50 protein-coding genes (2 of these 50 cut by a window edge) are annotated in these 57,671 nt (G+C 60.3%); 20 read left to right on the top strand and 30 right to left on the bottom strand.

The window, feature by feature from the left end:
• From BLV09_RS35910 to BLV09_RS35895, 4 genes are all read right to left on the bottom strand, one after another.
• Positions 1–1,868 carry the 5' portion of a polysaccharide biosynthesis tyrosine autokinase gene (locus tag BLV09_RS35910; RefSeq protein WP_167559009.1) on the bottom strand. The gene continues 529 nt to the left of window position 1, outside the view, so only the first 1,868 of its 2,397 coding nucleotides appear in the window; it begins with the start codon at positions 1,866–1,868; its stop codon lies beyond the left edge, outside the window.
• A gap of 180 nt (positions 1,869–2,048) precedes the next feature.
• Positions 2,049–2,672 carry a hypothetical protein gene (locus tag BLV09_RS35905; protein WP_146690784.1) on the bottom strand — a complete coding sequence of 208 codons (624 nt, stop codon included), beginning with the start codon at positions 2,670–2,672 and terminating at the stop codon, positions 2,049–2,051.
• 334 nt (positions 2,673–3,006) lie between these two features.
• A complete protein-coding gene (locus BLV09_RS35900; RefSeq protein ID WP_146690783.1) occupies positions 3,007–4,428 on the bottom strand; it encodes an O-antigen ligase family protein in 1,422 nt (473 codons plus the stop codon).
• A gap of 158 nt (positions 4,429–4,586) precedes the next feature.
• Positions 4,587–5,834 (bottom strand): polysaccharide biosynthesis/export family protein, encoded by a 1,248-nt coding sequence (locus BLV09_RS35895; RefSeq protein ID WP_100383112.1) that lies wholly within the window; start codon positions 5,832–5,834, stop codon positions 4,587–4,589.
• 355 nt (positions 5,835–6,189) lie between these two features.
• On the opposite strand from BLV09_RS35895, the gene BLV09_RS35890 reads away from it, so the two are divergent.
• From BLV09_RS35890 to BLV09_RS35880, 3 genes are all read left to right on the top strand, one after another.
• Entirely contained in the window at positions 6,190–6,756 is a 567-nt protein-coding gene (locus BLV09_RS35890) for a hypothetical protein (protein WP_146690782.1), read from the top strand.
• Between the two features lie 83 nt (positions 6,757–6,839).
• Complete coding sequence (locus BLV09_RS35885) at positions 6,840–7,118, top strand: hypothetical protein (protein ID WP_100383114.1); 279 nt, start codon at positions 6,840–6,842, stop codon at positions 7,116–7,118.
• A 282-nt stretch (positions 7,119–7,400) separates the two neighbouring features.
• Complete coding sequence (locus tag BLV09_RS35880) at positions 7,401–8,699, top strand: hypothetical protein (protein ID WP_146690781.1); 1,299 nt, start codon at positions 7,401–7,403, stop codon at positions 8,697–8,699.
• Positions 8,700–8,825: 126 nt separating this feature from the next.
• On the opposite strand, the gene BLV09_RS35875 is transcribed toward BLV09_RS35880, so the two are convergent.
• The gene (locus BLV09_RS35875) at positions 8,826–9,443 is read right to left on the bottom strand and encodes a transglutaminase-like cysteine peptidase (RefSeq protein WP_100383116.1); all 618 of its coding nucleotides are present in this window, start codon (positions 9,441–9,443) and stop codon (positions 8,826–8,828) included.
• Between the two features lie 189 nt (positions 9,444–9,632).
• Here BLV09_RS35875 and BLV09_RS35870 point away from each other — a divergent pair, with 189 nt between their 5' ends.
• The 3 genes from BLV09_RS35870 to BLV09_RS35860 all read left to right on the top strand — a co-directional run bounded on the left by BLV09_RS35870 (position 9,633) and on the right by BLV09_RS35860 (position 11,764).
• Positions 9,633–10,373, top strand: coding sequence for a metallophosphoesterase family protein (locus tag BLV09_RS35870; RefSeq protein WP_100383117.1), 741 nt, complete (start codon positions 9,633–9,635; stop codon positions 10,371–10,373).
• 46 nt (positions 10,374–10,419) lie between these two features.
• Positions 10,420–11,124: a hypothetical protein gene (locus tag BLV09_RS35865; RefSeq protein WP_146690780.1), complete on the top strand. Its 705-nt coding sequence runs from the start codon at positions 10,420–10,422 to the stop codon at positions 11,122–11,124.
• 271 nt (positions 11,125–11,395) lie between these two features.
• Positions 11,396–11,764, top strand: a complete 369-nt coding sequence (locus tag BLV09_RS35860) for a hypothetical protein (protein WP_100383119.1) — start codon at positions 11,396–11,398, stop codon at positions 11,762–11,764.
• Here the strand turns inward: BLV09_RS35860 and BLV09_RS35855 are convergent.
• Complete coding sequence (locus tag BLV09_RS35855) at positions 11,761–12,897, bottom strand: hypothetical protein (protein ID WP_244548917.1); 1,137 nt, start codon at positions 12,895–12,897, stop codon at positions 11,761–11,763. The two genes, BLV09_RS35860 and BLV09_RS35855, sit on opposite strands and share 4 nt — an antisense overlap.
• Positions 12,898–13,393: 496 nt before the next feature.
• On the opposite strand from BLV09_RS35855, the gene BLV09_RS35845 reads away from it, so the two are divergent.
• The gene (locus tag BLV09_RS35845) at positions 13,394–14,947 is read left to right on the top strand and encodes a serine hydrolase domain-containing protein (RefSeq protein WP_146690778.1); all 1,554 of its coding nucleotides are present in this window, start codon (positions 13,394–13,396) and stop codon (positions 14,945–14,947) included.
• A 66-nt stretch (positions 14,948–15,013) separates the two neighbouring features.
• Here the strand turns inward: BLV09_RS35845 and BLV09_RS35840 are convergent, their stop codons facing one another.
• Complete coding sequence (locus BLV09_RS35840) at positions 15,014–15,889, bottom strand: MBL fold metallo-hydrolase (RefSeq protein ID WP_146690777.1); 876 nt, start codon at positions 15,887–15,889, stop codon at positions 15,014–15,016.
• Positions 15,890–16,119: 230 nt separating this feature from the next.
• On the opposite strand from BLV09_RS35840, the gene BLV09_RS35835 reads away from it, so the two are divergent.
• Both BLV09_RS35835 and BLV09_RS35830 read left to right on the top strand, forming a co-directional pair.
• Complete coding sequence (locus BLV09_RS35835) at positions 16,120–17,379, top strand: efflux RND transporter periplasmic adaptor subunit (RefSeq protein ID WP_146690776.1); 1,260 nt, start codon at positions 16,120–16,122, stop codon at positions 17,377–17,379.
• The gene (locus BLV09_RS35830; protein ID WP_146690775.1) at positions 17,376–20,540 is read left to right on the top strand and encodes an efflux RND transporter permease subunit; all 3,165 of its coding nucleotides are present in this window, start codon (positions 17,376–17,378) and stop codon (positions 20,538–20,540) included. Before BLV09_RS35835 ends, BLV09_RS35830 begins: the two co-directional genes overlap by 4 nt.
• Positions 20,541–20,639: 99 nt before the next feature.
• On the opposite strand, the gene BLV09_RS35825 is transcribed toward BLV09_RS35830, so the two are convergent.
• The 7 genes from BLV09_RS35825 to BLV09_RS35795 all read right to left on the bottom strand — a co-directional run bounded on the left by BLV09_RS35825 (position 20,640) and on the right by BLV09_RS35795 (position 27,987).
• Positions 20,640–21,824, bottom strand: coding sequence for a CaiB/BaiF CoA transferase family protein (locus BLV09_RS35825; RefSeq protein ID WP_146690774.1), 1,185 nt, complete (start codon positions 21,822–21,824; stop codon positions 20,640–20,642).
• 32 nt (positions 21,825–21,856) lie between these two features.
• Entirely contained in the window at positions 21,857–23,137 is a 1,281-nt protein-coding gene (locus BLV09_RS35820) for an MFS transporter (protein WP_146690773.1), read from the bottom strand.
• Between the two features lie 83 nt (positions 23,138–23,220).
• Positions 23,221–24,216 carry a Bug family tripartite tricarboxylate transporter substrate binding protein gene (locus BLV09_RS35815; protein ID WP_244548916.1) on the bottom strand — a complete coding sequence of 332 codons (996 nt, stop codon included), beginning with the start codon at positions 24,214–24,216 and terminating at the stop codon, positions 23,221–23,223.
• A 9-nt stretch (positions 24,217–24,225) separates the two neighbouring features.
• Positions 24,226–25,281 carry a 2Fe-2S iron-sulfur cluster-binding protein gene (locus tag BLV09_RS35810; protein ID WP_146690772.1) on the bottom strand — a complete coding sequence of 352 codons (1,056 nt, stop codon included), beginning with the start codon at positions 25,279–25,281 and terminating at the stop codon, positions 24,226–24,228.
• A complete protein-coding gene (locus tag BLV09_RS35805) occupies positions 25,278–26,273 on the bottom strand; it encodes a PdxA family dehydrogenase (protein ID WP_244548915.1) in 996 nt (331 codons plus the stop codon). Before BLV09_RS35805 ends, BLV09_RS35810 begins: the two co-directional genes overlap by 4 nt.
• Positions 26,270–26,740: an aromatic-ring-hydroxylating dioxygenase subunit beta gene (locus BLV09_RS35800; RefSeq protein ID WP_146690771.1), complete on the bottom strand. Its 471-nt coding sequence runs from the start codon at positions 26,738–26,740 to the stop codon at positions 26,270–26,272. The genes BLV09_RS35805 and BLV09_RS35800 overlap by 4 nt, the downstream gene beginning before the upstream one ends.
• Before the next feature lie 8 nt (positions 26,741–26,748).
• Complete coding sequence (locus tag BLV09_RS35795) at positions 26,749–27,987, bottom strand: aromatic ring-hydroxylating dioxygenase subunit alpha (RefSeq protein ID WP_146690770.1); 1,239 nt, start codon at positions 27,985–27,987, stop codon at positions 26,749–26,751.
• A 133-nt stretch (positions 27,988–28,120) separates the two neighbouring features.
• On the opposite strand from BLV09_RS35795, the gene BLV09_RS35790 reads away from it, so the two are divergent.
• Together BLV09_RS35790 and BLV09_RS35785 are read left to right on the top strand one after the other, a co-directional pair.
• Complete coding sequence (locus BLV09_RS35790; RefSeq protein WP_197685013.1) at positions 28,121–28,909, top strand: IclR family transcriptional regulator domain-containing protein; 789 nt, start codon at positions 28,121–28,123, stop codon at positions 28,907–28,909.
• A 292-nt stretch (positions 28,910–29,201) separates the two neighbouring features.
• Positions 29,202–30,209 carry an alpha/beta fold hydrolase gene (locus BLV09_RS35785; protein ID WP_146690769.1) on the top strand — a complete coding sequence of 336 codons (1,008 nt, stop codon included), beginning with the start codon at positions 29,202–29,204 and terminating at the stop codon, positions 30,207–30,209.
• A gap of 233 nt (positions 30,210–30,442) precedes the next feature.
• Here the strand turns inward: BLV09_RS35785 and BLV09_RS35780 are convergent, their stop codons facing one another.
• Positions 30,443–31,465, bottom strand: a complete 1,023-nt coding sequence (locus BLV09_RS35780) for a DUF4331 family protein (protein ID WP_146690768.1) — start codon at positions 31,463–31,465, stop codon at positions 30,443–30,445.
• Between the two features lie 294 nt (positions 31,466–31,759).
• On the bottom strand, positions 31,760–32,992 hold the full coding sequence (locus BLV09_RS35775) for an ABC transporter substrate-binding protein (RefSeq protein ID WP_100383133.1): 1,233 nt from the start codon (positions 32,990–32,992) through the stop codon (positions 31,760–31,762).
• A 422-nt stretch (positions 32,993–33,414) separates the two neighbouring features.
• Between BLV09_RS35775 and glgX the strand changes: the two genes are divergently transcribed.
• Entirely contained in the window at positions 33,415–35,532 is a 2,118-nt protein-coding gene (gene glgX, locus BLV09_RS35770; RefSeq protein ID WP_146690767.1) for a glycogen debranching protein GlgX, read from the top strand.
• A 54-nt stretch (positions 35,533–35,586) separates the two neighbouring features.
• Here the strand turns inward: glgX and BLV09_RS35765 are convergent, their stop codons facing one another.
• Entirely contained in the window at positions 35,587–36,264 is a 678-nt protein-coding gene (locus BLV09_RS35765) for a nitroreductase (protein ID WP_100383135.1), read from the bottom strand.
• A gap of 260 nt (positions 36,265–36,524) precedes the next feature.
• Positions 36,525–36,842 (bottom strand): hypothetical protein, encoded by a 318-nt coding sequence (locus tag BLV09_RS35760; RefSeq protein WP_146690766.1) that lies wholly within the window; start codon positions 36,840–36,842, stop codon positions 36,525–36,527.
• 581 nt (positions 36,843–37,423) lie between these two features.
• Here BLV09_RS35760 and BLV09_RS35755 point away from each other — a divergent pair.
• Positions 37,424–39,229: a chloride channel protein gene (locus BLV09_RS35755; RefSeq protein WP_146690765.1), complete on the top strand. Its 1,806-nt coding sequence runs from the start codon at positions 37,424–37,426 to the stop codon at positions 39,227–39,229.
• 9 nt (positions 39,230–39,238) lie between these two features.
• Here the strand turns inward: BLV09_RS35755 and BLV09_RS35750 are convergent, their stop codons facing one another.
• Genes BLV09_RS35750 through BLV09_RS35740 form a run of 3 tightly spaced genes read right to left on the bottom strand, consistent with a single transcriptional unit; the run spans position 39,239 to position 42,731 of the window.
• Positions 39,239–39,961: a GntR family transcriptional regulator gene (locus BLV09_RS35750; RefSeq protein WP_100383138.1), complete on the bottom strand. Its 723-nt coding sequence runs from the start codon at positions 39,959–39,961 to the stop codon at positions 39,239–39,241.
• Between the two features lie 29 nt (positions 39,962–39,990).
• Entirely contained in the window at positions 39,991–41,586 is a 1,596-nt protein-coding gene (locus tag BLV09_RS35745; RefSeq protein ID WP_146690764.1) for a GMC family oxidoreductase, read from the bottom strand.
• A 17-nt stretch (positions 41,587–41,603) separates the two neighbouring features.
• The gene (locus tag BLV09_RS35740) at positions 41,604–42,731 is read right to left on the bottom strand and encodes a mandelate racemase/muconate lactonizing enzyme family protein (RefSeq protein ID WP_146690763.1); all 1,128 of its coding nucleotides are present in this window, start codon (positions 42,729–42,731) and stop codon (positions 41,604–41,606) included.
• A gap of 99 nt (positions 42,732–42,830) precedes the next feature.
• Here BLV09_RS35740 and BLV09_RS35735 point away from each other — a divergent pair, with 99 nt between their 5' ends.
• From BLV09_RS35735 to BLV09_RS35710, 6 genes are all read left to right on the top strand, one after another.
• Positions 42,831–43,601 carry an ABC transporter permease gene (locus BLV09_RS35735; RefSeq protein WP_100383141.1) on the top strand — a complete coding sequence of 257 codons (771 nt, stop codon included), beginning with the start codon at positions 42,831–42,833 and terminating at the stop codon, positions 43,599–43,601.
• Positions 43,598–44,425, top strand: a complete 828-nt coding sequence (locus BLV09_RS35730; protein ID WP_100383142.1) for an ABC transporter ATP-binding protein — start codon at positions 43,598–43,600, stop codon at positions 44,423–44,425. Before BLV09_RS35735 ends, BLV09_RS35730 begins: the two co-directional genes overlap by 4 nt.
• Before the next feature lie 27 nt (positions 44,426–44,452).
• Positions 44,453–45,448 carry an ABC transporter substrate-binding protein gene (locus BLV09_RS35725; protein WP_146690762.1) on the top strand — a complete coding sequence of 332 codons (996 nt, stop codon included), beginning with the start codon at positions 44,453–44,455 and terminating at the stop codon, positions 45,446–45,448.
• Between the two features lie 151 nt (positions 45,449–45,599).
• Positions 45,600–46,562, top strand: coding sequence for a Bug family tripartite tricarboxylate transporter substrate binding protein (locus BLV09_RS35720; RefSeq protein ID WP_146690761.1), 963 nt, complete (start codon positions 45,600–45,602; stop codon positions 46,560–46,562).
• 98 nt (positions 46,563–46,660) lie between these two features.
• Entirely contained in the window at positions 46,661–47,632 is a 972-nt protein-coding gene (locus tag BLV09_RS35715) for a Bug family tripartite tricarboxylate transporter substrate binding protein (RefSeq protein WP_146690760.1), read from the top strand.
• Positions 47,633–47,684: 52 nt separating this feature from the next.
• A complete protein-coding gene (locus BLV09_RS35710) occupies positions 47,685–48,062 on the top strand; it encodes a carboxymuconolactone decarboxylase family protein (protein WP_100383146.1) in 378 nt (125 codons plus the stop codon).
• 22 nt (positions 48,063–48,084) lie between these two features.
• On the opposite strand, the gene BLV09_RS35705 is transcribed toward BLV09_RS35710, so the two are convergent.
• The 4 genes from BLV09_RS35705 to kynA all read right to left on the bottom strand — a co-directional run bounded on the left by BLV09_RS35705 (position 48,085) and on the right by kynA (position 51,566).
• Positions 48,085–49,056, bottom strand: a complete 972-nt coding sequence (locus tag BLV09_RS35705) for a magnesium transporter CorA family protein (RefSeq protein ID WP_146690759.1) — start codon at positions 49,054–49,056, stop codon at positions 48,085–48,087.
• 123 nt (positions 49,057–49,179) lie between these two features.
• A complete protein-coding gene (locus tag BLV09_RS35700; protein WP_146690758.1) occupies positions 49,180–50,055 on the bottom strand; it encodes an aldose 1-epimerase family protein in 876 nt (291 codons plus the stop codon).
• Between the two features lie 51 nt (positions 50,056–50,106).
• Positions 50,107–50,727: an arylformamidase gene (gene kynB, locus BLV09_RS35695; RefSeq protein WP_146690757.1), complete on the bottom strand. Its 621-nt coding sequence runs from the start codon at positions 50,725–50,727 to the stop codon at positions 50,107–50,109.
• Entirely contained in the window at positions 50,727–51,566 is an 840-nt protein-coding gene (gene kynA / locus BLV09_RS35690; RefSeq protein WP_146690756.1) for a tryptophan 2,3-dioxygenase, read from the bottom strand. The genes kynB and kynA overlap by 1 nt, the downstream gene beginning before the upstream one ends.
• Before the next feature lie 224 nt (positions 51,567–51,790).
• Between kynA and kynU the strand changes: the two genes are divergently transcribed.
• Positions 51,791–53,041, top strand: coding sequence for a kynureninase (gene kynU, locus BLV09_RS35685; protein ID WP_146690755.1), 1,251 nt, complete (start codon positions 51,791–51,793; stop codon positions 53,039–53,041).
• Positions 53,042–53,121: 80 nt separating this feature from the next.
• Here the strand turns inward: kynU and BLV09_RS35680 are convergent, their stop codons facing one another.
• The 5 genes from BLV09_RS35680 to BLV09_RS35660 form a co-directional block, all read right to left on the bottom strand.
• On the bottom strand, positions 53,122–54,315 hold the full coding sequence (locus tag BLV09_RS35680; protein ID WP_146690754.1) for a pyridoxal-phosphate-dependent aminotransferase family protein: 1,194 nt from the start codon (positions 54,313–54,315) through the stop codon (positions 53,122–53,124).
• A 171-nt stretch (positions 54,316–54,486) separates the two neighbouring features.
• Positions 54,487–55,464 carry a HEAT repeat domain-containing protein gene (locus BLV09_RS35675; protein ID WP_146690753.1) on the bottom strand — a complete coding sequence of 326 codons (978 nt, stop codon included), beginning with the start codon at positions 55,462–55,464 and terminating at the stop codon, positions 54,487–54,489.
• A gap of 2 nt (positions 55,465–55,466) precedes the next feature.
• Entirely contained in the window at positions 55,467–55,700 is a 234-nt protein-coding gene (locus tag BLV09_RS35670) for a 4Fe-4S dicluster domain-containing protein (protein WP_008141081.1), read from the bottom strand.
• Positions 55,701–55,735: 35 nt separating this feature from the next.
• Positions 55,736–57,478: a fumarate reductase/succinate dehydrogenase flavoprotein subunit gene (locus BLV09_RS35665; RefSeq protein ID WP_146691450.1), complete on the bottom strand. Its 1,743-nt coding sequence runs from the start codon at positions 57,476–57,478 to the stop codon at positions 55,736–55,738.
• A 166-nt stretch (positions 57,479–57,644) separates the two neighbouring features.
• Positions 57,645–57,671, bottom strand: partial view of a ferredoxin--NADP reductase gene (locus BLV09_RS35660; RefSeq protein ID WP_146690752.1) — the end only. It continues 747 nt past the right edge of the window; only the last 27 of its 774 coding nucleotides appear in the window; its start codon lies off the right edge, out of view; it ends in the stop codon at positions 57,645–57,647.

Here is a 57,671-nt window from a genome sequence, read left to right as displayed (position 1 = left end):
TGCGCGATCAACTCGGCTAAATTCGCCGCAACCGTTGACTTACCCTCCCCGGGAATCGTGGAGGTTATGCCGATCACCTTATGATTCCGGTTCGATCCGCCGATATCCGCCGCAATCTTGATCGACCGGAAGGCTTCCGCAAATCCGGAAAGCGGCTCGTCGACAACTTGACGCAGGAACGGCCTATTAGTGAAATCCAGTCTTTTATTTATAGCAGCGTGACGCGGGGCAATACTCGCGTTTTTTGTCGCCTCACGGCTCAGCACCGACGTGATGAGATCAGAAACTTTCGACAGGCCGGCATTCTCGAGTTCTCTCTCCGGCTTTTCCGCGACAGGTTTGGACCGCACGATAGATGAGCCACTGCCCAGCCAGGCGGCCGGCCCATTAGCAAGCCAGGTCGAGCCTGTCGCAGGACCAAGTCGCGGCAACACCGCGAGACAATTGACCTGGAGCGCGCTTTCTACCTGGCGAGACGTCCGGAATACCTGGTCGATGGCTTCCCGCAGGACGGCGGCTCCGAAACTAAGCATAATTCCGATGAAGCCGGCTATCCCCAGTACGGGAAGGGTTAGCGGACCACTCTTGCGTTCGGGTGGCGCCGCGGCACTGATCACCCGCGCTTCGGTGATCGGGAAAGACTCCTGCTGGATCGCTTCCATATATCGCTGGAGGAAGCTGTCGTAGAGCGTGTGATAAACCTTGGCCGTGCTTTCGAGGTCGCTCAGGCCCAATCGATCGCGATTGATGACCTGCGAGCTGGCGACCAGGGCCTCGAGGTTCTTTTCAAGACCGTCGGCGCGCGATTTTGCGATCTCGTAGTCGCTCTTGTAACCCTGTGCGATGCGCCCCAGTTCATCCAGGATCGAGCGGCGTATCTCGGTCATCTGTGTGCGCAGATTGACGGCCGCCAAATGGTTGGCGCCATATCTCTGGGACCAGATCGACTCTTTCGCAGCAAGATCGAGATAATTATTTCTCAACCGGTTGATGACCTCGCTGTGAAGGGTATCCGTCACCGTCGCATCCGGAACGTCTTTCGCATCGTCTTTCTTCAAAACGCTGTCGATACGCTCCAGGCGCGCCTTGGCCTCTTCAGCAGCGGCGCGCGCAGTGCCAAGCTGGGTGTTCATCTCTTCAATCTGCTGCTCGCCGAGCAGTCGAGGGTTGTCGGAGCTGCCACCGACAGAGACGATATTGTTCTTCTGCTTGTAATCCAGAACGGCCCGATCTGCGTCGGAAGCTTGCTGACGAAGCTCCTTGATCCGGTCCTGCAACCAGGAACTGGCGCGCCGCGTGGCCTGATACTTGGACTGCAGTTGATCGACGATATAGGCATCCGCGATCGCGTTAGCTATGTCGGCGGAGCGCGCTGCGTTCAATGACGTGAAGCCGATATCGAGAACATAGGTTCGGGCAACTCGCGTTACGCTGCGCTTCGCAAGAAACGAACCCAGTGCAACACGGTCGGATTTCGTTTCCGGCTGCACGTTGAAGGATGAAAAAAGCCCTTTGATCCAGCCGATAAGACCTGATCCCGATCCTACAAATTCCGAATCCTCAGCGAGCTTGAGGTCCTTCACGACCGACAGTCCGATGTTCTCGGACTTCAGGATTTCGACCTGGGTTTCGACGTATGATGTATCGATCGGAATATCGCCGATCGGCGCTTGCTGCTGCTGAAGGACCCGAAGTTTGCTCGAGTCGATCAGCAACATCGCGTGCGATGTAAAACTTGGAGGGGTCGTAAACAGGTAAACCAGGCCAAGGGCCAGGCAACACGACGTGATAAAAACAAAGATCGGAAACTGGCGGCGAACGAAACCGGAAAGCTGCTCGACGAGATCGGAAACGGTGACCGAGTCCACGGAAACTTCCCGCTCGAATCGAGCGCTGTTCTGCCTGTTGAAGTTCAAAGGCACGTCCATGCGATTACCTTTGGCTTTTTGGAGCCATTGCCAACAACCGTGGATGTCCGACCACGCCGGTCCCTGCCCAACCGAAACAACGGCAGTGCGGGAGGATCGTCAGTTTTGAATGAAAAGCCCTTACTGAGGGCTTACCGACGTAGTGGTAGTATTCGAGCCAGGGGTAAATGACGAAAAGTTTGCGCCACCGAGCGATCCACCATTCAGCAAATTCGGCGTGGTGTTGGCTGCGAAATTATTACCGCCCGTAAAGGCGCCGGTGTTCGAGCCGCCAGTGGGCGCGCCCGCGACATTCGGACCACCACCGCCAGCGGCGCCGCCACCGCCGGTCGATGCGGTTCCGGTATCGCCGGCGATCGACGCATATTGCTTGATGACATCAGGAATTCCGGTCGCCGCAACCGACTGCTGAACCTGGTTCGCGAAGGCCGGGTCGTTGCTGGCATAGGCCTTTGCAGCCTGCGCAAGACCGTCGGCGATCGCCGTCTGTTGATCAGGGCTTGCCAGTTTGAGCAGCGCAATGAGTGGGTTGAGCGTGTTCTTGTCGGAGGCCAGCAATTCGCGAACCAGCTTGGTCAGCTGCGGGCCGTTTTGAGCTAGCGTCTGGTTCGGGTTCGCCATGAAGTCGGATACGACCGAAACAGGCAGGGGCGCGTTCTGGCCCGGTGTCTGGGCATTAGCGAATTGCGCCGGCATCAGAAGGGCGGCACCCAACAAAAATTTGGCAGCGAACCGAACGATCATTTCAAATCTCCCTGGGCTGGTCTCGTAACCGATTAGAAAAATATTGCTCAGACCGCCCTTGTTAAATCCTGGCTAAGTATAACGGACGCGCGGGGAATAAAAAAGCGCAACCTGCACAAATTAGTTCCCCTCACAAACCATTGATTTTATTATAATATCCAATATTTTTCAGGATCTTCCCGGATACTTCGCCGAACAAAGCGGTATTAACGCTAACTTCGTGGACGACGCTCCCTTTGGGCCGGTCGCAGCCGATCGTGCAGCGTCTGGAAACTGTGGGCCGTCCTGCGCTCTCGCGACGGCGCGGATCATCCTCTTCGTCATCTGATCCGCTTCAATCTCGCTCTCTACCCGGGAGCATCTCGCTTGTTGTCCCGCGAATGGTCTGCGAAAGCCCCAAACCGAGAAGCGCGAAAACGATAATTGAATAGCCCGAAATCTGAAGCGAGAAATCAATCAATGAGTGCAGCAGTGCGATGAGCGAAACGGCGAGCGACGACAACGGCGCAACCATGCTTCGCCGCCGCCCTCGCAATCCCTGCGATAGCACGACCAGAGCCGCGATCCACGCGATTGCGACAACGAGCGCGAGCGGAAGTCCCATCTCGGACGCGAGCTCCAGAGGTGTACTATGCGCGATATCCCAGACGCCCCACATGGATATCCCGTTGCTGCGATAGGCTGGGAACGCAGCGGCAAACGTTCCCAGTCCAGTCCCAAACCACGGATTGTCGGCGATGATCTTCAGGGTCGAGCGATAGGCCGAAAGCCGGCCGGCATCGCTAAGGCCCTGCAAATCTATTCGAGCGCCAATGTTGCCTCCCAGGAATTGCAGCAGCGTCAGGGTCACCAGCATGCAGCCGATAACAGCGGCCAAGAGTGTCTTACCGCGCCCCAGGTCCCGCCTGAAGTAGATCAAGAAGGTCAGGATCATGACCATCAGCGATACCAGAGTCCCGGCACGGGAGCTGGTCATGAACATGGCTGACAGGCAGACGAACAGCAGGACAAACCGAATGAGAACGCTCTTTCGGGTTTCGATCAGAAGATAGCCCGGTACTCTTTTCCAATCGATCGGGCCACGGGGAAGACTGCCCCTGATCGCGGAAAGCAGCAAAATCAGCCACACGGCGGAACATGAACCGAAGTAGGCGGCGGCAGTGTTTCGGTTGATGAACGTCGAGGTCAGATTTCCAACATACGCTGTCTTCTCGCGCCACAGGATCTCATTGGGATCAAACAGGAGCGCGAGGATGCCATAGATGGCATAGCAAACGCCCGCCCACGCCATGACGCGCAGGGCTCGCTGCGCCCGGTCGGAATCAGTTCCGACGGTCAGGCCAAGGACGAGCGCGAGCACGTTCGCCAGCGACGGTCCCAGCGCGAAGAAAGGTTCGTCCCTGACGATTGAAACCGACGGAACGAGCTGCCGCCCGAGAACTTCCGACGCTTTGGCCCAAATGGGGTTGAAGGCAGCGACCCAAGGATGATCCGACAACTGCTCGTGAAGCACGAAGCCAAAGCACAGGATCACAAAAGCAAGCACCGCCAAAATCAGCAAGTGCCCCCTGAGCAGTCGCTGCGTTGGCGCGAAAATCAGGCCCGCGCCCAACACAGCACACCATAGCGCAACGAAAACCGGCTCTCTCGACCCGAACAGCAGCGGGGGTCCAGCCAGCACGACATAAAGGATGCCAGCGGAAATCCTGCTGGACAGGCTACGTTTCTGACGCGTGCCCCGTGGGGTCTCAGTCATTCGCGATAACAACAACGTCCTGGTTTTTCAGCTCGTCGCTTGTTGCCAGGAAATAGCTGCCGCTGCCCCCCTGAAGTCCGCGCCAAGATCAACGACCAAGTATTCGCCGCTGATCCTGGCTACGTCAGCGCCGAGCAACCCGGCGCTGACGCAAGAACTCAAGGCGTTGTTGCCGTGGTCGCCGTCGTCGTGGTGGCCGTCGCCGTCCCGGCTCCCGAAAGCGCCCGGATCGAGTTGTAGAGAACGATGCCGTTCGTTCCAAGCACGATACCGTTGTTAGCGGTCGCCATCATCACGTTCAGGTAGTTCAGGAACTTGGTTACGTCGACAGAGGGCGAATTCGCGACGAAGAGAACGTCCTGGTTTCGCATCTGGACGTTTGTCGCCAGGAAGTAGCCGCCGGGATCCCTGAAGTTGATCGAGAAAATAACCGGAATGAGTTCGCCGGTGTACTTGTCCACTTCGACACCGAGCAATTGTGCGACTTCGCGGGGCTCGAGACGATAGAGATAAACCGATGCAGGATCGGCCTGCACGTCCACGAGGCCGCCGGCTTTACCGACCGCTTCGGCGAGATTGATGCGCCATGCGTCAAAGTTGAATTCGCCTTGCTGGCCGGACGCACCGAACGCCAGGAATTTCTGTTGCTCGCGATAGACGTAGATGCGATCGCCCGGCTGCACGTAGATATTGTTCGACGGCTCATAGACCAGATTGGCAAACGGCACGGTGGCGCGGCGATCGCCACGCTGCAACATCACCCAGGTCTCAAAGCCCTGCCCCTTGATGCCGCCGGCGCGAGTGATGGCGTCGGTGATGCGATCCAGTGCGCCGGCCGATGCCGCGGGATAGCGCGCTGGCGTGTTCACTTCGCCGAAGACGCTGACCAGCGAGGTCCGCTGCTGCGACAGCGCAACGACAACCTGCGGTTCGATCGCGCGATTCTTGATCCGGTTGACGATATCCGCCTGGATCTCACCGTTGGTCCGCCCGGCAGCCTTTACGGCGCCCGCATAGGGAACGCTGATGTTGCCATCATTATCCACGGTCTGATCGGGGATCGTCACGAAGTTACCAGGCCGCACGCCGGCCTCGGTCGGAATGAACAGACCGCCCGCCGCGGCTTCGAAGATCGTCACGCTGACGACGTCGCCGATGCCGAACACCAGATTGGCCGGCCGCACCTGCTTGTCCGGGAAAGCCCCCGCGAGCCCGCGTGGCTCATAATGGCCGAGGGTCGCCACCGTCTCCGGCGTCAGCTTGACCAACGCATACGGAACAGTGCGCGAATGCTCTGCATCGATGTTGTAGGCTGCAGGTCCTGAAGCCGGTACCAAGGCGCAACCGCCCAGGAGAACGACCCCCACTCCGACAAGAATTGTTCTGGTAATATTGCTCTGAAACATAATTATTTAATCCCACCCCGTGAGAGATGATTATTGGAAGGGGAACCTCCGAACAAGCATGGGCATGGGTAATTGAGCCTGTTCCGCGGATTAATTGAGCAACCTGCGCTAAAAATGCCACAAAGCGGACTCGCCCCGGTCCCCGACCCAGCTAAAGCTTGCAGCATGATCTATGGTAAAAGTTTTATGTTTTTCAATTTGTTAATTCGTAATCATGACACGATAGGCGAAATTCGTTGCCATGGATAATTTAAGTCTAACCGACCAACCGTGTGGACATCGGATGGCTTCCGCTGGAACCGAATCGATCTCACTAAGGTCTCTGGTAGTATTAGGATACCTTCTGGCCGGCGCGGTGACTGCTTCCGCCCAGCAGCCTGACATCTCCGCAGGCTTTGCGAAGTGCAAAACCATCGCCGACAACCAGGCCCGTCTGGACTGCTTGAAGAAGCTGCTCCCCTCTTCCGATCCAGCCGCTGCGCGCGCTCAAAATACCCAGGACCTATGGCCGCTCGTCGTAACGCCTCACCCGACCGGCGGACGGGAAGCCATCTCGATCATGAGAACGGCCGACACCACGCGATCCGACCCGGACCTTGCCGGACTGATGATCCGCTGTCAGGAAAAGCCGGGCTTCGAGGTTCTGCTGGCGCTGGTTCGCCCATTTCCGCCGCTCGCGCGAAGAGACATCATCGTCGGTTCGGGAACGACGCAGTCGGTGCTCCACGCAGAGGTCTCAACCCTTGGCACCGGCCTCGTTCTACCGGTTGAACCCACCGCATTTACAACCGGCCCCTGGCGAGAGCTGAAAGAGCTTGCCGTTGTGATCAAGGACCCGGAGGCCGAGATTCACGGCGTGATCCCGCTCGATGGACTTACTCCGGCAATGGCAAAGCTTTCGGCCAGATGTCCCACGGGATAACCGTCGAGGCCGTTCCAGCGGCCATGATCTTAACCCAATGTTAGCGCCCGCTGCCGGATCATCCGCGGGAAGGGACGCCCCTGATGGTCATGATCGCACTTTGCAGTTCGCTAATCGGCGCCGTGCTGGGTACCCGCTTCAGGGTCCAGGTGCTGTTTACGGCTGCGATGCTTGGCTTTGTAACCGTAGCAGCCATTGCGGCCGTCAAAAGCTCGTCTCTGTTATCGGTGATTGCGGCAGAGTTCGTTTACGCCATGTCGCTTCAGATCGGATATCTCGCCGGGCTTTTCGCACAGGCTTGCATGATGGCCGCGCGGTTGCCGTCGCACCGGTCGCTGAGTTCGACCACCGTGCGAAGCTGATCCAGCGGCATCAACCCGGCACACCTTCAGCCGAACCTGACGCTTCCTGCGCGCCTTCCATCCAAAACCATTTCGGCTAACCGTCATGATCCGGGCCCCGAAGGGCCGCGTTGGCGCAAGGTGGAAACCGGTTTTTCCGGAAACGATCATCCCCAAACAAAAGCTAAGGAGCCTGATTCAGTGGAGATGAATCGGATCTGAAGCCTCTCAATGAGCTCGCGCGTTGCAAGCCGTGCTTTATCATGTATCGTCAAATCATTATTTCAAGAATTGGGTCACTGCTTGCCGATCAGTTTCAACCTGCTGCTTATTTCCATTGCCATCGTGCCCGCCCTGGTAATGTTCGATGGGCCCGTGGCGCAATCGCTCATCGAAGCTTTAGCAGCCATCGCGCTTGCTTTCGTCGCAGGCACCGCTCGGGCCACGGACGTCAATCTTGCCGCGCACATCACGCGACGGCTCAAGCTTGCCGCGGCCGTGCCCGTGATCTGGATGGTCATCCAGCTTCTGCCGATGCCTCTTTCCGGGATATCGCATTCGATCTGGGTCAATGCTGATGAAGCGCTGAACCAGCGATCTTTCGGCCACATCAGCATCGACCTTGGCAAGACCATCGAAGCCCTGACCTTCTACCTCGCCAATGTCGCGCTGATCGTCGTTGGCGTGTTTGTGGTCAGGGATCGCCGCCGAGCAGAACTGACGCTGTTTGTCCTCGCCGCGATCACGGCATTGACGACGATCGCTTTGATCATCAACGGCTGGGTGCCGGTCGGATGGTTATCTGCCGGTAAGACAAACGATGTCCTTGCCGCCGTTAGTTCGCTCGGAGTCATATTATCCGTGGCAGCCGGCACGCGCGCCGTTGAACGGGTTGAAACCAGGCGAGCAGAACCGGCCAGGCAGAAGCCAAATGCGCGAGCAGCCTTATTGCTAGCCGGCGCCGGATTGCTGATTTGCATCGCGGGTCTCGCCATCAGCGCAACGTTCAATGTTGGCCTGGTCGCCGCGTTCGGAATCGTCACTTTTATTTCGATACAATTCATTCGTCGCGCCGGCCTCGCCGTCTGGGCCACGGGAATGTTCATCGCGACGATGGTCATCGGGGCTGCAATGATCGTGCTTTGGCGCTATAATTCCGGGGGCACGCTCTCGCCATTCCTGCAATTCGCAACCACCGCCTCGCCTGACGCAATTTCAGTGGCGAAGCGCATGTTGTCTGACGCCAGCTGGTTCGGAACCGGAGCGGGAACCTACGCGCAGCTCTTGCCCATTTACCAGGAGCTCGGAAGCTCGGCCACGAAGGCCCCCTCCACTGCTGTGGCATTCGCGATCGAGCTCGGTTGGCCGATGACCCTGTTCGTGTTCGCGTTATCTCTCGGAATTATCGTTACCCTCTACCGAGGCGCCCTCAACCGTGGACGAGACTCGTTTTATCCGGCCGCGGCGGCGGCCTGCGCCGTCATCATTCTGGGACAGGCCTTTTGCGATGCAAGCCTGCTGCACTCATGCATCGCCGTGCTCGGCGATGCGGTGATCGGGCTCGGGCTAGCGCAAAGCGTCAGTCGTGGGGACACTTCCTAGGCCCTTGGCGGTTCTGATTGAATCAGAACCGGGGTTTTGACCTCTACCTAGACGTTTTCTTCAGGCGAACCGGCAGCCATCCCGCGATCCAGGTGCGGCTCAGGCTTTCGCTGGAAAACGCTGAGATTAGGCGTTGCGACTGCCGAGCGAGGCCCAATAGTTGGGATTTTTGGGCGTCTGGATCCGAACCCACTGATAACCCGCCCGCGACCACGGACGAATCTGAGCCGTCATATTGTCGAGCACGAGATCGCCTGCTGACGTCCGGACAACCAGCACCAGATGGTGCTCACCCCAGGCGGTGACGACTTCGCTGAGCAGAAGCGAACGGATCGGCCAGCCGCGCGCCAGCAGTTCGGAACGCTTGGTCACCGCATAATCGTTGCAATCGCCACGGCTGGGGCCGATCAGCCATTTTTCACCCGCCAGACCTTCCGTATTGCGCTCGGGAACAATCGAGGCATTGACGGTTGCGTTGACGGCTTTCAGATCGTCATAACGCTCGGTCGTCAGATGGACCGGACCGCCTCGAAACAGCGTCTGCTGGGGCTTGCACTGGTCCGCATAGCGCATGCAAAACTGGGTATAGGCCATCGGTGGCAAGGTGTAGCTGCTGAACGCAATCCGCTTGACCATCGGACCAAGTGCACGCGACATCCCGATAAAACCGGCGTCGGCACTCTGGGATCCGGCCACGACTGCGGTCGCGGCGATTGCAACCAGCCACTTGGAAATGGTACGCATTTTCTTTGCTCCCCCGTTTGTTACGCGGAAACCTAGGGGAGAAGTTTTGAGATATCGCTCGAATGCGCCGGCGTGTTTGACTTAAAGGTGACCGCCCACATCGAGAAATTGTTAACTATTTGATCGAGCGGCCGTGTCATGAGAGTGGGCGCGTTTATTCCAAGCGCCAAATCGGGAATTCTGCTTCCTATGCTGGGTTTTTTGCGATCACGCCGGATTGTGAAACAGCCCCGGCTGCCTGACGGTGTCCGGGTCTATGCCTTCGGCGACATCCACGGGCGGGCCGATTTACTAAAGAAAATGTTCACCATGATTGACGCCGACATCGCACGCAATCCGATGGAGCGTCCGATCGAGGTTTTTCTCGGCGACTACATCGATCGCGGGCCCGATTCCAGCCACACCCTCGACCTTCTCATTGAACGAAGCCGATCCCGGGAAACCGTATTTCTCAAGGGTAACCATGAGGCGTATTGCCTCGAGGTGCTTCGCGACCCCGCCAAACTCGATGAGTGGCGGCAGTTCGGCGGTTTGCAGACCCTGATATCCTACGGCATCCAGCCCCCGCTCAATCCGAGCGCGGCCGAGCAGCCTGGCTTGATAAGGGCGTTCATCGAGGCCATGCCGCACGCTCATCTAAAATTCCTCCAAAGCCTCAAACCTTCGTTCCTGTGCGGTGATTTCTTCTTCGTTCATGCCGGCGTCCGCCCCGGAATCCCGCTCGGAGAGCAGCGGGAGGCGGATCTGTTATGGATCCGGAACGAATTCCTCGACAGCGACGAGAACTTCGGCAAATTCGTCGTCCATGGCCACACCCCGGTCCGCGAACCCGACATCCGGTCGAACCGGGCCAATATCGACACCGGGGCTTACGCAACCGGGAATTTGACGTTGTTAACGATTCAGGGAAGTAGCATGCTGGCGCTCTGACCAGCTAAAAGCCCCCGTCTTTCATGACTTCCATCAGACGGCGATCTTGCGCCAAGCTGCCTTTGCCGAACGAAGCAGGACTGCGATGAAACCAATTTGGAAGTTTCGGATTCTTGCCCTGCTCGTTGTGGTGTTTGTCGGGGGCCTTTCGATCACAAACCTGGTCGCTAACTTTCTGCAGCCCGACCCTTCGCCGCTACCTTCGAGAGACAGCAAGGCCCCCTCCGCGCAGCTTGTCTCCTCAGCAAAACTGGTGTCGACAATCGCACCGTTCCGCACTGATCTGAAAGCCGACTACGCCATCGCGCTGGCCGGCCAAACGCTGAGATCCGAATCCAGCACCCAGACGCCTGACAACGACACCGCGCAGGATGCCGTCAAGAGCGCGTTGAAATCCGGCCCGCATGACTCCCGGATGTGGCTCGTGCTGGCGCTACTTCAGGCACGAAAAAATCTCGGCGCTCCTCTCGTCGCTGAATCGCTGAAGATGTCCTATCTCACCGGCCCAAACCGCGCTGAACTTATTCCAGTTCGCCTGGACAGCGTGACCGTGAGCAATGCCCTGAACGATGGCGACCTGAATGAGCTCGCGCGCAGCGATGTCCGCGCCATCCTCACCCAATATCCGGATCAACGACGAGCATTGATCAGTGATTACGTTCGGGGCTCCGCGATCGGAAAAAAATTTCTGGAAGAGAGTTCCAGGATGCTCGACCCGGCCTTTGCTGATTCACTACGAAACGCGAAGTAATTCGGCCGGTCTCGACCGCGTCAACGTTAACGCGCCGATCATAGCCGGCGGCGACACGCGTTTTTTGCCAAACGATCTCAAACTCGCCAGCGACCATCCGAAATAGCGGATCGTTAACGTCAAACGAGCCAGCGCCTACATAGCGTCCAAGGCGTCATCTTGGGAACCATGCCCCGGATGTTTGTGCCTGATCATCGTCATGGGCACGTCAAAACAGTAACGCGACCGAAGATATTTAACTTTTCGACGTCCAGACCTGTTATGTGTCCTAATGAAAAAATATTCAAAGCTCTTTATAGCCACTATTTTTTGTGCGCTTGCCACCGGCGCCGCGGCTGACACATTTAGTTGCAAGGAATGCGATCCCCACGGTCAGGAAAGTTCACACCTTGAACAAATCAAGGTCGATCGGGCCAAATACGATCGCGAGAACGACAAGGGTCAGGAAAGTTCGCATCGCGAGCAAATCAAAACCGATCGGGCCAAATACGATCTCGAAAACGACCCGGATCAAGCAAGCTCACATCGCGAGAAAATCAAAGCCGACCGGGCTAAATATGATCGCGAAAACGAAAAGCTTGTCGCTCGTCCCTGGGACGCGCTCAAGAGCGACAAACCGCTTCCGGAAAAGATTAACTAGCGCTTCCGGCACTCGGAGTAGAACGAGCCATTCACGGCGGCGACGCTTTCAAGGCAGTGTCTGCTGTCCTTGATCTCGCCGGCAACCGTGAAGTCATAGACTTCGTTCTTCAAAATAAGACCATAGCGACCCGGTTCTAATGCCTTGTCCGCATCGCCGGCGAGCACCTCGTACATGTCGGAGTGTCCCTGGACCGGGGCCGTCTGATACGGAATGGAAATATTCCGGATCACCCAGCTATCCGTACCCTTGGCGATGATGGGCTTGCCGCTTGGATCGAAGCTCATGGCCTGCGCGACTTTCGCGATGATCCGCACCTCCGCGTGGTCGAGCGCGTTGGTGGCGGAGTCGCGACGAAAGACGACGAACCTGATATGCGCGTCGGGAAGCGTCGTTCTGGACGGCGTGGGGATCGCCGCCGAAACCGCGACACGGGCATCCGGCGCACGGCCGGGCAACAGCTCCAGCGGGAAGAGCTTGCCGCTGCTGACCGCGTACACGCCATATGATTTTGGAATCAGCGGGTCGTCTGGTGGTGCAGGCTCGGCCTGCGCGGCCGAGGTCTGTTCAGGGGTCACCTTGACCGGTTTTGCTACCGTTCTCGTCAGATCAACTCCCGAGCCGGCTTTGGGCGCCAGCAGGCTCATAAGATGAGCGCGTTGCTGAACGGCAAGCCCGACAACCGCAACGATGGCGAGCACCGACAGATAACGCCAGGCGGTCGAGAATTGGCGTCGCTTGCGAGGAGTCTGGCCTTCCTGATCGAGATCTCGCCGCAGCCACGGCCGCGGATCGAGTTCACCGTCAAGCCTCGCTGAATCGAGAGCCGCCGCCGTTTGGGCAGCCATCGCCGGATCTACCGGCGGCCCCAATCGCGGCAATTGCCCGCCGGGCGCGCCCAAGGGCGGCATCCCCATGCCGTCAAAATGCGTTTCCACGCCTTTGATCGCGACTTCCAGCGCGTGGGCGAGACGTTCCTGCTCATCGGGGTCTTCGCTGGCGGCCTGTTCATCCAGCTTGTGCCGCGCAAGCGCGTAGACGGTCGCACGCAATTGCTCCGGATCGCCGTTGACCGCGTCGATCATCCGCGACAGGACGAGCGCAAAGTCAACGGCCGTCGATGTCGACGCCACGTCTGTCGTGGGTTCCTTGCGCGTTATATCCCGGGCCATGAAATGCTTTGACGCTCGCGAGCCAGCCGCTTGAGGTTGTTGTTTTTCGGCATTAGCACAAAATTATTGCCACACGCAGCGCCGTTTGCAATTTCATTCTGACGACTTGGCGGACATGTTGGTGCCTTCTGGAAAATTACTCGACTTTAGAATCATGCCGCTGACCCGGAACCTTAGATTTCCACTGAGGTAAAGATAGTCCGATGTCGATGCGGTGATGGTCCTGACTTCAACGTAAGTCAACGTAACCGAACCGAACATCGGAGTGACCTGAACGACCTCCACATAGCGAGCGGCGGGATATAGTTTCGGATCGAGCCCGTAACTCCTCAAGACCGTTTTTCGACTCCTGATATGCCTTCTACAGCTTGTGCGGGAATTCAGGTAAAATATAATCGGTCTCGATCGGCTTGGCCCGGCGCGCAGGATCCCTGCGCGTCAATCGAGGACCGCCAGCATGCGTATCATAAATACGGCGATCGCTATCCTGTTCACGGCGTTTTCTGTTGCAGCGGGATGTAATGCTTCCGCGGGCACGCCCGAAGGCCAGGCTCCGGAGGCCGTGTGGCCGACGAAATCCTGGCCGGTATCCACGGCTGAGGAGCAAGGCATGGATTCAGCCAGCCTTGCCCGGCTCATCGAGACCGTCGGCACCTACAGGCAAGACAGCCTGATGATCATCCGGCACGGAAAGATCGTGGCGGAAGCCTATTACGCCCCTTACGTCGCCGGCATCAGCCACGATCTGAGATCGGCGACGAAAAGCGTCGTCAGCACCTTGACCGCCATCGAGGTGCAAAATGGCTTGCTAGACAGCGTCGATCATCCGGTCGTGGATTTGTTTGCCGACAAGAACATTTTGAATATCGACGACAACAAGAAGGCGATGACCGTCCAGAGCCTGCTGGATATGACCTCCGGCATCGAATGGACGGAAAAAGCGTACACGCCGGACGAATCGATCATGCGGATGTATCTGACTTCCGACCGCACCGGATTCGTGCTGGACCAGCCGATGTCTGGCGCGCCAGGTGCCAAGTTCAATTACAACGGCGGCAATCCCTACGTGTTGTCGGCCCTGATCACCAAAAAGACCGGACAGAGCGCGTTTGATTTCGCCAAGAAAGAACTGTTCGGGCCGCTCGGCATTACTAGCGCCAAATGGGGCCGCGTCGATGCGCAGGGAGTTACCGACGGCGAAGCCGGACTGTACCTGGCGCCGCACGACATGGCGCGAATTGGCTACCTCTACCTTCGCAACGGGATGTGGGATGGCAAGCAGATCATCCCATCGTCATGGGTGGAGCGGGCTAGGGCCGGAAATGTCCCGGCAACTTTTGGATTCCATTACTCAAACCTGTGGTGGTCGCTTCCCGAAAAGGGCGCCTACATGGCGCTGGGCCGGCACTCGCAGTTCATTCTTGTGCTCCCGAAACTGGATATCGTTGCCATCATGACCGGCGTTCTGCGGGATGATGAGCACTATCCCGCCCCCAGGCTGGTCGATGACATCGCCGCATCGGTGAAATCCGATACGCCGCTGCCGTCAGACCCCATCGCGCAATCCCTGCTCTCGGCTGCGATCCAAAAAGCCGCCACGGAAAAACCGTCCGCGGTTGGCGTTACTCCCGATCTGGCGAAGGAAATTTCAGGCAAGACGTTTAAACTCAGCGACAATGTGCTGCGCGTCAAAAGTTTTACGTTGAATTTCTTTGATTCGGATTCCTCATGGGAAATCATGGCTGATAGCGGCAAAGACCAAACCACGCAGCGGTTTTCCGGGTTGATGGGACTTGACGGCACTTCCCGGAAGAGCCCACCGGCATTCTACGGGATCAACGCCGCCAAAGGACGCTGGCTCAACGAACACACCTTTGAAATCGAGCGCCGCGTGTTGGGACACGGCGAAACCCAGCTTTGGGCGCTCACCTTCGAGGGCGACAAGGTCAACGTCAGTTATGAGAATACTGACGGTTTTAAAGCGCAATTGCATGGCGAGATCGGCGACTGAAGACAGCCGCTCCGCCCGGCAACGCACCTGTCGTTGCGCCGCCGGGCTTTTGTTTACGCCATCCTCTCAATCGCGTTTGAAGCGATAGTTGAACCGGTCGCCGTCCGCCGTAACGTGGCCCGCCGTCGGTGTCGGGAAATGGATCGGCAGGATCAGCGTATCGGTCTCCGCCACAGAAGAAAAAAACTTTCGGCGCGACACCGCCGATTGCTTCGGATCCCAATCGGGCTTTGCCGACCAGTCCGGCTCGCGGCACTGGATCACGTGGTGCATCATGTCGCCGGTCACGACCGCGCGCTGCCCGCGCGAGAAAATATTGACGCAGCAATGACAGGGTGAATGCCCGGGCGTCGGCGTCAGCGTGATGGTGTCGTCCAGCGCATAGTCGTCATCGACCAACAGCGCCTGACCTGCTTCCATGATCGGCAGGCAGTTGTCGCGGAACACGGTGCCGGGCGGATTGGCGCCGCGCTTGCTCTCGGCTTCCCACACCGCATATTCCCCCTTGTGAAATACGTATTTCGCGTTGGGAAATGTCGGCACCCAGCGCCCGTCGCGCAGGATCGTGTTCCAGCCGGTATGGTCGATGTGGAGATGCGTGCAGAACACGTAGTCCACCTGTTCGTAGCTGATGCCGAGCGCAAACAGCTCGTTGCGCCAGCGCTCCTTGCCGGGAAAATCGAACGGCGGCGGATGGCCCTTGTCCTCGCCGGTGCAGGTGTCCACCAGGATCGTGTAGCGCGGCGTGCGGACCACGAAGGTCTGGTAGGTGATGACGATCTTCCCCAGCGCCGTGTCGAACACCTCCGGCTCCATCGAGGGCAGATGACGCTTGAATGTGGCTTCGTCATAGGCCGGGAAGAAATCCTGCGGCCGTCGCCATGGCCCCTCCCGTTCGATCACCGCGTCGATCGTGATGTCACCTACCCTGAGCTGTTTCATTTTTTTGTTACCCCATTAATTGCCCGCAGAGCGTAACGATCGTCCCGCCATCGTTCAAGCCGAAGGGCGGCAGCGGAGAATCAAAACGGATTATGTCGCGACCTCCGGCATGTTGTGACAAGGTCATACCGACAGCCGCGGTATCAGAACAAAATCGTAAAATTTACGGTTTCGCGGCCCGGATCGAACTGTGCTAGCCTCCAATCTGGAATGGTGACAAAGGCGCGAAAATGCACCTTGCAAGAATGACGATCAGGCTGACGGCGAGTGCTGTCGTATTCGGAGCCCTTACGCTCGGAGCGATGGCGACAGCCGAGGCCCAGCCAGCCCCTGCCGCACCTCCGGCGGTCGGCGTCATGGAAACGGTCAAACGGCCGATAACCGAATCCAACGAATTTCTGGGGCGGATCGAGGCCCCCAATCGCGTCAGCGTGGTCGCCCGCGTCACAGCCTTTCTGGAAAAGCGGAACTTCGTCGAAGGCGCGGAAGTCAAGACCGGCGATCCGCTTTATGAGCTGGAGCGCGGCCCGTTCGAGGCCGATCTTGAGTCCAAGAAGGCACAGGTCGCGCAGCTACAGGCCACGCTCGTAAACGCCAAGCTGACGACCGATCGGGCGCGAACCCTGCTCGGCGGTCCGGCCGGCCAGCAATCCACCTACGACGCCGCGCTCGCCAGCCAGCAGAGCCTCGAGGCGCAGGTACAGGCCGCACAGGCGCAGGTGCAGCTTTCGCAGATCAATCTCGATTACACCGAGATCCGCTCGCCGATCGACGGCATGATCGGCCGTACCTCGGTAACCGAGGGCAACGTCGTCACCCCAAGTTCAGGGGTGCTCACCACCATCGTCAGCCAGGATCCGATGTACGTCACGTTCCCGGTCTCCGTGCGCGAAGGACTGATGCTACGCGACCGCTACGCGACACGGGGCGGCTTCAATGCTGTCGTTATCAGGCTCCGGCTGTCGGACGGTCGCCTCTATGATCAGACCGGCCAGTTGAATTTCGTCAACAATACGATCGCGCAAAATACCGACACCATCACGCTGCGCGGCGTCATACCCAACCCGATTCTGCATGAATTGGCCACGGCCGGGGGACGTTCAACGGTGCGCGAACTCACCGACAACGAGTTCGTCACCGTTTTGCTGGAGGGTGTGCAGCCGGTCGAGGTGCTGGCGATCCCGCGTTCGGCCGTGCTGTCTGATCAGCAGGGCGAGTATGTCTTTGTGGTCGGCGCCGACAACAAGGCCGAGCAGCGCCGGATCAAGCTCGGGCAATCGACGTCCACTGTCGCCGCTGTCACCAGCGGGCTCTCGCTCGGCGACAAGGTGATCGTCGAGGGCCTGCAACGGGTGCGTCCCGGCCAGCCGGTCGCACCGGGACCGGCAAGCGCCCTCATTCAGTCCAGCATGAAGACCACCCTGGAAGAGGGCAGCGCACAAAAGGACAGCGGCGCAATCGGGCCCAAGCCGGCGGGCAGCCCCCCATGATTTCTTCCGTCTTTGTCGATCGTCCCCGGCTCGCGATTGTCATCGCTTTCGTCATCACGATCGCTGGCGCGCTTGCGCTGTTGCAAATCCCGGTGGCGCAATTTCCCGATATCGTGCCGCCGCAGGTCACGGTCACGGCCGTGTTTCCGGGCGCCTCTGCCGAAGTGGTGGAATCCAGCGTCGCCCAACCGCTCGAAGCGCAGGTCGTCGGCGTCGACAAGATGCTCTACATGAAGTCCACCAGCGGCAACGACGGCAGCTATACGCTGACCGTCTCATTCGCGCTTGGCACCAACCCAGACATCAACACCGTCAACGTCAACAATCGCGTCCAGACCGCGCTCTCGCAATTGCCGACCGAGGTCCAGGCCCAGGGCCTGACGGTGCAGAAGAAATCCTCGGCCGTGCTGCAGTTCATCGTGCTGTACAGCAAGAATGGCGAACAGGATCCGCTCTTCATCACCAACTACGCCATCATCAACGTGCTCGATGCGATCTCACGCACGCCCGGGGTCGGCCAGGCCAGCCTGTTCGCGAAGCTCAACTACTCGATGCGGATCTGGTTCGACACGCAGCGGCTCACCAGCCTCAATCTCGCCCCCTCCGACGTAATCGCGGCGATCCGCGCGCAAAGCGTGCAGGCGCCGGTCGGCCGCATCGGCGCCCGCCCGATCGCCGATGACCAGCAATTCCAGTTCAACGTGCAGACGCAGGGCCGTCTGACGACACCGACCCAGTTCGGCAACATCGTCTTGCGCGCGAACCCGGACGGTTCAATCCTGCGGATCAAGGATGTCGCCCGCGTCGAGATCGGCGCGCAGAATATGGACAGCGAGTCGCGGATCGACGGCCAGGCCGGCGTGCCCATGGGCATCTATCTCGCGCCCGGTGCCAATGCGGTCACGACGGCAAAAGCCGTGCAGGCTACGCTCTCAAGGCTCTCGGAACGGTTCCCTCCGGGCCTGAGCTATCTCGTCCAATACGACTCCACGACTTTCGTCAGCGACACCATCACGGAAGTGCTGAAGACGCTCGGCGAGGCTTTTGTCCTGGTCGTGATCGTGGTGTTCCTGTTCCTCGGCAATATACGTGCCACCGTGATTCCGGCGGTTGCGGTCCCGGTCAGCCTGATCGGCACCTTTGCGGTTTTGCTGGTGCTTGGCTATTCGGCCAACACGGTGTCGCTGCTGGCGATGGTGCTCGCCATCGGCATCGTGGTCGACGACGCCATCGTGGTGGTCGAGAACGTCGAACGCGTGATGGAGGAAGAGCCAGACGCGACGCCTGCCGAGGCTACCAAGAAGGCGATGGCGCAGATCACCGCGCCCATCATCGCGATTTCGCTGGTGCTGCTGTCGGTGTTTGTGCCGATCGCGTTCATTCCGGGAATCTCCGGAACACTGTTCCGCCAGTTCGCCGTGACGATCAGCTCGGCAATGGTGATCTCGGCGCTGAACGCGCTGACCCTGTCGCCGGCGCTCTGCGCGGTGTTTCTGCGTCATACCGGACCGCGGCACGGCATCATGGGGCGCGTGCTCGGCGGCATCGACTGGGTTCGCGACCGCTATGCCAGCGGCGTACGCCGGCTGCTGCGAGTGGGGGTGCTGTCGCTCGTCCTGGTGCTCGTGTTCGCCGGCGGCATCTTCGGCGTGGCGCGCCTGACGCCGACCGGATTCCTGCCCGAAGAGGATCAGGGCGCTTTCTTCATTGCCGTGCAATTGCCTGACGGCGCATCGGTCGGACGCACCAGCGAGGTGACCAAGCAGGTTGAAGCGCTGTTGAAGCAGATGCCCGCGATCGATCACGTGCTCTCGATCATCGGCTTTTCGCTGCTCGACGGCGGCAACGAACCGAATTCCGCGTTTATGGTCGCGCGCATGAAGCCCTTCGCCAACCGCAAGGCGGCGGAGGATTCAGTGCAGGCGACGATCCGGCGCACGTTCGCGGCGGGGTCACGGATCCAGCAAGCCAGCATCCTGCCATTCAACCTGCCGCCGATCATCGGGCTTTCGACCAGCGGCGGCTTTGAATATCAGCTCGACGCGCTGGAGGGACAGGACCCGGCCGCGCTCGGCAGCGTGATGAGCGGTCTGATCGCCGCGGCCAACCGTGACCCGCGGCTGACGCGCGTGTTCTCTACCTTCACCGCGACCAATCCGTCGATCTATCTCGACATCGACCGCGCCAGGGCGCAGGCGCTCGGCCTCAACATGAGCGATGTGTTCACCGCGTTGCAGGCGACGTTGGGGGGCATCTACGTCAACAACTTCAATTTGTTTGGCCGCACCTGGCAGGTCAACGTACAGGGCGAGGCCGCCAATCGCGGCGACATTCCCGACATCTGGCAGATCTACGTGCGAAACAGCACCGGCGAAATGGTGCCAATCCGCTCCATCGCCAGCTTGCGGATCGTAACCGGCCCGCAAGTCATCACCCGCTACAACAACTACCGCTCGGTCACCATCAACGGCGGACCGGCGCCCGGCATCTCGTCGGGAACGGCGATCGCCGCAATGGAGGAAATTTCCAAGAAGACGCTGCCGGCGGGGTACTCTTTCGAGTGGACGGGCACAGCCTTTCAGGAACAGGCTGCGGCCGGCCAGACCGGCATCATTCTCGCGCTTGCCATCCTGTTTGCCTACCTGTTCCTGGTGGCGCTGTATGAAAGCTGGACGATCCCCATTCCGGTGTTGTTGTCGGTCACCGTCGGCGTGCTCGGCTCCTACAGCGCGATCAAGATTGCCGGCCTGAACCTCGACCTCTACGGGCAGATCGGCCTTGTCGTGCTGATCGCCCTCGCCGCCAAGAACGGCATCCTGATTGTCGAATTTGCCAAGGAGCAGCGCGAGGCCGGGTTGTCGATCAGGGAAGCCGCGGCGCTGGGTTCGCAGATGCGCTTTCGCGCCGTGATGATGACCTCGATCGCCTTCATTCTCGGCCTGCTGCCGCTGGTGTTCGCGACCGGCGCCGCCGAAATCAGCCGCAGGGCCGTCGGCACCGCCGTGTTCGGCGGCATGCTCGCGGCGAGCTCGATCGGCATTTTCCTGGTGCCGATGCTCTATGTGACCTTCCAGGGCATGCGCGAGCGGGTGAAGAAACGCTTCGGCGGATCTAGCAACGGCTCGCATCCTTCCGCGAGTCCGCCGACAGCGAAGACCTGAAGCTGCAAGCGAGCGGCCTATCGGCCTCGTGCGAAGGGCTGCCTTCGACGCCGGTCAGGGCGATGCGGCTTCATGTGGCTGCGGCGACGACTTCACATTTTACAGCACGCCGCTGTGCATGAGACGGTCGATCCTCGCGGGATCGAAGCCGAGTTCGCTGAGCACCTCTTGCGTATGCTCACCCAGACGCGGCGGCGGACGGCGCACCGAACCCTCCGCGAAACATTCAAGTTTTAAGGGCGAGGCGAGCTGCCGCAGCGCGCCGATGGTCGGGTGATCGATGGTCTCGACCATGCCGGTGCTGGCGACGTGCGGATCCGCGAACACTTCTGCGAGATTGTAGATCGGACCGGCAGGCATTCCGAGTTCGCGAAATTCCTTGATCCACTCATCGCGCGGACGCTGCTTCAGCCGTTCATCGATGATGCGCTCGAGCTCGACGCGGTTATCCCGCCGCAGCGAGCTGTTGGTAAAGCGCTCGTCGCTCAGCAGCCACTCCATTCCGATATGCTTGCAGAGCTTGACCCACATCGCCTGCGTCGACGCCGAGAAATTGAACGGCCCGTCGCTGCCGTGAAACACGCCGTAGGGCGAACTGACGGGATGATGATTGCCAGCGACTTCAGGCACCTCGCCGACGCTGAGGTAACGCTGTCCCTGTACCGACAGCAGGCCGATCAGCCCGCCGAGCAGCGAGGTATCGACACGCTGGCCCCTGCCCGTGCTGTTGCGCGCAATGATCGCTGACTGCACGCCGATCGCCGTCCACATGCCCGCCACGAGATCACCGATGGGAACGCCGACCCGGGTCGGGCCGGTCTCGATCTGGCCGGTAATGCTCATGAAGCCGGACATGCCCTGCGCGATCTGATCGACACCCGGCAAATGGCCATAAGGACCGGTGCGGCCAAAGCCGCTGACGCTGGCATAGATCAGCCGCGGGTTACGCGCGGACAACGTCTCGTAGGACAGCCCCATCTTCTCCATGGTGCCGGGCTTGAAGTTCTCGACGACGACGTCGGCCTTGTCAGCCATCTCGCGAACCAAATCCAAACCGCCTTCCTTGCGGAAATCGATGCCGATGCTGCGCTTATTGCGGTTGACGGCGAGGAACGAGACGCTTTCGCCGCCGTGAAACGGCGCCGCTTCCCGGTACAGATCGCCCTTCGGCAGCGCTTCCACTTTGAGAATATCGGCGCCGAGATCGCCCAGGATCGTCGTCGAAAATGGACCGGCGAGAAGCCGGCTCAGATCCAGTACGCGAATGCCTTGCAGCGGAAGCATTTTTCTTTCCTTTGAACCGAAGTCTTGTTGACTTAGACGGGCAAGGCTTTGCCCGCCGTTTCCCGGGTCATCGCAATGAACAGAATACCGGGGATGTAGATCGCTGATATCAGCGTGATCGCGATCGGGTAACTCCCTATATGCGCCGCGAGCGCGCCGATCATCAATGGCCCCGCGGCGGCCAGAATGCGGCCCAGGCTGAACGTGAAACCGAGGCCGGAGCCGCGCGACTGGCCCGCGAACAGTTCGGGCAGCCAGATCGTGAAGAGCGCAAATACGCCATTGGTGAAGAAACCGAGCAGCGGCACCGTCACCAGAAACAGCGTGATGTTGTCGAGCGTTTCAAGCAGTCCATAATAGGCGACGACATTGCAGATCAGGGAGGCTAGGAAAAACACGATGCCGACGGTCTTTCGGGAACCAAACCAGTTTGCGATCCACGGCATCAGGAAACATCCCGCCAGCGTGCCGAGATTGGTCGCAAGACTGGCAAAGGACGCCATTTGCTGTGCCTTGGCGAGGGTATGACCGGTTGCCAGGAATTTGGTAGCGACAACGGTCGGGATCCAGAAGCTGGACGACCACACGCCCAACAAGCCGCACGCGACCATCAGCGCGGCCGACCATGTGACGATCGCCTGAGGTCCGGTAAACAGCGGACGAATGCTCGAGGTCTGCGTCAACGGCCGCGCCCGGCGCGGCTCGGGGATTTTCATCCGCAGATAAATCGTCAGAAGCGCCGGCAGAATGCCGAGCAGGAACATTCCCCGCCAGCCGACCGAAGGCACGATCAACAGCGCGGCGGCAGACGCCAGAATAATTCCTGAAGGCGTCGCGGTGTGAAGCCAGCCTGCGAGCTTGACGCGAAGCGATTCCGGAACGGACTCGTGCAGCAGCGGCGTGCCGGCGGCCCATTCGCCGCCGACGCCGAATCCAACCAGGAATCTGAGGACGAGAAACGAGGTAACTCCGAACACCACGCCGCACAGCGCGGTGAAGATCGAATAGCAAAGGATGGTGATGCACATGGTACGGACGCGGCCGATGCGATCCGCAAGCCAGCCCCAGAACATCGAACAAGCCCATCCGAGCATGAAGACGGAAAAGCCGAGCCCGCCATAAATAGCGATGTTGGCCTTGCTGGCCTCGATGCCGCTCAGCGGAAGCAGTTCGTTCAGGGCGGAGACCAGCAACAGACCGTAAGCCGCGCCGTCGAATCCGTCGAGCATCCAGCCGGCCCAGGTCGCCCAGAATATTCGGCTCGGCGAAACCGTTTGCGATGTGACGCTGATTGACGACGCTGTCGCGTCCATCAGAGGCCTCCCTTTTTTATTCATCCGGCCCCGCGAACGGTGACCGAATGTCGGCTTTTGGGATCGCCTCTGATCTTTGAAGGCTACTCCACCGAGATATTTGCGCTTTTGACGACGCTACGCCATTTGTCGCGCTCGGCGGCGAGGAATTTTATCGTCTCAGCTATGCTCCCGCCGACCGGCTCGACCGCAATCTTTGCGAATTGCTCCTTCACCTCAGGTAGCGCCAGCACTTCGTTAATCTGCTGATTGAGATATTGGACGATCGCAGGCGAGGTTTGAGGCGGCGCGACAACCGCAAACCAGGTCGAGGACTCGAAGGAAGCGACCCCGGCCTCTTCCAGCGTCGGCACATCCGGCAGCGACGGATCGCGCTTCTTGCCACCGGTGGCGAGGATCCGGAGCTTGTCGCTCTGCTGCAGCGAGAGCGAGGAGCCGAGATTATCGAAGAACAGGTCGACATTGCTGGCCATGATGTCCTGCAGCGCCGGCGCCGTTCCGCGATAGGGAATATGGACCATCTGCGTGCCCGTCAGCTTCTGGAAAAGAATACCGGTCAGGTGCGACGTCGATCCATTTCCCTGCGAAGCAAAGCTCACCTTCCCCGGATTGGCTTTCGCATAGGCGATCAGTTCCTGCGCGGTCTTGGCGGGAAAGCCCGGCCTCACGTCGAGCACGTTCGGCACCGCGCCCAGGACCGTGACAGGCTCGAGGTCGGGTGGCTTGAAGCCGAGCGAGTCGGGTTTATAGAGCGAGTCGTTGATCGCCAGCGGGCCCGGCGGGCTCGCGAGCAGCGTGTATCCGTCCGCCGGCGAGGTCGCCACGTAAGCCGCGCCGATGTTGCCGCCGGCGCCTGATTTATTCTCCACCACCACGGGCTGGCCCCAGCGCTTGCTGAGGTATTGCCCGACGATCCTTGGCAGCGTGTCGGCGGTCCCTCCGGCCGGGAATGGCACGATGATGCGAATGGTGTGATCGGGATAACCCTGCGGCGCATCCGCCGCGCTCGCGCGATCCATCCAGCATTGGGCGAAGACAATGCCGAGCCCGAGAACGGCCAGCCTGCGATATACGGTCATTGGATTTTCCTACCCTGCATTCATCTTCTTGATTGTCTCGTTCATAGCGCCCGCTTCTGACTGAACCAGGACCGGATTCCCCGACGACACAAATGGATCGGCAAAGAACTGTCCGTCCGGCAGACCGGCACATTTTTCAAAATCACGCTGGGCGTTGCGTATCATCAACGGATTACCGCAGGCGTAAACCTGCCAGCCAGACAGATCCGGGATATCGCGCAGCACGGCTTCATGAACAAGGCCCGTAGCGCCGTGCCAGCCGGCCTCGGGTTCGCTGAGCACCGGCGTGAATTGCAGCCAGGCCACGCGCACCTGCCATTTTTCCGCAAGGCTGGAGAGATACAGATCCTGCTGGCGGCGGCCGCCCCAGTAAAGGCAGACGCGGCGCGTGTTTCCGCGCGCGATCAGATCCTCGATGATGGATTTGATCGGCGCGAATCCGGTGCCGGTCGCGAGACAAACCATCGGCTTTTCGGACCCGGTGCGCAGATAGAACTCGCCATAGGGAATCTCGACCTGGAGTTTGTCGCCCTTTTGCAGCCGCGCCAGCACGCCTTCGGAAAACTGGCCGCCGGGGATGCGCCTGATATGCAGTTGTACGCCGTCGCTCTCCCGCGGCGCATTGGCCATCGAGAAGTTTCGGGTGTCGCCGTCCGGCATCGCGACGCGCAGATATTGCCCCGCCTTGAACCGCGCCCTGATGCCGGCGGGAAAGCGCAGCATCAGTGTAAAGACGTCCTCGGCCGGCCGGCTGACGCGATAGACACTGGCGGTGATCTTCTTCCGCGCGGTGGGATCGTGGCGGTCGATTCGTTTGGGATGAATCAGAATATCGCTCTGCGGCGTCGCCCGGCACAACAGCACGCCGCTTGCCGGGCCATGCATTTGCATTGCACCTGAAACAACATTGCCGCGACAAAGCTCGGCCTCGCAGGTGGAACAGATGCCCTTCCGGCAGGAATACGGCAGCGAATAGCCGGCCCGCTCGGCGGCATCGAGCACGGTCTCGCCCGCCTCGCAAGCAAACGCGATATCGCTTTGGTCGACCGCGATCTGAAAGGTCATGAGGCCGCCGCATCCGATAGATCGGTTGCTCCGGACAGAAGTTTTATCGACCGCAAAACCGCATCGGGCTCAGCGACGCCCTTCCCCGCAATATCAAAGGCGCTGCCGTGACCTACGCTGGCGAACAACACACCGGCGCCAATCGACATCGCCGCCGAGTTGCGGCCGGCGATCAGCTTCACCGGAATATGCCCCTGGTCGTGGTACATCGCCACAAAGGCATCAAAGTCACGCCGGCCCAGCATCAGATCCGCGCCCAACGGGCCCTCGACGTTGAGACCCGCGGCGCGCAAGCTTTTGGCGGCGGGAACGGTGATGTGGTCATCGTCGTCGCCAAACAGACCATTCTCGCCAGCATGTGGATTGATGCCGAACAGGCCGATGCGCGGTTGCTCCACGTTGAGCTGGCGCAAGGCAGTGGCGGCGGTTCGCGCCGCCCGCTCCACCAGTTCCGGCGTAATGCGCGCGAGTGCAGTGTGCAGCCGCTCATGCAGGGTGACGTGAACGATGCGCAGTCCGCCGCCGACCAGCATGAGAAACACATGATCTTCCGGAATTCCGCTCAAACGCGCCAGCAGACCGGGATAGCCGGAAAAGGGGATACCGGCCGCGTTGACGTTGGTTTCCGAATGCGGGCACGCCACGATCGCGGACGCCTGGCCTTGCTTCACCAGCCCGATCGCGGCAGCCACATAGTCGACAGTGGCGCGTCCGCCTGCGGCCACCGGCGCGCCGGGGTTGAAGGCCTCGCGCGGCAATGCATCGACGCCCGAAAAATACAAGGCACCCGTGCGGGGCGCCGAAGTGCTCAATGGCGTCAGCGCGAGATCGCCGGCGTGCCGCTCCGCATAGGATCGTATGACGAATTCATCGCCAACGAGAATGATGGACGGCCCACCGTCACGCGCCATCTGCGCGGCGGCCTTGACGGCAATCTCGGGGCCGATGCCGTTGGGATCGCCGATGGTCAGCGCGATGGTGGAGGCGCTCACAGCGGCAGCGCCATCAGCGTGTCGATGCGCGAGCTGTCGCACACCACCGTTCGCTCGTTCAGACGCACCTTGCCGTCCTCGATCCTGTAGAGATCGAGATAGCGGCCGGTGGCAAAGATGTCGGTATCGCCGTCCTGCACGATACGCGCAACCAGGAAGGATGTTTCGCTTCGCACCTCGCCGTTGCCTTCATGCAGGATCGAGGGCTGGCCGAGAATGTGCCGGTACGACTGCCGCTCATAGATATTGGCCTCGCGCAGCGCCGAGACGCGGTCGATCAGCATGCCCTTGGAGTTGGCAAAGATGATCGCGCCTTCCAGGCCCTCGCGGTGATTGGCCGCGGTCGTGATCCTGTAGACGCACGATCCGTGGAAATGATCGGGCCACTCTTCCAGCCGGTCGTCATCGATGCATCTGGCATATTCGGCCTGAGCGCGAGCAATCATCTGATACACGCTGTCGGTCATCGCGTTTCTCACATGCCCATATTGTTGCGATAGGCCTTCCAGAAGCCGCGCACCGAGGCCTCGGTGACGCGGCTCTCACTGCTTTGCGCCTCGCTGCCGCCCATCTCTAGAATGGCCTCTTCTTCCGATGCGCCCGCAATGCCGCGCTGGACGAAGCCGCCGACACATCCATCTTCCATGGAGATGTAGCCGGCCGGACCGACCAGATTATTCTGCTTGAGGCGGGTCAGCCGCTGTTCCGGCGTGTCGTCGCTAAAGCCGAGATAGGTCCAGTTCAGATCGGTCTTGTCGACCGCGCGCGGAACGATCTGCCGCACGGCGATGGCGTTCTGGATCTGCTGCAGCACGAAGGTCGGAAACACCGACAGGATCTGCAGCGTGACGCCGTCATGATACTCGTCAAATCCCTGCAGCAGCGAAGGGTCCGCCAATTTATACTGGCTTTCCGAGCGAAGCTGCTGCTTGGCATACTCAGCGTCCTTCTGCACCGTGGTATCGATCGCGGAATAGCTGACATGATGACCGCCGCTTTCGTCGACGATGATGCCGCCCTTTTGCGACAACCGGTTCAATTCAAACGTCGTGAAAAACAGATGCAGGATGCTGGCGTGATAGGAGTCCTTGACGTTCTCCATGTAGAGCTTCCAGTTGTTCGGCAGCGCCTGCGTCACCCGCCCGAGCACCACCGGCTTGCGGCCGCCGAGCACGCGCTCGATACGCCCCGAGATTTCGTCGCCGAGATATTCATCGATCGGCGGCACGTCCTCGGAGAACGAGCCGAAGATCAGACCGTGCAGGATCGCGATCCGCAGCTTGCGCGGGCCATGATCCTCCATGCGGAAGGTGTCGGGCATGCCGCCTTTTCCCTTCACGCCGTCCTTGAACGCAATTCCCGTGAGGTTACCCTGCCGGTCGTAAGTCCAGGCATGATAGACGCAGCTGAAATCCTTTTTGCCTTTGCCGTGGTTATCGAGGCAGATCAGCGCGCCACGATGCGCGCAACGATTTTCGAACGCATAGATCTCGCCATCATTGTCGCGGGTGACGACGACCGGCGTGTCGCCGATCCCTGTGGTGCGGAAATCGCCGGGCTCGGGCAATTCCACCTCGAGCGCCAGATAATGCCAAGACGGCCCCTGGAAGATTCGTTCCTGCTCCTTGCGATAGGTCTCCGCGGTCTGGAACACCCAATACGGCACCCGGGTGAGCGTTTCCGAAGGGCGGGCTTCGTGCGTTTCGTGCAGCATGGTTGATCGTCCTGTCGGGCGGCGGCCGGGCTTGTTTTTATTTGACAGTTGTGCGGCGAGATGTTCGGATACCGAACAGCGTTTCCAATACCGAACAAATTGAACCCGCCCCGATTTCCTGTCAAGGCGAGCGATGCCTGCGAGCAATGCGACCTCTGGCGAACGATCCAGCGAGGGCATGGGTGGCCTCGCAAAGGGCCTCGCCATCATCGAGGCGCTCGCAACGCATGGCATGCTGAGCGTGTCGGACGCCGCACGCGCCTCCAACATCACCCGCGCCGCGGCCCGGCGATGCCTGATTACACTCACCGAGCTCGGTTATGTCGAACAATCCGGCCGCGAATTCCGGCCGCTGCCCCGGCTTCGGAAATTGGGCGGCGCCATCACAAGGCGCGACCAGATGGCCCGGCTTGCCGAACCGCTGCTCGCACGCGCGCGTGATGAACTTTCTGAATCGGTGTCGCTGGCCGTGCTCGACAACGACAAACCGCTGTTTATTGCGCGCGCGGAAGCCGAGCACATCCTTTCCACCGGCGTCCGCGTCGGCGCGCACCTTCCCGTCTATTGTTCGGCGACGGGGCGCGTCCTGCTCAGCCAATTTTCAGATGAAGAGATCACCCAACGCCTCGGCCGAAAATCCTTTCATCAGAGAACACCTCATACCATCGTCAAGCCGACAGCGTTGCTGGCCGAAATCCAGGCCGTGCGAAAACGCGCTTACGCAATCAGCGATGAAGAACTGGAACTGGGCATGCGGGCGCTTGCCGTGCCCGTGTTCGGCGAAAACCGCGAGATCGTCGCCGCGATCAGCGTCAGCGCCGCATCGGCGCGCGTTCGCGCCGCCGACCTGCGGCATCATTTTCTGCCAGTGCTGCAATCCTGCTCGAAGACGTTGAGCGAAGCGATCGGCAAGGCTGATTGACGCAGCCCCATTGGCACCGAGCTAGTAGCGTGGACTCTTTTGCTTTGGCGGCGGCATAGCGGACATGGCCGTTCCCGCTGCTGGCTCGACTCAGTCGCGAATGACCCCAACGCGGACATCCGATTGCTGACCCATCACGCATTCAATTAAGTTCCAATTGCACTGGTGCACAGGGTTCCGCACCAGATCAACCCTGTTTGCGAACGGAACGAACCTCACTTCTGATCGTTCATTCTGCGCTGCAACATTTCTTGGGTGTCCCGGATTTCGTGCACGCGACATGGAGCGTCCGATGACCGCAGCCCGCCTCAAGACACGATCGCCAACATCCCTTGCCGATAAAGGCCGTACGATCGCCCAGGCGCATCCTTATGTGGTGGCTGCAGCCGCGACCGTAGGAGCTTTGGCCCTGTCGGCCTTCGTGAATCGCCACCTCGCCAAGAATGCTGAAAACGACAATCCCCCGGCTGGCCAATTTTTGGAAGTAAACGGCGTCCGGCTGCACTATGTCGAACGTGGCTCAGGTGCACCGCTGGTCCTGCTACACGGCAATGGCAGTATGATCCAGGATTTCCAATCTAGCGGTTTGATCGACTTAGCCGCCAGAAATTATCGCGTCATCGTTTTCGATCGTCCTGGCTTCGGCCATAGTGATCGGCCGCGTAACGTTATCTGGACGCCGGCAGCTCAGGCTGAACTGATCAACAGCGCTCTCGATCGGCTGGGCGTCTCACATGCAGTAGTCCTGGGGCACTCGTGGGGTGCTTCTGTCGCAGTTGCGCTGGCGCTCAAATATCCTCAGTTGGTCCAGGGCCTGGTTCTTGCCTCGGGATATTACTATCCGACTTTGCGTCCTGACGTGGTTGCGTTATCCGCCCCGGCGGTGCCTTTAGTGGGCGATGTCTTGGGGCACACCCTCTCTCCGATTGTAAGCCGAGTGATGTGGCCGCTCTTGATGGCCAAAATCTTCGGTCCGCGTTCCGTGCCGAAGAAGTTCAAGGGTTTCCCGAAAGAGATGGCCCTTCGTCCTTCTCAGATTCGCGCGTCGGCCGCAGAATCGGCACTGATGATTCCGGATGCGTTTCACTTCCGCAATGAATACGCAAACCTGAAGATGCCCGTTGTCATCGTCGCAGGTGATGAAGACCGATTGGTCGACATTGACTCGCAATCGACACGATTGCATCGCGACGTTACCCAAAGCAGGTTTCACCGCGTTCCCCGAACCGGCCACATGATCCACCAGACTGCGACCGATGTCGTGATGTCAGCAATCAACGAGGCGGCAGAGGACAGGTGAATTGCGAATCTGCTCGGTTCTGATGAGCATGACAGCATCGCGAAGTAAGCGATTTCAAATATGGATGTAGCTGAGCGTCTACGACGTGCCGGCCCTTCGCTTCGATCTGTTCCACGAACCATGCTCGGCCGCGAAAGCATCGCCGCGGCGCCATCAATACGCAATGGCCCGTGGCGATGTCTCGATCACTTCGTCAGCGACGAGCAGCGCTTAAATGTTGACGCCGCGCCCGGTCATGCGGGCACGACGTAGGGGAATTTGTCATCCCTCAGGTGCTTGGCGACGGACGGTTTCAACCCTGAGGGTATAGCCGTCCCGGCGACCAGCGACAGCATGACTTCCGGTGCGTTGTCGGCCAGCGTCCGGCCGTTGCGCGTGGCGAAGCCGTAGGTCGCAGGCGTGCCTATCACGTAGGGCAAGACATCAGGGAACAGCTCCCGGGCGACAGTCTCGCCATAGCCCCGCGGGTCGTCCGAAGTCCCGCTGGCCGCGACGACGGCGGCAATATGCCCAGCGATGTGCAGGCCTTCGGCATCAAAGTCTTTGGACGGGTGCCTTGTGTTGGCGGGATTTGTGAAGTGGGTGTCGTCCGGCCAGAAGATCGGCCACATCATGGGGTGCCCGGCGCGGTTGATCTGCCGCCAGCCGCCGGCGTCGGTGGCGAGTTTCGTGGCGCCCCAGAGCCCGATGCGGGTCGCGGGCCGCAATTGCGGATGCTGATGTGAGACTTCCAGAACGATCGTATCGACGCTGGTGTTGGCGAAGCTGTTCTTTGCGTTTTCGGGGCGCCATGCCGAGAGGTCCACCGCGGTCCCGTTTTTGACCGCCCCGTTGACCATCGTGAGCAGCGACAGGTCGATGTAGAATGAGTCGGCGATGCGTCCTGTCCAGATCCGGATGCCATTGCCGCTGGCCGCCTCGCCCGTTCGTCCTTCCAGCACGAGTTGGCCGCTTGCGGAGTCGTCACGCGCCTCGGCGCCCGTGAGAGCGTGCACTTGCAGGGGCTGTAGCCCATCAGAGGCCGCTTCGCCGAAAGACACCCGGTAGGTCAGCGTTTCCAGATCGGCTCCGTCGAAGTGCACCTTGAACTCATAGCGAGCCTCATGGTGAAAGCCCGGTTTGACATGGACGCCGGTGATGTTCGAGTTGACGTCCATCACGAACACGGTGCTGGCGTTACCCTGGAAGACATAGAGATCGTCGATATAAAGCTGGCCGTTCTGGCTTGCGAGAGGGGTATCGAGGTGATGGGACATAGGGATACATCCTTCTGACGATACGACGGCACTCGTCTGCAGCAGGAAGGCACGGTCGCGCTTGGTCGGCTGCGAACTCGGACCGCCTGCCTTCTAGCTGCCGAGGCCCTCTTATTGCTTATCACAGCCTTTGGTCTCGCGCACCCGAGGTCCCTGCGGGCGACCCCGCCCATAGAACTGTCACATCCGATGTGAGTGCGCGCGTCCGCCATGCATCCGACCTGTCATCGGACATTGTGTGAGCGGCTTGTTACAGCGCCATGACGGAGTTTATTCGTTGAAGCGAGGCGCCAATCAGTTGTCCTTGCCGAGAAAAGCGCTTTCAATCACTTCGCCGATCGGTTGCCAGGTGCTGCCGTCAAATTGCACCAGCCGCATCTGTTTGATCGGATGAAAATCCGTCGGGCTTGTGTTGATGACAATACCGGGGAGCGAGACCGAGCTCTGGTAGCTTTTCAAGGATGTGGCCTGCCGCATGATGTTTTCGCGCGAAAAATCGTCGCCACATTGTTTCAGCACCTGAAACAAGGTCTCGGCCGCGGCATAACCGAAGACCGTGTTGCCGTCGGTCTTGTCGCCGTCGGGATAGTATTTGTCCATGAACGACGACCAGTCCTTCATGGCGGGATCGTCCTTCCATGCCGGATCGCCTGCGTCCTTCAGGAAGGCGGTCGAAATGACCCCTATCGAATTCTCCAGCCCGGCAGGCCTCAGCGCGTTGGCGATCGAAGCAGACGCGTTGTCGAGCAGAAAGACCGGATGCCAGTCGATATCATTCATTCTGCGGATCGCCAGGGCCGCGACGGCCGGTGCGCCGTCAAAAATAAGGATTTCCGCGCCTGAGCTCTGCAGGAGATCAACCTGAGAGTCGATCGATTTGTCCGAACGATCGAAGGTCACGTCGGAGATGATCATCCGCGACAAATCGCCGAGACCTTCCTGCAATCCGCTGAACAGATCTCGTCCGAACTGGTCGTTCTGCCAAAGCACCGCGATCCTGCTCTCCGGGTAAGACGCCTGGATGTAATTGGCATAGATCCGGCCTTCGGCGCGAAACGACGGCTGCCAACCCATCGTCCAGGGAAAATCCTTGGGGTCGCCCCATCCATGGTCTCCGGACGCGATGAAGAGCTGAGGAATTTTCTTTTGGTTCACGTAAGGACGTAGCGCCAGGTTGCCCGGCGTGCCGAACGATCCGAACAGCAAAAGCACCTTGTCCTCGTCGATCAGCTTGCGCGTTTGCTCCGATGCCGTTTCGGAATCGGAATTGTTGTCGTAGGAGATGAATTTGATCTTGCGGCCATTGATACCACCGCGCTCGTTGATCATGTCGAAATAGGCCGCCTCGGTCTTGCCGATCGAGGCAAAGGCGGCCAGCTCGCCGGTATATGGCATGACATTGCCGATACGGATCTCGGTATCGGTCACGTTGATCTCGGGTGCTTGCTGGGCCATCGCAAGGCCGGACAACTGGACCGACGCCCCCATCGCCATCACAACGGCTAGACTCTTTACCATCGTCCGCATGATCAACCTCACTCGAGCGACCACCAAACCCGCCGTGGAGTCCCGCAATCAACCTGCGAACTCCCCGTAAAACCAGATTTTTTGCGGTCGTTTTGTCTTTTCCTACCCTGCAGTTTGTTTTCTCAAATCCACTATTTCCGGTTCAGCCATTGGCCCGCCGCAAATAGTGGCGTCCCAAAAAGGGAAGCCCAAAAGGGACTTAAGGCATAGCCGCAAATAGCGGCAATCGATTGACGGTCTGGTTCTTCTTGGTGACCGCTGGCTTGCCTTCGGTCATCGCCGGCGAGAACGTCGATGCCTGCGATCGACCGACGGAGCCGGGGCTTGCCTCCCAAACCCTGTTTATTCGCCCTACGCAGTGTAACAATTGCGGCTTAAGAGCGTTGATGGCAGTTGCTTGAACCAGCACAGGGGGCTTTCACGTGGGCGATTTCGTTATCGAGGAGGGACTTCCCTATCCGCTGGGAGCCCATTGGAGCGGCAACGGCACCAACTTCGCGGTTTTTTCCGCCAACGCCACCAAGGTTGAGGTCTGCCTGTTCGACGGCGACCGTGAAACTCACCGGCTCGAACTGCCCGAGTACACCGATCAGGTTTTTCACGGCTTCATACCCGATGTCGGACCCGGCACCTTCTATGGCTACCGGGTGTACGGCTCGTATCAACCCGACGCCGGCCACCGGTTCAATCCCAACAAGCTGCTGCTCGATCCATATGCACGCGCTCACGCCGGCTCGCTCAAATGGGACCCGGCCGTCTACGGATACAAGATGGAGAGCGGCGACGACCTCACCTTCGACGACCGCGACAGCGCGCCATTCATGCCAAAATGCGTGGTCGTCGATCCCGACTTCGACTGGACGCAGGAAGCCCACCGGCAAAACGTGCACTGGGACGAGACGATTATTTACGAGACCCACGTCAAGGGATTTACGAAAAAACATCCCGATATTCCGGAAAATCTGAGAGGCACCTACGCGGGCTGCGGATCGGGCGTAATTATCGATTATTTGAAGTCGCTCGGCGTCACATCCATCGAATTATTGCCGATTCACTCTTTCATCAACGACAGCAACCTTCTCAAGAAGGGTCTCACGAATTATTGGGGCTACAATAGCATCGGCTTTTTTGCCCCCGATCCGCGATACGCCGCCGACGTTCCGAACAGCCTGCGCGAGTTCAAGGAGATGGTATCGAAGCTGCACGGCGCCGGGTTCGAGGTAATCCTGGACGTCGTCTACAATCATACGGCCGAAGGCAGCGAGCTGGGTCCTACGCTGTCGTTCAAGGGGATCGACAACGCGAGCTATTACCGTCTGCCGCCCGACAAGAAGCGGTTTTACATCAACGACACCGGCACCGGAAACACCGTCAACCTGTCTCATCCGCGCGTCATCCAGATGGTGATGGATAGTCTGCGCTACTGGGCCGGGCATATGCACATCGACGGCTTCCGGTTCGATCTCGGCACCATTCTGGCGCGCGAAGTCTACGGCTTCGACGAACAGAGCGGCTTCCTGAAAGCGATGGACCAGGATCCGCTGCTGGCGACCGTCAAGCTCATTGCCGAGCCCTGGGATTGCGGCCCGGGAGGCTATCAGGTCGGCGGCTTTCCGCCGGGCTGGTCGGAATGGAACGACAAATTCCGCGATACGATCCGTGATTACTGGCGGGGCGAGGCGTCGCCCGCCGCGCTGGCGCCCCGGCTTCTTGGCTCCGCCGACGTGTTCAACCGCGAAGGCCGGCGCAGCTGGTCCAGCATCAATTTCGTAACCGCCCATGACGGCTTCACCCTGAACGATTGGGCGAGCTACAACGAAAAGCACAATGAGGCGAACGGCGAGAACAACAAGGACGGCAACTCAAACAACCGCTCCTGGAATTGCGGCGTAGAAGGCCCGACTGACAACAAGGATGTGCTCGCGCTTCGCGAGCGGCAGAAACGCAACATGCTGGCGACCCTGCTGCTGTCGCAGGGCACGCCGATGATGCTGGGTGGCGACGAATTCGGCCGGACGCAGCGGGGCAACAACAACGCCTACTGCCAGGACAGCGACATCTCCTGGTTCGACTGGAATTTCGACGACAAGGCCAAACATCTTTTGGCGTTTACCAAAGACCTCATCCGGCTGCGGCGCAGCCATCCGATTCTTCGGCGCAGCCGCTTCCTGACCGGCAAGCACGACGAGCAACTCGATATTCGCGACGTGACATGGCTCAACGCCGGCGGCGGCGAGATGCAGCTATCCGAATGGAACAATGGCTGGATCAAGTGCTTCGGTATCCTGCTCGATGGAAGGTGCCGAAAGACCGCGATCGCGAGGCATGGTGAGGACGACAGCGTGCTGATCGTGATGAACAGCTACGAAGGCCCCGTGGACTTCAAGCTGCCGCACACCAGCGCCGGCGCGCGATGGTCCTTGTTGTTCGATACGAACATTGCCGATGCGCCGCCCGACGCCAGGTTTGACTTCGACAGTGTTTACCAGGTGACCGGACGCTCCCTGCTGCTGTTCTCTTCCGTGGAAGCGGGCAAATAAAAGCCAACGCCATCGATCGCGCGACACGGCCTGTCGACGCGCATCGCGTTGCTGTCAGTCGGTGAAACCTACATAGCGAACAAAATCGCTGTTCGACTGACGGTCAGACCTCACGGCGTTGGCCGGAAAGCTGTCGTCAGGATATCCCATGGCGATGCAGGTCATGATGACCTGATCTTCGGGAATGTCCGCAACTTCGCGTACGATATCCGATCGGGTGATGCCCTGGCCGTTGATGACGCTGCCAAGGCCACGATCCCACGCGGCAAGGACAATGCCGTAACAGAGCGCGCCGAGATCGAAGTGGCAGGTCGCGCCGGGATCGAGAATCCTGTCATAGGCCAATACCAGCGAGACCGGCGCATCGAATTGCCTGAAACCCCGCAGCACCCAATCCTGCCGCATCGGCTTGTCGTCGCGCGCGATACCCATGGCGCCGAACAGCTTCTTGGCGATGTCGACCTGCCGCCCGCGATGAATGCCCTGATATTCACCGTGCGTGGCGATATCGCGTTTCGGCTTGGCGCCTGCGATCATCTCTTCCATGTTGCGCTGACGCACGCGCTCCAGCGGCTCTCCCGTCAAGACGTGGACATGCCAGGGCTGCGTATTCATCGAGGATGGCGCGCGCTTGGCGACCTCAATGATTTCTTCGAGGACAGCACGGGGCACCGGCTCCGCTTTGAAACCGCGAACACTTCGGCGAGTCTGCACCAACGCCTCAAAATCCATTCCTGTATCCTCAGCCTATCCAGCGACGGGATTTATCATACGGCAGCGCCCCTGCTCCACGCTTTTCCCGCGCGCGAGACTCAGTCAGCAATCTTCCCTTAGCTTGAAGTGGACATTTCTCAAAGTCGGCTTTGAGCCCATCTGATACCGACAAGGCGCGCGGCCCGACGCCTTCAGAATCGTCCCTGCCGCGCACCGATAAGATCACCGAATAGAGGTGGTGATTGGAGCTGTCGTCTACCCAAGGGATATCAACCGATTCAAATCAGCAGCGATGCTGAATCGAAATTCGAAAGAATTATGACGGCTTCCGAGCCAATAAAAAAACGCTCGCCGTAGAAATGCAGCAATTGCGGGGGAGAAGGACGTACAGCGCGGTTTTGCACAAAGGGACCGACGATGTCAAAGGCTGTACCCCGCCGCAAACCACCCTCCAAGTCAAAGGACGAGGATGAAACAGCAGAGTTCTTGAAGCTGCTGGAGCGCATCTCAAGGTCCATGAAGGCAGAATAGGAAAAGACCCCGGCGTAAATGCCGGGGTCTTTTGTTATCGCTCGCTTAAAAGTTGTCCTGCGCATTCGATTGACTCAAAGCGCGCAAGAGGATCGCCAATACCGAGCTGGTGTCCTTTCGCTCGTCGCCGTCCTAACGGTAAATCACGGCGTTGAAGACGTCGCCGTTCTGCCACGCGGAGCGATGCGGGTCTGCCTGTTGTCCCTTGCAGAGCTTGAAGCCCAGGAGCAAATCGTCAGCAAGCCAGGCGCATCAAGCGCTCAATGCCAACGGTGGCAATGGCGATGGCAAGATCGTCGTCGACGCAGCTTAGTGGTTGAAAAATTAACCTTAGCTGAACGGTTCAGACGATCGGCCGCATCAGGACGCCTTCGTGATACGCGCCAACAATATAAAGTCTGGGCAAATCGCTGTGGTGTGATATCACGCAAAAAAATCCCCTGATTGCCAGGGCCGAAAGCCACATTCGTTCTGGAAAAAGAGGAAATACGGCCTGGCAACATCTGGCCAGGCCGAGGCGGAACGGAGCGCGATGACGCATCGCTGAATGCTCGATGACCAAGACTAATCCGCCTTGCCGCACGCAAATCCGTGCCGAAGACCCTGGCTTCCGTGCCGTTCGCCGCGACATGGCGCAAGGTTCATCATGACCACGATCGCCGCGCCTGATACTGCCAGGAAAGCAACCGCCAGCTCCGCGACGACGACCTATTTGCTGCCTGTCGTCTTGCGCAATTTCGTCCGTAACCGCGAAACCGGCCTCGTCACGGTCGCGATCGTGATCGGACTTCTCAGCGGACTTCTGGTCGCGACGATCTCCCATCTGAGCGAGATCGCGCATTCCCTGTTGTTCGACATTCCCTACGATGCGCGCCTGAGCGCCACCGGCGTGATCTCCTGGCAACGCACATTGCTGATCCCCACTCTCGGCGGCCTTGTGCTTGCAATCATCGGCGTGATCGCCGCCGGCCGGCTCAAGGGGCAGCAGCTGGCTGACGCGATCGAGGCCAACGCGCTCTACGGCGGCCGCGTTTCCTTTCGCGGCAGCATCCTGATTTCGGTACAGACCCTGCTCTCGAACGGTTTCGGCGGCTCGGTCGGCCTGGAAGCCGGCTACACCCAGATCTGCTCTGCTTTCGGCTCTCACATCGGCCAGCGGCTGGCGGCGCGGCGCAACGACATGCGGCTGCTGGTGGCCTGCGGCGCGGCGGGTGCGATCAGCGCGGCCTTCTCGGCGCCGCTCGCCGGCGCGTTCTACGCGTTCGAGGTCGTACTAGGCGCCTATACGTCGGCTGGCCTCGTGCCGGTCATCGCAAGTGCCGTCGGCTCCTGGCTGGTGACCCGGCACCTCAGCCATCAATCGTTCCTGATGGTGCCGGGATTCCCCTCGCCGGTTTCCGTCGAGATGATCGGCCAGACCGTGCTGATCGGCGTGATCTGCGCCTTCGCCAGCATCATCGTGATGCTGGCGGTGGCGTTTTCCGAGCGCTGCTTTCAACGGCTGTCCCTGTTCAACGGTTTCCTAAGACCGATCGTCGGCGGCGCGCTGCTCGGCTCGCTGGCGCTGCTCACGCCCACGGTGCTTGGCGCGGGCCACGGCGCGATGCAGATCCTGCTCGTCAGCAATCCGACCTGGCTGTTGTTGACGACGACGATCGTGTTCAAGATGCTGGCGTCGGCGATTTCACTGGGGTCCGGCTTCCGCGGTGGATTGTTTTTTGCCTCGCTGCTGCTCGGCGCACTGACCGGCCAGCTCTACAGCATCGTTTTGAGCGGGCCATTTCCCGATCTCGCCTTGCAGCCGGGCACCGCCGCAATCGCAGCGCTCGCTGCGTTCGGCACCGGCGTGCTCGGCGCGCCCTTCAGCATGGTCTGTCTCGCGCTCGAGATCACCGGCGATTTCTCGGTCACCGTAGGCGCCGTCGTCGCCTCTTCGGTCTGCGCGCTGATCGTCAGGGAATTGTTCGGCTACAGCTTTGCGACCTGGCGTTTCCACCTGCGCGGCGAAGTCATTCGCGGCCCGCAGGATGTCGGCTGGGTTCGCCAATTGAGCGCCACCTCGCTGATGCGCTCCGACTTCGAAAACGCGTTGAGCACGACGCCTGTGGCCGAAGCGCAGAAGATGTTTTCACCGGCACAGGTCCGGCAGATCGTGCTGCGCGATCCCAACGGAACCTACGCGGGCGTCGTCACCTCGGCCGATCTGCACTCGATCGCAACCGACGACAATCTTCCACTTTCAACGATTGCTCGCCAGCAAGACGAGTTTTTGCTGCCCGGCGCGTCGATCCGCGACATCATGGCGGCCTTCGAGCGCTCCGAGGCCGACGTCCTCGCCGTCGTCGATCGCGCCGACCACCGCGCGGCTATCGGAACCGTCAGCGAGGCGCATGTGCTGCGCACCTATGGCGAGGAACTGGAGCGCCGCAATCAGGAAGTATTCTTCCGATAGAGCGTGAGGTTACGGCCGCAGATCCATGTCGATCCGCACAAAATCGCCGCGATAGGTGACTTCACCGAGATAGATGACGGTCCGGTCGGCCGCTGTGAAAACGCGCCGTACCTCGGCGACCGGTGAATTCAGCGGAACCTGCAACAATTTTGCCACCTCCAGATCCGCCGTGCCGATCGTCAGTGTCTGCCGCGCGCTCGCGATGGCGGGATCACGCAGATCGTGGAGAATGGGAATCACCGTCTCGTTGCGGAAGCGCTTGGGTGATCTGCGAAAGATCTTTTCATCGAGATAGATCGAGATCACGCAATAAGGCCGCTTGTTGCGCGAATGGACGCGGCGCATGAAGACGTATTTCGCCGCGGGCTTTCCATCCTCAGGCGTCAATGGCGCATCGGTGCGGCTCTCCGAGATGTTGATGATCTCCGGTGAGGTGTCGCGATAGACCTCGGCGAGATCGGCCAGTGTGGTTTCGACCTTGAGCCAACGATCGCGCTTTACGGTGCCGGTGACGAACGTGCCGCGGCCCTGCTGGGCCTCGACGACGCCGTCGCGTGACAGAAGATCGACCGCCTGGCGAATGGTGACGCGGGAAACGCCGAATTCGGCCGCCAGCAGTTCATTTGCCGGCAGGCGCAAGCCTTGCGCCCAGATGCCGCGCGCGATCCGTTGCCGAAAAATATCGGCAATCTGGGCGTATTTCGGAACGTGACTGTCGGAGATCAGATCCATCTCACGTCCTCCGGTTCAGAAAAATTCCGTCACGACATGACAAGGGCGGCGCCTCTTTCCCCGATCATCAGGCTGGTCGCATTGGTATTGGCCGAGGTGATCTGCGGCATGACGGACGCATCGATCACGCGCAGCCTCTCGACGCCGCGCACGCGCAATTGCGAATCGAGCACGGACTGCTCGTCACTGCCCATCCGGCAGGTGCCGACGCAGTGAAACACCGTGCCGCCGGTGTTCCGCGCGAAGTCCCATAGGCCGGCCGGAGTGTTGACGGCCTCGCCCGGGACCATCTCGATGTCCCAGAGTCCGCGAAACGATTTCTGTTGATAGATGTCGCGAAGCATTTTCAAGCCGGCGACCATGGTCTTGCGGTCGATGTCCTCGGCAAAATAATTCGGCTCGATGCGCGGCTGCTCGAAGGGATCGGTCGAACGGATCGCCAGCCGTCCGCGCGATTTCCCGTGGCATTGCCAGACCGACGCGGTGAATCCGGAATAGCTGTGCAAGGGAGCGCCGGGCTTGTCGACCGACAACGGCATCACGTTAAACTGGATATCGGGCCGGCCGCCGACTGCATATTCCGTGCAGGCCGCGCCGCCGACCTGCCCTGCTCCCGCGGTCAAAGGGCCGCTGCCGGCAAGCATCCATTGCAGGCCCATTTTCGCGAGTTCGATGGGATTACGGACCTGATCGTTGAGCGATATCTTCTCCTTCAGGCGAACGATGGTCCGAGCCTGATAATGATCCTGCAAGTTGCCGCCGACCTCGGGCGCGTCCGCGATCACGGGAATACCCAGTCCGCGCAACAGGTCGGAAGCACCGATGCCCGAGAGTTGCAGCAGTTGCGGCGACTGCAGCGCGCCCCCCGACAGGATGACTTCACGATCGGCCGCCGCGTTGAACGTCTGCCCTTTGCTGATCCATTCCACGCCGCTCGCAACATTCCCCCGGAACGTCACCTTGCTGACCTGTGCATGGGTGATCACGGTCAGGTTCGATCGATGCGCGACCGGACGTAAAAACGCCGATGCCGAGCTACTGCGCCAGTGCCGCCCAATGCCGAGCTGATAGGCGCCGACGCCGAGCGTCGTCTCGCCATTGAAATCCGGGTTGCGCGGCAATCCAAATTCGACGCCGGCATCCACCCACGCCGCCGAAGCGCGATTACCGGTGCGCAGATCGGACACCTCGAATTCGCCGAGGCCGCCGTGATACTGGCTCTCGCCGCCTTGATAGCGTTCGTAGCGGCGGAAGTACGGCAGCAGGTCGCGGTAACTCCACCCCTTTGCGCCCAGGCGCTCCCAGTCGTCGAAATCCTCATGCTGCCCGCGGATGAAAATCAAACCGTTGATCGACGACGATCCGCCGACGACACGACCGCGCGGCCAGACGATTGCGCGCCCGCCGGAGCCTTCACTCGGCTCTGTTGTGAAAAGGCGCGAGAAGCGCTCGTTATAGATCGTCCGGTAGTAGCCGACCGGGAGCTTCAGCCAGAAATTGCGATCCGCCCCCCCGGCTTCCAGCAACAGCACGCGGCATGACGGGTCGGCCGACAGCCGGTTCGCCACGATGCAGCCGGCGGAGCCTGCGCCGACGATGATGTAGTCATAACCTTGCGCAGCCATGTGCATGTCCCGCCGGATCAGGCCGTCCGGTATTGTTGAATCGAAGCAAGATCCGGCTCGATGCCGAGACCGGGATCGTCGTTCAGCGTCACCGCGCCGTCGCTGATGTTGGCGATCGGACCGCAAAACCGATCGCGCAACGGATTGTCGTTGGCATCGACCTCCAGCAAGCCATTGCCACCGACGCCGGCGAGTAAATGTGCTGATGCCAGCAGGCCGATGCCGCCGCCGAGATAATGCGGGCAGAACGTCTTGCCGGATGTCAGGATGTCGCGCGCGATCGCAGCGCAGGCGGTTAGCCCACCCCATTTGGCGATGTCGGGCTGGACCACCGACAGCACGTCATCGCCCAGCACCTGCGCAAAGCCCGCATGGCTTGCGATATTCTCGCCCGCCGCAAGCGGCACGTCGACGCGCTGGCGCAATGCTTGCCATTCCTGCCACGGCCGGTCAGCGCGAAGTGGCTCTTCCAGCCAGCTGAGATTGAACTCGGAGAGCGCCGGCGCGAGCTCCAGCGCGTGCTCGATCGACCAGCCCTGATTGACGTCCGCGGCCAGCATGCCACCGCCGACGAGCGCGCGAAGCGACGCCAGATTGGCGCGATCGGCCGCGGGGTCGAAACCGATTTTCAATTTCAGCCCGCGATGTCCCCGGCTCAACGCCGCCTCGGCCATTTGCCCCGAATCGGTCGGATTGATGCCGCTGGCGTAGACTTTGATTCGATTACCGTTGCCGCCGAGCAGCTTCCACAGTGCCGTCCCGCGACGGCGCGCGTAGAGATCCCAAACTGCGAGATCGACGCCTGCGATCGTCTGCGCGAAAGGACCGGGCTCACCGGATTGCAGCGCGATCACGGAGGTGCCCTGCGTCACCGCGTCGAAGATTTCCGCGGGCGCGTTAAAGGCGCGTCCGCATATCGCGGGCGCGAGCACTTCATTGACGAGCCGGGCGCGGTGTTCGGCGCCGGTCGACGGGAAGTTGGCCCAGACTTCGCCCCAGCCGACATGGCCGTCTTCGTCTTCGACACGAACAAACACCGCCGGCCGGTTCAGCATCCGTCCGAACGACGTGACCACCGGCGTCGACAGCGGATAGCGGTAGCAAAAGGCCTCGACGCTGCTGATGGTAAAGGGTTGCGATGTCATGATCTCATCCGAAAGCACCGTGCGGCGCCTCTTGTATGGTCATCCTATCTATAATATGACCTTGTCCGGTTCAACCGTAATTACAGTCGGAAGTGCATAATGAACGGAAGTGTCGCGAGACGCTTTTTATTGGGGCTGGCGCCCTGGGTCGGCGCGGTGGCGCTATGGTATGGCGTGCGCTGGAGCGGTCTGGTCAACGAATCGTTGATCCCGGCGCCGCACCAGGTCGCGGCCAAATTCGTCGAACTGCTGCTGCATGAAGGCCTGCTGATCGATATCTATGCCTCGACGCGGCGGGTTTTCTTGGGCGTAACGCTCGGCATCTTCGCCGCCGTTCCCGTCGGCTTCCTGCTCGGCTGGTACCGGTCGGCGCGCACCTTCGCCGACCCCATGATCAATTTCTTTCGCGCGCTGCCTCCGATCGCGCTGATCCCGCTCGTGATCGTCTATTTCGGGGTTGATGAAGTCGCCAAGCTCGTCATCCTGTTCTATGCCTCGTTTTTCTCCGGCGTGATCGTGATGTATGAGGGCGTATCGCAGATCACGCCGCTTTATATCCGTGTCGCGCAAACGCTCGGCGCCGGCGAGTTCGAGATCTTTCGCAAAGTCATCATTCCGCTCACCGTGCCGCATATCCTCACGGCGCTGCGCGTGGCGCTGGGCGTGGCCTGGGCGACGCTGGTTGCGTCCGAACTGATCGCCGCGCAGCGCGGACTGGGCGCCATGATCCAGAACGCCTCGACCTATTTCCTGCTCGATGTCATCTATGTCGGCATCATCTGCATTGGCGTCATTGCCTTGATCATGGACCTGATCCTGCGGAAGATCAGCGCCCGCCTGCTGGCGTGGCAAGAACGGGCCATCGCATGAACACCACGGCCAAAAGCGTCAAACGCGTGCAGTTCGATCATGTGTCGCTCACCTTCGGCACGCCGAAGGGGCCGCTCAAGGTGGTCGAGGATGTCACCTACGACATCAACGATGGCGACTTCATCGCCGTAATCGGCCCATCCGGCTGCGGCAAGACCACGATGATGAGCATGCTGGCCGGCTTTCAGAAGCCGACGACGGGCAAGGTGTTGTTCGATGGCAGTCCCGTGAAAGGACCGGGCCCCGAACGTGGCGTCATCTTTCAGGAATATGGTGTGTTCCCGTGGCTGACGGTCAAGCAGAACATCGCCTTCGGGCTGCAGCTCAAAGCGAATCATGTCGCGGCTTCGGAACGCGAGCAGATCTGCGACCATTATCTCGACCTCATGGGCCTTTCGGATTTCGCCAATTCCCATCCAAAGCATTTGTCCGGCGGGATGCGGCAGCGGCTCGCCATCGCGCGGGCCTATGCCGTAAAACCACAATTCCTGCTGATGGACGAACCGTTCGGCGCGCTCGACGCCCAGACGCGGGCGAACATGCAGAACCTGCTGCTGGGCGTGCTGGCGAGTGAGGGCAAGACCGTCATGCTGATCACGCATTCGGTCGAGGAAGCCATCTATCTCGCTTCCCGCATCGTGGTGGTGACGGCCCGCCCGGCCAGGATCAAGCAGATCATCGACGTGCCCTTTGCCTATCCGCGCGATGAATCACTGCAGGAAAAACCCGAGTTCGGCGAATTGCGAAGCCATATCCGCGAACTCGTGATGAGCGAATATCGCGCGCAGCAGGCGCAGATGCGCCCCGTGTCATTTTCGGAATAACCAAAAGACCAACCGGAGGAACAAGCCATGGATCGACGGCAATTTCTGACAAGTACAGCCGGTATCGCGCTCGGTGGATTTGCAGCTTCGGCTCCTGCGATCGCGCAGGCCAAGACCAAGGTCCGTGCCGGCTATCTCCACACCGTTGCCGTCGACGGCCAGATCTGGACCGGGATGGATCGCGGTTTTTTTGATAAACAAGGGCTCGATCTCGAACTGCGTCAATTCAATACCGGTCTCGAAATCTTTCAGGCGCTGATCGGCGGCAGCCTCGATGTGCTTGCCACCGGCGCCGTGCTCTCGAATTTCCCGGCGCGCGGGCAAGGCAAGGTGTTCCTGATCAACGACATCGAGGTCGCGACCGCCCAGCTCTGGGTACGGGCCGACCAGGGCATCAAATCGTTCGCGGATCTGAAGGGCAAACGCATCGCGACCGCGACCGGCACCACCGCGCATGTCTTCCTCGACAAGGCGTTGCGCGCCAACAAGATCGATCCCAAGGACGTCGAACTTCTCAATCAGACCATGCCGGCCGCTGTGACCTCATTCATCTCGGGAGCGGTTCCTGCCGTGGCGCTCTGGGTGCCGTTCAATGTCACCGTGCGCGAGAAGGTTCCCGGCGCCGTCAAGCTGGCGGATGCGTCGGCCTATTATCCGCAGGCTGCGATTATCGGCGGCTGGGCCGCGGCCAACGACTATTACGAGCCCAACAAGGAAACCCTCAGCAAGCTGATCAAGGGATGGGCGGAAGCCAATGATTACATCATCGAGAACAGCAAGGAAGCGATGGAGTCGCTGCAGAAAGCCCATTACAGCCAGACCCCGCTAAGTGACATCAACGAGCAGTTCAAGGCGCAGAAGATGTTCGGCTCGCGCGACTGGAAGCGGCTTTACTCCGACGGCACCGTGACCAACTGGCTGCAGCAATCGACCGACTTCTTCATGGCGAATGCCGGCATCAAGGACTTCACGCCCGCGAGCAAATATTTCGACCCAAGCCTCTATCTCAAGACCATCACCTGATCCCGCGTGGTGCGAACGGCAGCTACGCTGCGTCGCTATCACGGAGTCCCCAGGCCTGCAAAAGAGCAATGCCCTGACTGGCGCCTCGGCAAAGCGCCCGATATCGTTGCCCTCCAAGATCAGATAAGATCACAGGACACCGGGGGGAACGATGTTCAAAGCCGCAGCGCATGCCGCCCTGTTCGTCGCTTTAAGCGCGATCCCGTCAGCGGCGGAGACATCCTATCCGACGCGCCCGGTCACCATCGTCGTTGCCTATGCCGTCGGCGGATCGACCGATCTGATCGCGCGGGTGCTGACGAAGTATATGTCGCCGGTGCTGGGGCAAGCGATCATCATCGAGAACAAGGGCGGCGCTGACGGCGCGATCGGCTCGGCGACGGTCTCGCGCGCGGCGCCGGATGGATACACGATCGTGCTGGGCACGACCAGCACCCATGTCATCAATCCCCTGCTCTACAAGGACATCCAATACGACCCCGTCGCCGATTTTCAGCCGGTTTCGCTGGTGGCGCAGTCGCCGAACATTCTGGTCTCGAGCCCGAATTTCGACGCCAAGTCGGTTGGCGATGTGATTGCGCGTGCGAAGGCGGCTCCGGGCAAATTGAACGTCGCCACGGGTGCAACGATGCATCTTCTTAACGCCGCCATGTTCAAGAGCATGGCGCACGTGACCTGGGTTGACGTGCCCTATAAGGGCAGCGGTCCCGCTCTGAATGATCTAATGGCCGGACAGGTCGATTTGATGTTCGACCAGTTGCCATCATCGCTTGCCCAGGTGCAGGGCGGCCGGCTGAAGGCGGTCGCGGTCACATCCAGCCAGCGCACGTCGGTGGCGCCCGAGATTCCGACCGTCGCCGAGTCAGGCCTGCCGGCGTTCGAAGCAACCTCATGGTGGGGCGTTCTTGCACCACCGAAGACGCCGCCGGAAATCGTCGCGAAGCTGAACGCGGCCATTCACGCCGCCCTCGCCGATCCTCGACTTGCGGACACCTTCAAAAGCATGGGCCTTGAAGTTCGACAGAGCACGCCGGAGGAATTTTCCCGGCTGCTGGTCGATGAGCGCGCCAAGTGGCAGAAGGTGATCACCGACAACAAGATCGTGGTGAATTGACCGCTCGACGACGCCAGTTGCGCGGCCGTGGTATGCGCGCCGGGAGCGCGCAACGCTGGAAATTTGTGATACCAAAAAGCGATGATGTGAGGAAACGTATGCGTTCTCGATTGACAGTGCTGGTGGCCTTCCTCGCTTCGCTGCTCTGGGGTGGCGCCGCTTCGGCCGACTCCTACCCCGATCGTCCCATTCACATCGTCGTTCCCTTTCCGGCCGGCGGATCAAACGACGTGGTGGCACGCTTTCTCGGCATGCGACTGTCGGAGGTGGTGGGACAATCGGTCATCGTCGACAATCGCGCCGGCGCGGGCGGCAATATCGGCGCGGAATTCGTCGCGCGATCGGCACCCGATGGATATACCTTGCTGCTGACGGCGCCGGGGCCGCTGGCCGTCAACCAGTCGCTCTATCCGCATTTGACGTTCGATCCCGCCGCCGATTTCGCGCCGGTCGCACTGGTCGCGTCCGTGCAGATCGTGCTCACGGTTAATCCGATCGTGAAGGCAAAATCGGTCGCCGAACTCGTCGCACTCGCCAAAGCCTCTCCCGGCACGCTGAACTTCGGCTCCTCGGGCTATGGCTCGACCAATCATCTGGCCGGCGAATTGTTCAAGAGCCTTGCGGACATCAACATCGTGCATGTGCCCTATCGGGGGGCCGCGCCCGCGATGAACGACCTTGTCGGCGGACAGATCCCGATCCTGTTCGACAATATGCCGGCGGTTCGGCCGCAGGCGCTTGCGGGCTCCTTGCGCGCCCTCGCCGTCGCCGGCCATGTGCGATCGCCGTTGTTTCCGGAATTGCCGACGATGGAAGAAGCCGGCGTTGCCGGTTTTGAGGCCACATCATGGTTCGGGCTGGTGGCGCCCGCCAAGACGCCACCGGCGGTCGTGAAGAAATTGACTGACGCTGTGAAGGAGGTGTTGAGCGACCCGGATACCGTCCACAAACTCAGCGATGTCGGGGCTGAGCCGGGATCGTTATTCGGCGAAGAGTTCGGCACATTCCTGCATACGGAGACCGAGAAGTGGGGAAAGGTCGTCAGGGATTCCGGCACCGTGATGCAATAACCTCGATGCAACGACCTGATCCCGTTTCATTCAGCACAAATGGACTTCTCCCATGACCCAAAAGCCAACGCTCAGCGACCTTGAAGGCCGCTACACCGACATGATCGGCTTCACCCCGCCCAAGATCGCAAAGCGCCTGAAACTGGGAATGCAGGTCGACCCGAACCTCGTCGCCGCGCTGGAAGACTGGCGGATCGCGGCGCTAACGCCATCGGCGCTGGACCAGAAAACGGTTCAGCTGATGTCCTTTGCCATCCTGCTGGTGCAGACGTCGGAGGCGGCGGCCAACCACGCGCGCGCCGCGATCAAGGCCGGCGCCACGCTGGAAGAGTTGCATGCCTCGGCCGGTATCGCAGCGTTGTTTCGCGGAGTTGCGGCGTTCAATCTCGCCGGCGAAATCCTCTCGACGCTTTTCCCGCCGAAGGAGTAACCGTCAACGTCACGATAGGTGCTCAGTCAAACCAGCCATGCCGCTTGAACCAAAGCAATGGCAGCAGCCCGCTGGCAATGACGGCAAGACATGCCAGGGGATAGCCAAAGGTCCAGTTCAGCTCAGGCATGTTCTTGAAATTCATGCCCCAGACACCGACCAGAATCGTCGGAGGCACGCCGACGACGGACACGATGGTGAGAATCTTGAACAGATCATTCTGCTGGATGCTGATGAATCCGAGAACGGCGTCCAGCAGCAACTGGATCTTGTCCGACAATCGTGTCTCGTAATCGCTGAGGGATGAGACATCCTTCGAAACCGCTTCCAGACGCTTCTTCGAAGGTGGCGTGATCCATTCGCCGCCGACATCACCGGCGAAGGAAGCGATCCGGCCGACGCCCAGCAGAACATCGCGGGCCTTGGCAAGCCGATCGGCGAGAACGCCGACATTCGACAGCGCTTCGCGAAGTCTCCGGCTGGAACGGACCGGACGCTTGGCGCGGACCAACCCGCCCTTGAACACGGCTTTGGACAGATCGTCGGTGGTCTTGCCAAGGTGCTCGAGCACATCGGCACCGCGATCAACCATGTCCTCAAGCAGGCTGGTAAAGACACACATTCCGTTCTCACTGTCGTCGGAAGCAATCCGGTTCGCCACGCTGTCGAAGGTCGGCAACGGCGAAAACCTGATGGTAACGAGGACGCGCGGTCCGATGATGAAACCTATCGGCGTGATGTGGGCTTCGCCCTCCTCATCGAGCCTGACCGCTGGCGAACTGAGATAAAGCAGATTGTGATCGCGGATCAGCCGGCTCGACACCTCGATCTCGCTTAACGAATCCTCTGACGGCACCCGTATGTTGGCCATCCGCTCGGCGAACTGCTTCTCTTCAGGCGAAGGATTTAACAGATCGATCCAGATGATTTCAGGAGCAAGCTCGGTGCCGGCGCTTCGCCAATCGTCGCTCTGGCTACGGTACATTTTCAACAAGGAAAGGCGCCTCCGCTCACAGCGAATACATGACAAATCGGATCAAGACGTCAGTACGATGACCTGCCATTTAAAGCTATGGGAAGTCAGCCGAACCGTGAGACGGGAGCCAGCGACAGGCTATCAGCCTCCGATACCGACGCGATATCTGAGAATCCGCGTTTCGGCCGGAGCGATATGCATCAGCCCCGGCTTGTGAGCGAATTCGCCATCAAACGCCGTCGGGCTGGCGAAGCCGCGCCAGGGCTCGATGCAGAGGAACGGCGCGCCGCCGAGCTTCGACCAGATGCCAAGCTCCTGAAATCCGTCCCAGGACACCTCGATCGATGGACCGCGATCGGCAGCGTAGCGGACCGATGTGCTCGCAAGCCGATCGAAGATCACCGCGTCGTCATCAAACAACCGTTCCGAAAGCGCCAATTTTTTCTCGCTGACGGGATTTGGCTCCGGCGCGGCCCGCATCAAACCGTCTTTCAAGCGGCGGATCGGCGCAGGCTCGTCGTTGGAGAATGTAATCTCATAGGCTTCCTTGGCGAGATCAGGCCGTAACGGCCAGTTGAAGGCCGGATGGGCGCCGATCGACGCCGGCAACATCTCATCGCCCGTGTTGGTGACTTCAAAGATCACGTCCAGATCGGACTTCGCCACGGTGAAGCTGACCGCGAGCCGAAAGGCGAACGGGTAGCGCGCGCGGGTTTCAGCGCTGTCGGTTAGAACCAGCGTGCAGGAATTGGCGCCGCGCTCGATCCAGCCGAACCGCAGGTCGCGCGCAAAACCATGCTGCGTCATCGGATAGGTCTTGCCGTTATGCCGCAGCTCATCGTTCTTCAGCCGGCCCACGATCGGAAACAACAGCGGCGAATGGCGCGGCCATCGCGGTCCGGCCTGCCAAAGCAGCTCGCGCCCCTCGGCGTTTTTCAGCGAGCTTAGCTCGGCGCCATCCGCCTTGATGGTCGCTGCAATCCCGTCACCGCGAAGCGTATGGCTGTCATCGTTCATGTCGCATCCAGGCTGGTTCCGGACGGCTCCGTGGATGATCGTCCCCGGGCGCTACCGTCGCAATACCGCACGCAGGGGTGCGGCGTCGAGCCCTGCGAGCTTGAGCGGAAGCGCGATCAGTTCATAATCGCCCGGCGTGACGTCCGACAGCACCAAATTCTCGATGATCCGGAGATCATGCGCGCGGCAAACCATATGGGAAGGCAGGTCCTTTGACGTCTCCGGATCCACAGAGGGAACATCGACGCCAATCAGGCGAACGCCACGGGCGGCCAGATGTTCCACGGCCTCAGGAGCCAGCGCCCGAAATCCGGTTGGCCAGACCATCGGATCGATCCGGTCCATCAATCTGAGCAGCACGCGCGGCGGCGCGCCGTCGAAGGCCGAGGCGATTTCATCGAACTGACAGAGAGCGCCGCTGCCCCGTGCATCGATCACCCTCGCCGGTCCGATGAAATCGGCAAGGTCGAGTGCATCGATACTGGCTCCATCGGGATCGTAATGCAACGGCGCGTCAGCATGCGCACCGCAATGGGTCGACATCGCAATTTCCGCGACGTTGACGGGACATCCGGGCCCGATCGTGAACGTCGGCTGGGCACGGAACAGCGCGTCGCCGGGAAACACGCCTATGCCGACCCGAAGCGGCGGCGAGATATCGATCAGCGCCATCACAGTTCGGTCCTCACCTGCCAAAGCTCGGGAAACAACACAACATCCAGCATGCTGCGCAAATAGGAAATCCCCGACGTGCCACCGGTGCCGCGCTTGAATCCGATAATCCGTTCCACCGTCGTCACATGGTTGAAGCGCCAGCGGCGGAAGTAGTCTTCGAAATCCACCAGCTTTTCAGCAAGCTCATAGAGTTCCCAGAACTGCGCCGGGTCGCGATAGACCGACAGCCACGCGGCCCGAACGCTGTCATCAGCCACATGGGGCACGGAGACATCGCGCTCGATCACGGCGCGATCGATATCAAAGCCACGGCGGTGCAGAAGCTGAATCGTGAGATCGTAAAGGCTTGGCGATTGCAGCACCGCTTCGAGGCGCTGCAACACCGGTTCGTCATTGGCATGGGGCGCCATCATCGCGGCGTTCTTGTTGCCGACGAGATATTCGATCAGACGGTATTGATAGGACTGGAAGCCGGATGACGTTCCCAGCGCGGCGCGAAAGCTGGTGTACTCGCTGGGCGTCATGGTGCGAAGCACGTCCCAGGCCGAATTCAACTGTTCAAGAATGCGGGATACCCGCGATAGCGTCTTGAACGCAGGTTGAAGATTATCCGCCGCGATCAGGGCGCAGGTCGCGTTCAGTTCGTGGATCGCGAGCTTCATCCAGAGTTCGGAGGTCTGATGCTGGACGATGAACAGCATCTCGTCGTGGGCCGACGAGAGCGGCCGCTGCGCGTTGAGAATCTGATCGAGCCCCAGATAATCCGAATAGGACATGCCATCGCGCGGGCCTGCCTTGACGTCTCTCGATGGCGGATCGACAGGCTTTTCGCTCATGTGATGTCCACCCGGGCATGATCCGGAAAAGTGGAAACGGTTTTTCCGAAAAAGATCACGTTCAAACATCGGGATCACGCAGGCGATTTCCGCCGGCGCCTTACCGATTGCTTGAAGCCTAAAAGAATGCGATTTTGAAGTCAAATTGCAAGACGCACGGTCGCGTTGCCAGTCCAGCGACGTGTCTTATGCTAAACTTCCAGCGGATTCCTGGTGAGGCCTAGATGACGCCATTCGACACTGCCGTTTCGCGCGACGCATGCGCGGCCCGCGACACCAGCGATCCGCTTGCGGCCTTGCGCGATCGCTTCGTGCTTCCACAAGGCATGATCTATCTCGACGGCAATTCGCTGGGGCCATTGCCCCGCGCCGCGGTCGACATGTTCAGCTACACCATCGAACAGGAATGGGGGCAAAACCTCATCAAGAGCTGGAATACCGCCGGATGGTTTGACATGCCGCTTCGGCTTGGCGATCGCATCGGTGCGCTGATCGGCGCGGCGCCTGGGCAAACCGTTGTTTGCGACACCACATCGATCAATCTGTACAAGGCGGTTTGCGCGGCATCAGGATTGAGATCTGATCGCGACGTGATCGTCGCGGAGGCAGCATCGTTTCCGACCGACCTCTATATTATCGAAGGCGCGATGAAATCCACCGGCCGGCCGATGAAGCGGCGGCTGATCGGCGCGGACGGTCCGCTCGATGCCTTGCTGGACGATCGGGTCGCGGTCGTCGTGCTGTCGCATGTCGATTATCGCACCGGCGCTCTCATGGATGTGGCTGCCATCACCGAACAGGTTCACAAGGCCGGCGCGCTTGTGGTGTGGGATCTCTGCCATTCCGCCGGGGTCATCGAGTTTGCGTTCGACGCGGACGCAATCGATTTCGCGGTCGGCTGCACCTACAAATATCTGAACGGCGGTCCGGGATCGCCCGCCTTTATTTCCGTGGCCTCACGCCACCAGGCCGCGGCCAGCCATCCCTTGTCCGGCTGGTGGGGACATGCAGCCCCCTTCGACTTCGACCGTGACTTCCGTCCCGACGCCGGCATCAAACGCTTCCTCTGCGGCACCCAGCCGATCATTTCGCTGCGCGGGGTCGATGCGGCGCTCGATGCGCTGGAAGGCGTCACCGTGGCAGCGTTGCGGCACAAGAGCCTCGCGCTCACGGCGCTTTTCATCAACCGCGTCAGCACGTTGTTGCCGGATCTTGAGATCGTGACGCCACGCGATCCCACGTTGCGCGGCAGCCAGGTCGCGATCGCATTCGAACACGGTTATGCGGTGGTGCAGGCGATGATCGAACGCGGCGTGATCGGCGATTTCCGCGCACCCGATATCATGCGCTTTGGCTTTGCGCCGCTTTATCTCCGGTTTCAGGATATCTGGGATGCGGCCGAGATACTCGCCGCATGCGTCCGCGCCGAAGTGTGGCGAGACCCGCGCTATAGCCGGCGCTCGGCCGTGACCTAGGCTTTATCAGACGTGACCAGCGGGCTCTCCCCGGAAGTCGGCTTGGATCAGCCGACCCTCCTGGCGAATCCTGCGCGTTCTTATTCGGCCGCGTGGGCTACCGGCGGCGAGTTGCCGGCGAGAGCTTCCATCGCAACGTCGACACCTCCCGCACGGTGCGGAATGCCCCTCGCCTTCAGACCCATCTCGACACCGGACAGCACGCCCAGCACCGAGACATTGTTGAAATCACCGAGATGCCCGATGCGAAACACGCGGTCGGCCAGCGGACCCAGTCCATTGCCCAACGACATATTGGCGCGGTTGAGAATTTCGCGGCGCAGCGCATCGGCGGAATGACCTTCCGGCAGACGCACCGCCGTCAGCGAGGACGAATATTCGGCCTCGTTGCGGCACTGGATGTCGAAACCCCAATGCTGAACCGCGCGCCGCGTCGCCATCGCCGCGCGGTCGTGACGCGCGAACACCTGGTCCAGGCCTTCCTCGTGCAGCATCTCGAGCGCCACCTTCAAGCCCTGCAGCAGATTGGTTGAAGGCGTGTAAGGAAAGAACCCGTTGACGTTGGACGCCAGCATGTCGTCCCAGCCGAGAAAGCATTTGGGCAGTTTCGAGGTTTTCGACGCCGCGAGCGCCTTGTCCGAGATGGCGTTGAACGATAGCCCCGGAGGAAGCATCAGGCCTTTCTGCGAGCCGCCGACCGTGACATCGACACCCCATTCGTCGTGCCGGTAGTCGATCGATCCCAGCGAGGAGATGGTGTCGACCAGCAACAGCGCTGGATGACCTGCCTCGTCGATCGCGCGCCGGACGGCCGCGATATTGGACGTCACGCCAGTCGAGGTTTCGTTGTGCACGACGGCGACGGCCTTATAGGCATGCGCCTTGTCCGCGCGCAGTTTTTCGGCGATCAAATTGGCGTCGACGCCACTGCGCCAGTCGCCCTTGATGATGTCAGCCTCGATCCCGAGCGCCTTGGTCATCTTGCCCCAGAGCGTGGAAAACCAGCCGGTTTCGAACATCAGCACCTTGTCACCAGGGGATAAGGTGTTGACCAGCGCGGCTTCCCAGGCGCCGGTGCCCGACGTCGGATAGATCACGACCGGCTTGGCCGTCTTGAAGATGGTTCGTATTCCGCCGAGCACGGAGAGACCAAGCTCCGCGAATTCCGGCCCACGATGGTCAATCGTCGGCTTTGCGATCGCGGCAAGGATCGGCAGCGGGGTATTGCTCGGTCCAGGTATTTGCAGGAAATGGCGGCCAGACAGGTATGACATCCGTTGCTCCGAAATCACGGCTTCGATCCGGGTAGGATACGAGGGTTCGATGCCTCACGGAAGGCCGTTGCGTCCATCCTTTCGAAAGCCAGGGCGTTCCGTCATCAATTCATGGTAATCGGCGACGGGAAATTAGGCATTCGCCCGACTGCCAAATCCTGACGCGCGAAATCAGCCTTTGGCGTTGGCCTTTCTGGCCGCGATCTGCTGCAGCGCCCAACGCGAATTCTTCCTGACTTCCGGATCGGGGTCATTCGCGACCAATGCGAGAAAGGGCTCCGCGGCGGGATCGGCTATTTCTCCCAACGCCGCAGCCGCCTCCTTCCGTAAATTAGCCTGTTCGTGGGTGATGCAGCCACCGATCGGCCGGACCGCCCGATCGACCTTCATCCTGCCGAGGCTTCGGATTGCCTTGAGCCGCACCTGCCAGAATTCGTCCGACAAAGCCGCGATCAGCGGATCCGTTGCGACCAGCCCATTTGCGTTGAGACCGAGCGTTTCGGCCGCCATCTCGCGGACCATCCAGTCCTCGTCCTTCAGCGCGCGGGTGATCGACTCGGCCGCGGGTTTCATCTGCGAAAACGCGAGCGCGCTGACGGCGGCTCGCCTGACATGAGCGTCGGTGTCACCGGTCGAGGCGGTCAGCGCCGGAATCGACTCTTCGAGCTTCAGAAACCCGATCACCCCGATCGCCTGCACGCGCACCGCCGCGTCGCCATCCTGCAAGGCTTCCAGCGCGGGTTTGAGCGTATCCTTGCGCCTCAGCTCTTTAAGCGCACGCAAAGCGCCCATGCGGACGAAGGCATGCCCATGCTTGACGAGCGGAAGGATCGCATCGGCGCACGCCGGATCCTTCAATTCAGCCATGCTGTTGGCGGCGGCGGAAGCGACGATCCGTTCCGGATCGACCAGCAATTTCGCGAGCGACGCCGCAGACTCCGGACCATCAAATTCCCCAAGCGCCATCGCGACCTGCTGGCGCACGCCAGCGTCGGGGTCGGAGACCATATTGCTGAGATGCCCGACCGCCGCCGGATCACCGGAATGGCCAAGCGCGATGATCGCGACGCGCCGCTCGCCCGGATCGGCCGCCTGCAGACGCTCGTCGGCGTCCTCGAGATCGTCGTAGGATTCGAACGGGCTCGACATGGCTACCTCAAGAGATAGGGAATGTTGACGGTGACGGCGCCGGTCGGGCAATCGGCCTCGCAGGGCATGCAATACCAGCACTCGTCGTAGGCCATATAGGCCTTCCCGGTCATGTCGCTGATGCGAAGTACGTCGAGCGGGCACACGTCGACACACACGGTACACCCCTTGTCGGCGATGCATTTGGCATCATCGACCACGACCGGCACGGACGTCTGATAACTGGCGAGCGGCATTTTAGGATCTCCTGTTGCTGGGGTCGCGAGCGATGTCAGGCGCTGGCACGGATGCGTTGCTTGTCGTAGAGGTCCTTTTCGTCATCGGCGATCGGCACGACATAAGGCTGCACGTCGCGCTTCTCGCTGGTCATCCTGCCGTTCTTCTTGCTCAGAAGCGTGTGGCAGAACCAGTTCTCGTTATCCTTCTCCGGAAAATCGGTGCGAAGGTGATAGAGGCCCCAGCGGCTCTCTTCGCGATAAAGCGAGGCGTGCGCCGCCATGTCGGCGCAGTCCAGGATCGACTGGGTCTCGAGCGCGCGGAGCAATTCGTGCGAATTGCGCGCGATCATGTGCTGCTCCATATCCTCGCGAACTTCGGCGAGACGACGCTGGCCCAGTTCGAACTTGCGCGTCACCTTCGGCGGTTGCAGATAGTCGTTGACCAGACGGCGCGCCTTGTACTCGATCTGGTTCGGCGGGATGCCGTCCTCGCGCCGGGTCGGCGCCATCACGCGGTCATGCTCTTTGGCGACATCGGCGGCATCGAAATCCGCAAAGTCGTGGTTATCAGCGAATTCCATCGCATCGGCGCCGGCGACGGAGCCGTTAGTGAACGCGCCCAGCATGTAATTGTGCGGCACGCTGGCCATGTCGCCGGCGGCATAAAGCCCAGGTACCGTCGTGCGCGCGAAATCGTCGACGAATACGCCGGAGGCGCTGTGTCCGGAACAGAACCCGATCTCGGAGATGTGCATCTCGATCGATTCCGTCCGGTAGTCGGTGCCCCGCCCCTTCTGGAACAGCCCGCGCGTCGGACGTTCGACCTTGTGCAGCGTCGATTCGATCTCCTCGATCGTCTTCTCGTGCAGATGCTTGAGCTGAAGGAACACCGGTCCCTTGCCGGACAACAACTCGTTGTAGAATTCGAGCATCATCTGGCCCGACCAGTAATCGCATTCGATGAACCGCGATCCCTCATTATTAGCCGTAAACGCACCGAAAGGTCCTGCGACATAGGCGCAGGCCGGCCCGTTGTAATCCTTGATCAGCGGATTGATCTGGAAGCATTCGAGGTTCGCCAGCGCCGCACCGGCGTGATAGGCCATCGCATAGCCGTCGCCGGAATTGGCGGCGTTTTCATAGGTGCCGAACATATATCCCGAGGTCGGCAAGCCCAGACGTCCGGCCGCGCCCATGCAGAGAATGACGGCCTTGGCCTTGATGACCAGGATTTCCGCCGTGCGGGTGTTGACGCTGATCGCGCCGGCCACGCGGCCGTCATCCGAAGTGAGCAAGCGCGTCGCCATGTAACGGTTCGAGATCAGGATCCGGGCCCGCCGAAGCTGGCGATAGATCGCCTTCTTCACGGTATCGCCGTTCGGCATCGGCAGCACGTAGGTGCCGATGTGATGCACCTTCTTGACCGCGTAATCGCCGTTCTCGTTCTTGAGAAAGCGAATGCCGAAGCTGTCGAGTTCCTCGATGATCTTGTAGCAATTCTGCGCGTATTTATAGACCGCCTTCTGGTCAACGATGCCGTCGTTCGCGATCGTGATTTCCTTGGTGTACTGCTCAGGGGTCGCGTAGCCGGGAATGACGGCGTTGTTCAGCCCGTCCATGCCCATCGAGATGGCGCCGGAACGCTTGACGTTCGCCTTCTCCAGGAGAACGACGTTTGCCTTCGGATTTTTCAGCTTCGCCTTGAGCGCAGCCATCGGGCCAGCGGTGCCACCGCCGATCACGAGCACGTCGCACGACACTTCCGAGGATCCGCCGACTATCTCATCCATGGCCATCATTCTTTCCTGGGTTCGCCGGCGCACTCGCCGCCGTCATGGTAGATTTGTTCAGATGACTGTCCGGCGATAGCAATTAGTTGTCGCCGGAGGCGGAATGCCAAGGTTTGATCGGTTTGCCCAAATCAGACCCGGTGCTTGATCAACAAACAGGCAACCACATTCGTCATCGCTCGACAAAAGCCTTCTCGAT

Source organism: Bradyrhizobium canariense (assembly GCF_900105125.1).
Lineage (GTDB): Bacteria > Pseudomonadota > Alphaproteobacteria > Rhizobiales > Xanthobacteraceae > Bradyrhizobium > Bradyrhizobium canariense_A.
Note: the sequence above shows the minus strand (reverse complement) of the source record. Positions and strands in the feature narration are given on the sequence as shown.

What these genes read in the sequence shown, in the direction of transcription:
- BLV09_RS35905 (WP_146690784.1), bottom strand. Translation starts at nt 2,672, where the DNA reads ATGATCGTTCGGTTCGCTGCCAAATTTTTGTTGGGTGCCGCCCTTCTG.
- BLV09_RS35900 (WP_146690783.1), bottom strand. Translation starts at nt 4,428, where the DNA reads ATGACTGAGACCCCACGGGGCACGCGTCAGAAACGTAGCCTGTCCAGC.
- BLV09_RS35895 (WP_100383112.1), bottom strand. Translation starts at nt 5,834, where the DNA reads ATGTTTCAGAGCAATATTACCAGAACAATTCTTGTCGGAGTGGGGGTC.
- BLV09_RS35885 (WP_100383114.1), top strand. Translation starts at nt 6,840, where the DNA reads ATGGTCATGATCGCACTTTGCAGTTCGCTAATCGGCGCCGTGCTGGGT.
- BLV09_RS35875 (WP_100383116.1), bottom strand. Translation starts at nt 9,443, where the DNA reads ATGCGTACCATTTCCAAGTGGCTGGTTGCAATCGCCGCGACCGCAGTC.
- BLV09_RS35870 (WP_100383117.1), top strand. Translation starts at nt 9,633, where the DNA reads ATGCTGGGTTTTTTGCGATCACGCCGGATTGTGAAACAGCCCCGGCTG.
- BLV09_RS35860 (WP_100383119.1), top strand. Translation starts at nt 11,396, where the DNA reads ATGAAAAAATATTCAAAGCTCTTTATAGCCACTATTTTTTGTGCGCTT.
- BLV09_RS35845 (WP_146690778.1), top strand. Translation starts at nt 13,394, where the DNA reads ATGCGTATCATAAATACGGCGATCGCTATCCTGTTCACGGCGTTTTCT.
- BLV09_RS35840 (WP_146690777.1), bottom strand. Translation starts at nt 15,889, where the DNA reads ATGAAACAGCTCAGGGTAGGTGACATCACGATCGACGCGGTGATCGAA.
- BLV09_RS35835 (WP_146690776.1), top strand. Translation starts at nt 16,120, where the DNA reads ATGCACCTTGCAAGAATGACGATCAGGCTGACGGCGAGTGCTGTCGTA.
- BLV09_RS35830 (WP_146690775.1), top strand. Translation starts at nt 17,376, where the DNA reads ATGATTTCTTCCGTCTTTGTCGATCGTCCCCGGCTCGCGATTGTCATC.
- BLV09_RS35825 (WP_146690774.1), bottom strand. Translation starts at nt 21,824, where the DNA reads ATGCTTCCGCTGCAAGGCATTCGCGTACTGGATCTGAGCCGGCTTCTC.
- BLV09_RS35820 (WP_146690773.1), bottom strand. Translation starts at nt 23,137, where the DNA reads ATGGACGCGACAGCGTCGTCAATCAGCGTCACATCGCAAACGGTTTCG.
- BLV09_RS35815 (WP_244548916.1), bottom strand. Translation starts at nt 24,216, where the DNA reads ATGACCGTATATCGCAGGCTGGCCGTTCTCGGGCTCGGCATTGTCTTC.
- BLV09_RS35810 (WP_146690772.1), bottom strand. Translation starts at nt 25,281, where the DNA reads ATGACCTTTCAGATCGCGGTCGACCAAAGCGATATCGCGTTTGCTTGC.
- BLV09_RS35800 (WP_146690771.1), bottom strand. Translation starts at nt 26,740, where the DNA reads ATGACCGACAGCGTGTATCAGATGATTGCTCGCGCTCAGGCCGAATAT.
- BLV09_RS35795 (WP_146690770.1), bottom strand. Translation starts at nt 27,987, where the DNA reads ATGCTGCACGAAACGCACGAAGCCCGCCCTTCGGAAACGCTCACCCGG.
- BLV09_RS35790 (WP_197685013.1), top strand. Translation starts at nt 28,121, where the DNA reads ATGCCTGCGAGCAATGCGACCTCTGGCGAACGATCCAGCGAGGGCATG.
- BLV09_RS35785 (WP_146690769.1), top strand. Translation starts at nt 29,202, where the DNA reads ATGACCGCAGCCCGCCTCAAGACACGATCGCCAACATCCCTTGCCGAT.
- BLV09_RS35780 (WP_146690768.1), bottom strand. Translation starts at nt 31,465, where the DNA reads ATGTCCCATCACCTCGATACCCCTCTCGCAAGCCAGAACGGCCAGCTT.
- BLV09_RS35775 (WP_100383133.1), bottom strand. Translation starts at nt 32,992, where the DNA reads ATGCGGACGATGGTAAAGAGTCTAGCCGTTGTGATGGCGATGGGGGCG.
- BLV09_RS35765 (WP_100383135.1), bottom strand. Translation starts at nt 36,264, where the DNA reads ATGGATTTTGAGGCGTTGGTGCAGACTCGCCGAAGTGTTCGCGGTTTC.
- BLV09_RS35760 (WP_146690766.1), bottom strand. Translation starts at nt 36,842, where the DNA reads ATGCGCAGGACAACTTTTAAGCGAGCGATAACAAAAGACCCCGGCATT.
- BLV09_RS35755 (WP_146690765.1), top strand. Translation starts at nt 37,424, where the DNA reads ATGACCACGATCGCCGCGCCTGATACTGCCAGGAAAGCAACCGCCAGC.
- BLV09_RS35750 (WP_100383138.1), bottom strand. Translation starts at nt 39,961, where the DNA reads ATGGATCTGATCTCCGACAGTCACGTTCCGAAATACGCCCAGATTGCC.
- BLV09_RS35745 (WP_146690764.1), bottom strand. Translation starts at nt 41,586, where the DNA reads ATGGCTGCGCAAGGTTATGACTACATCATCGTCGGCGCAGGCTCCGCC.
- BLV09_RS35740 (WP_146690763.1), bottom strand. Translation starts at nt 42,731, where the DNA reads ATGACATCGCAACCCTTTACCATCAGCAGCGTCGAGGCCTTTTGCTAC.
- BLV09_RS35735 (WP_100383141.1), top strand. Translation starts at nt 42,831, where the DNA reads ATGAACGGAAGTGTCGCGAGACGCTTTTTATTGGGGCTGGCGCCCTGG.
- BLV09_RS35730 (WP_100383142.1), top strand. Translation starts at nt 43,598, where the DNA reads ATGAACACCACGGCCAAAAGCGTCAAACGCGTGCAGTTCGATCATGTG.
- BLV09_RS35725 (WP_146690762.1), top strand. Translation starts at nt 44,453, where the DNA reads ATGGATCGACGGCAATTTCTGACAAGTACAGCCGGTATCGCGCTCGGT.
- BLV09_RS35720 (WP_146690761.1), top strand. Translation starts at nt 45,600, where the DNA reads ATGTTCAAAGCCGCAGCGCATGCCGCCCTGTTCGTCGCTTTAAGCGCG.
- BLV09_RS35715 (WP_146690760.1), top strand. Translation starts at nt 46,661, where the DNA reads ATGCGTTCTCGATTGACAGTGCTGGTGGCCTTCCTCGCTTCGCTGCTC.
- BLV09_RS35710 (WP_100383146.1), top strand. Translation starts at nt 47,685, where the DNA reads ATGACCCAAAAGCCAACGCTCAGCGACCTTGAAGGCCGCTACACCGAC.
- BLV09_RS35700 (WP_146690758.1), bottom strand. Translation starts at nt 50,055, where the DNA reads ATGAACGATGACAGCCATACGCTTCGCGGTGACGGGATTGCAGCGACC.
- kynB (WP_146690757.1), bottom strand. Translation starts at nt 50,727, where the DNA reads ATGGCGCTGATCGATATCTCGCCGCCGCTTCGGGTCGGCATAGGCGTG.
- kynA (WP_146690756.1), bottom strand. Translation starts at nt 51,566, where the DNA reads ATGAGCGAAAAGCCTGTCGATCCGCCATCGAGAGACGTCAAGGCAGGC.
- kynU (WP_146690755.1), top strand. Translation starts at nt 51,791, where the DNA reads ATGACGCCATTCGACACTGCCGTTTCGCGCGACGCATGCGCGGCCCGC.
- BLV09_RS35680 (WP_146690754.1), bottom strand. Translation starts at nt 54,315, where the DNA reads ATGTCATACCTGTCTGGCCGCCATTTCCTGCAAATACCTGGACCGAGC.
- BLV09_RS35675 (WP_146690753.1), bottom strand. Translation starts at nt 55,464, where the DNA reads ATGTCGAGCCCGTTCGAATCCTACGACGATCTCGAGGACGCCGACGAG.
- BLV09_RS35670 (WP_008141081.1), bottom strand. Translation starts at nt 55,700, where the DNA reads ATGCCGCTCGCCAGTTATCAGACGTCCGTGCCGGTCGTGGTCGATGAT.
- BLV09_RS35665 (WP_146691450.1), bottom strand. Translation starts at nt 57,478, where the DNA reads ATGGCCATGGATGAGATAGTCGGCGGATCCTCGGAAGTGTCGTGCGAC.